The organism is Nocardia sp. NPDC005745, from assembly GCF_040630775.1.
GTDB lineage: Bacteria > Actinomycetota > Actinomycetes > Mycobacteriales > Mycobacteriaceae > Nocardia.
The window spans coordinates 395,546-451,823 of record NZ_JBEXYF010000001.1 but is presented as its reverse complement, the minus strand read 5'-3'; the positions used below and the strand labels follow the sequence as shown (position 1 = coordinate 451,823).

The following is a 56,278-nucleotide window of genomic DNA, read 5'->3' as shown; positions in this document are numbered from 1 at the left end:
ACGACGGGTACACCAGAGTGGTTCCCCTGGTGCTCGTCTCCATCCCGAGAAAAGCCTCGAGCCGGACATCGGTGCCGGAATAACCCGGCCCGAGCGATCCCATACCGTCCGGTGTCGAGTTGGCCATCTGGAACAATCCTTCAACCGTCCAGCCGGGAAACATCCGCTCGAGCACCCGGCAGTGATAGTCGCGCGGAAGGCCGATCATACGACCGGACAACCACTGGTAGTACTGCGCTTTCGCCGGCCCATGCCCTGGGGGAATGGGCGGGTCCAGCTGCGCCGCGCAGCGGTCGTACGCGACGAGAAAATCTGGATGACTTTTGAGATGCCGCTCCGCTAGCAGCATCTTCAGTACGGTCGCCAACGGAAACCCCCTTACCCCTGCAGCCTCCGTCGACGGTGACGGAGACTCTTTGTATTGGCTCAACCGCAACGAAACTGGGCCGCCGGCAAAAGCGCGCCGACGGCCCAGCCACATCAGCCGTCAGATGTAGATGAATGGGAGACCATTACTGGTTCCTCCGGAGCTGGTCGCGGTGATTTGCACTGTTCCCGTTCCGGCGGGAGTGACGGCGGTGATCTGCGTTGCGGAATCGACGGTGAACGAAGTTGCCGGTGTGCCTCCGAAGTCGACGGAGGTGGTGCCTGTCAGGTTCGTCCCGGTGAGGACGACTGTCGTTCCACCGGCCGCCGGTCCTACATTCGGAAGCACGACCGAGAGGGCCGGGATCGCGATGTAGGTGTAGGCGAGGCCGTTGCTGGTTCCGCCGGAGGTGGTGGCGGTGACTTGCACCGTACCGGTCCCGGCGGGTGCTACGGCGGTGATCTGGGTGGCGGAGTCGACGGTGAACGAGGTCGCCGGTGTACCACCGAAGTCGACCGTGGTGACGCCGGTCAGGCCCGTGCCGGTGAGGACGACGGTTGTTCCGCCGGATGCCGAGCCCAGATTCGGCACCGCCGTGGTCAGGGTGGGCACCGCGACGTAGGTGTAGAGCACGCCGTTGGTGGTCCCGCCCGGAGTGGTGGCGGTGATTTGCACGATGCCGGTTCCCGCCGGTGCGACGGCGGTGATCTGGGTGGCGGAGTCGACGGTGAACGAGGTCGCCGGTGTGGCACCGAAGTTGACCGCCGTGGTGCCGCTCAGATTTGTTCCGGTGAGGACGACGGTCGTGCCGCCGGAGACCGAGCCCAGATTCGGCACCGTCGTGGTGAGGGTGGGAAGCGCGACGTAGGTGTAGGCCACGCCGTTACTGGTTCCGCCCGCGGTGGTCGCGGTGATTTGCACGGTCCCGGTCCCCGCCGGTGCGACGGCCGTGATCTGCGTGTCGGAGCCGACGATGAACGAGGTCGCCGGTGTACCACCGAAGTTCACCGCGGTAGCGGTGGACAGACCCGTCCCGGTGAGGACGACGATCGTGCCTCCCGACACCGGGCCCACATTCGGCACCGCCGTGGTGAGCGCGGGGACCGGGATGTAGGTGTAGGCCAGGCCGTTGCTGGTTCCGCCGGCCGTGGTCGCCGTGATCTGCACGGTCCCGGTTCCCGCCGGTGCGACGGCGGTGATCTGGGTTGCGGAGTTGACGGTGAACGAGGTTGCCGGTGTGGCGCCGAAGTTCACCGCGGTCGTTCCGGTCAGGCCCGTGCCGGTGAGGACGACGGTTGTTCCGCCCGATTCCGTGCCCACATTCGGCAGGTCCGTGACGAGCGTGGGCACCGCGATGTAGGTGTAGGCGACGCCGCTGCTGGTTCCGCCCGGGGTGGTGACGGTGAGCTGCACGGTCCCGGTTCCCGCCGGAACGATGGCCGTGATCTGGGTTGCGGAGTTGACGGTGAACGAGGTCGCCGGTGTGGCACCGAAGTTCACCGCGGTCGCTCCGGTCAATCCGGTGCCGGTGATGATCACCGTCGTGCCACCGGTCGCCGGGCCCACATTCGGCACCACCGTGGTGACGGCGGGTACTGGAATGTAGGTGTAGGCGACGCCGCTGCTGGTTCCGCCGGGGGTGGTGACGGTGAGCTGCACGGTGCCGGTTCCCGCTGGTGCGATGGCGGTGATCTGGGTTGCGGAGTTGACGGTGAACGAGGTCGCCGGTGTGGCACCGAAGTTCACCGCGGTTGTTCCGGTCAGACCTGTTCCCGTGATGACGACCGTCGTGCCGCCTGCTTCCACGCCCGCGTTCGGCACCACCGCGGTGACGGTGGGCAGTGCGACGTAGGTGTAGGCGACGCTGTTACTGGTTCCGCCCCCGGTGGTGACGGTAACTCCGACGGTCCCCGTTCCCGCCGGTGCGACGGCGACGACTTGGGTGTCGGAGACGACGACGAACGAGGTTGCCGGTGTGGCACCGAAGTTGACCGAGGTCGCTCCGGTGAATCCGCTTCCGGTGATGACGACCGTCGTCCCGCCGGTGACCGGTCCCACGCTCGGAACCGCCGTGGTGATGGCGGGCACCGCGACGTAGGTGTAGGCCAACCCGTTGCTGACACCACCCGCGGTCGTGACGGTGACTGCCACGGTCCCGGTTCCCGCCGGCGCGACGGCGGTGATCTGGGTTGCGGAGTTGACGGTGAACGAGGCCGCCGGTGTGGCGCCGAAGTTCACCGCGGTCGCTCCGGTGAGCCCGGTTCCGGTGATGACGACCGTCGTCCCGCCGGTGACCGGTCCTACGTTCGGCACCAGCGTGGTCAGCGCGGGGACCGGGATGTAGGTGTAGGCGAGGCCGTTGCTGGTTCCGCCGGGTGTCGTGACGGTGACCTGCACGGTCCCGGTCCCGGCCGGCGCGACCGCCGTGATCTGGGTAGCCGAGTTGACGGTGAACGAGCTCGCCGGTGTGCCACCGAAACTGACCGCCGTCGCACCCGTCAGATTCGTTCCCGTGATGATGACCGTCGTCCCCCCGGTGACCGGACCGGTGTTCGGCACCAACGTGGTGATGGCGGGCACCGCGACGTAGGTGAAGGGGAGGCCGTTGCTGGTCCCGCCGGGTGTCGTGACGGTGACCTGCGCGGTCCCCGTTCCGGCCGGTGCGACGGCGGTGATCTGGGTATCGGAGTTGACGGTGAACGAGGTCGCCGGTGTGCCACCGAAACTGACCGATGTGGCAGTCGACAGGCCCGTTCCGGTGATGACGACCGTGGTTCCGCCGGTTGTCGGTCCGGTATTGGGTGCGAGGCTGGTCAGCGCGGGAACACCGGCGTAGGTGTAGGTGACGCCGTTGCTGGTTCCACCCGAGCCGGTGACCGTCACCTGCACGCTGCCCGTTCCGGGCGGTGCGACGGCGGTGATCTGAGTGGGGGAATTGACCGTGAAGATGGTTGCGGTACTGCCGAACCGGACAGTCAACGGGCCGGTGAACCCCGTGCCGGTGATCGTGACGGTGTTGCCGCCCGAGGCGGGCCCGGCGGTCGGCGAGATTGCGGTGATGGTCGGTACGACGACGTAGATGAACGGCACCGCACCGCTGGTTCCACCCGGTCCGGTCACCGTGACCGGCACGATCCCCGTTCCGGCAGGTGTGACGGCCGTGATCTGCGTGTCGGAGTTGACCGTGAACGAAGTCGCCGGGGTGCTACCGAAGTTGACCGCGGTGGCGCCCGTGAAGCCCGACCCGGTGAGGGTGACCGTCGTACCGCCCCCGGTGGAGCCCTGATTGGGACTGATGCTGTTCAGCGCGGGGACCGGCACATAGGTGTAGGCGACCCCATTGCTCGTTCCGCCCGAGTTGGTGACGGTGACCTGCACCGTACCCACCGATCCGGCGGGAGCGATCGCCGTGATCTGCGTAGGGGAGTCGATGGTGAAAGTGGTCGCGGTGCTACCGAACCGGACGGTCATGGGGCCGGTGAATCCGGTACCCGTGATCGTGACGTTGGTTCCCCCCGTGGTCGGTCCTGAAGTCGGGGAGAGGGAAGTGATGGTAGGCATGACGCTGCCTCCTTGTCGCCGTGGTGATAATTCCTCTGCACCGGGGGGCGCCCGCCGCTGTTCAGCAGCCCGGCTATCTCCATTAACTCCTTTGAATCGGTGCCTGGCAACGTGTCTGACGATCCGATTTGGTCCGTTTTCGGATTGGTAACGGCGCGTCGCGTTGTGACGCGAACGTCCTGGCAGACGTTGTGACAGCGTTGTTTTCGGCAGGGCTTCGCCACGGCTGCCGGAGGGCGCGCCGACGATCGGCCCGCCGAGAAACACGGTGCTGGCGAACGATGGGCGACCAACCGGAAGGTCCGTCAGCGTTCCGCCCGAAAAGCGGCTTCTCGCGTTACAGGAACAGCTCCGGTGGGTCGTCGAATTCGATGCCCGCCTGCCGGGCCCGGGTCACCATCTTGCGATCCCACTCGCGGTGCACCCGCAGCGCCATGCGGAACTCGCCCATCTGCTCGGACATCTGCTGGGTCTGCGAAATGGCGAGGTCACTCAGGACTTTCGCCGCGTCGGCCTTGGTCTTCGTCATGTGAGCGTCGACGTCGCCGCGCTTGAACCACGCGGTGACCGCCGCCGACAGCACCGACGAACTGGCGATGAGCACCAGTGCCGCGAAGATCGGCGACTGCTGGATGATGTTCATGGCGCCACTCGGCTCTTCACCGCGCGCAGCGCCCGGACGTCCTGCAGTACCTGTCGGCGCTTCCACAGGAACGCGATGCCCAACGCGATGGGCAGCGGTCCTCCGAGAACCGTGGCCGGACCGATGGTTCGGTGCTGGATCTGCAACAACAGCAGTTGCGCACCGAAGGCCACCAGTGACCAGCCGAGCGCCCCCAGGCCCACCTGCTCGACCAGGTAGCCCCAGACGCGGCGGGCGAACAGACCGACCAGCGTCGCGACGCAGCCGATCAACATGAGGACGAGCCACAGCGTGCGGAATCCGGATGGCATGGCCGTGGTCGCCGATGCAGGCGCCGGGCCGTAGATGCACTGCAACAGCATCGAGACGCCGAACACAGCGCACAGCACCACCTCGAACGGGTCGTGGCGGGTCCTTTCCTTCGGGGTCCTCATGCTGGTTCACCGCTGTCCGGTGGCGCCGGGCTGACCCGGTGGCGCGCCGACTCGACCGCGGGGAGGCCCAAAGCAGCCGTGACGATGGCGAGGACGAAACCCGAGAGGTCGGACGAGAGGACGCCCTTGGTGACCCCGTAGCCGATCAGCGCCGCCAGCAGCGGGTACAGCAAGGCGCGGACGGGCTCACTGTGCAGGATGGTGATTACCTTGTTCATCGGTTCTTCCCTTTCTTTCTTGTTGTGGCACCGACGGTGCCGTCGGCCGATCGCGGACTCCGCCGTCCGAAAGCTGTGCGTTCGTGAGGTTGGTCGGCTTCCGGCGATCCGGGAGTTCGGACCGCGTTTCGCGGAGTGCGCCCGCGTTGTGGGAACTAGTTGAACCCGTGTGCGGTGGAGGAGGGTTGGTGGTCCGGCGCTGCGGCCCGTGCCGGAGCGGTGCCGTCCACTGCAATGCCGGTTGTCGCCGTGCCGCGAGGACCCCGCGAGTTCTGTCCCGAGGACGGGGAGAGGAATGTAGGCATAACGCTGCCTCTCTGTTTGCTGGTTCCTCCGTGCCGGGGGTGTCCGACGGTAGTCGTGAACCGGTTAACTCCGTTATGCCGCAGGATCTGCGGGTCGGCAACGCGTCGGATGATCCGTTTTTGTCCGTTTTCCAGATTGTTGCCAGGTATTGACCAGCGCTGGGGCTCCAGCGCGAACGCATCGTGCGGCATTGCCGCAGCGCCGATCTCGTCGGCGTGGCCGGGCGGGTGGTCGACTGCGAATTCCGCTGTCTCGTGCTTCCCGCGAAACACTCTCTCGTGCAACGCTTGTCGCTGTATCTCTGCCCGTCTCCGCGGCTACGAGATCGTGTCCGCTCCTCGGCGCCGGTGTGAGGAGAGCTCCAGATGATGCTGGTCGGTCTGTTCAATACGGGCTCGGGAGGGTTTGGAGCCACTCGGACCCAACGCGATTGGGCCGCCGCCGGAATCCCGGCGACGGCCCGTGAGCTGTCTCGATCAGGCGTAGGTGTAGGTCAGGCCGTTACTGGTGCCGCCGGAGCCGGTGACGGTCACCTGAACGTCTCCGGCCGCGTGCGCCGGGGCGATGGCGGTGATCTGCGTCGACGAGTCGATCGTGAAGGTCGTCGCGGTGCTGCCGAACCGTACCGTCAGCGGACCGGTGAACCCGGTGCCGGAGATCGTGACGCTGTTCCCGCCCGACGTGGGGCCCGAAGCCGGGACGATCGCCGTAATGGTGGGCACCACGACGTAGATGAAGGAAATCCCGTTGCTGGTGCCACCCGGAGCGGTGACGGTGACCGCCACGATCCCCGTACCCGCCGGGGCGACGGCCGTGACCTGCGTGTCCGAGTCGACGGTGAACGAAGTCGCCGGTGTGCTACCGAAAGTGACCGCCGTGGCCCCCGTCAGTCCCGAGCCGGTGAGGGTGACCGACGTCCCGGCGGGCCCTTGGCCGGGGGCGATGGAGTTCAAGGTCGGCACGGCGAGATAGGTGTAGGTGGCTCCATTGCTGGTACCGCTCGAGTCGGAGACCGTCACCTGTACCGGACCGGCCGACCCCGCAGGAGCGACGGCCGTGATCTGGATCGCGGAGTCGATGGTGAAAGTCGTTGCGGTGGAGCCGAAGCGCACCGTCAGCGGGCCGGTGAATCCCGTACCGGCAATGGTGACGCTGGTGCCGCCCGTCGTGGGGCCCGAGGTCGGGGTGATAGCAGTGATAGTGGGCACGGCGATGCCTCCTGGTTTCCGTGGAGATCGGTTCTCTGTACCGGGCGGTGCCCCGACTCACTCTGTGGCCCGGCGTATCCCATAGCACTCCGCCGCGGCTACCTCGGCAATACGTCGACCACTCCGTTTTTGTCCGGTTTGTTTCCGGTGTCGAGAGTGGGTCTGACGCATCAGGCGTCTCGTTGATGAGGTGGCAGCTCAGGGGGTGCGCCGGATGCGCCGGGACCGCCGCCGGACTCCGCCACCTGCTCGAGAGCGTTATCGTGGACCAGGTCGTGCTGTCCGAGCACATTGCGTCTGAGGGGGATTCGTCGATTGTGTTGATCGATACCGGAATCGGGGTACGGGGGAGACCAGTCGGACTCGGCTGGTCTCCCATCGATGCACGGGTGGGCGGCGCCCGCCGAACTGCTCGGGGAGGCATTGGAGCGTGAACGGTCAGCCGCCACTGCTCCCCGCCGGTCCGGGTCGGGTCCTCGACGTCAAGGCGGTCCTTGACGGAACCGTGGACATGCGCACCTATTCCCGAAAATATCTGGTCATCTGCGCGCAGCCACGCCGGGGTCTTGCCTGGGACTCAGGCCTGCTGAAGGCCGACCATCACGGGAACTTGTCCCGTCTGACCTCGTGCATCGAATGGTTGGACGTGTACTTCGGCTGGGAACTGGTGAGCGTCTTCACCCGCCAGGTGGACAAGTACTACATCCACCACGCGATGCTCCGGCGTCGAGACCCGAATTAGAGCCTCGCTTGGCCGATCCGGCTGCGCAGTTCGGCGACAATGGTCGGTCGAAGAACGCACAGCCGTCGGGCCCTACGCCCGTCGGTCGGCAATGGTTCGCTTGGCGGCGATCCAGCGGCCGCTCGGTTTCGTCGCGGCGAGGACAAGAGCGATCAGCACGGGCGTCGCAAGAGTGAGCAAGGCCGGTTCCCCCGTGTGCACGACCATGGCGACGACGTAGATCACTCCGAGCCCGGAATCGATGATCACCAGCAGATGACCGGCGTGGTGGGCGTCGTCGCTGCACGTGCCAAGCGAGAGCGATCAACCCTTCAGTGTGCGGATCATGTTCACCAGGGCTTGCGCGCCCTCTCGTGTCGATTTGTCATCTCGCGTCGTTTGGTCTTCGGTGGCTCTGAAGTGGAGTTCACCCTTCCAGTCGTCGATCGTGGCGGTGAGGTCGACGTCGAGCAGAGTGGTGGCGTGATCGCCCCCCTTGGGCAGTGGCTCGGTAGCTACCTTGACGGTCGCGCCGTCCACAGTCAGGACCTTGGCCGGGTAGTTCTCTGTCGTCGCGGGAGGTGTGGACAGGGTGTTACCACTGGTGACGCGAAAGAGGGATACGTATCCGAGGTAGGGCCACGCGGACCCGTCGGCCTTCTCATAGGCGCACCCGTTGCCACCGCCGATCTCATCGGTCAGCGCTTTTCCACCAGCACCGGGGCTGATCTTCAGATTTTCGGTACCAGCGCGGGTGACGAAAAACTGTTTCGTAGAGTCGCATAAGTCCTGGATGGTGTGGCTGCTCGTCGGTATCTCATATCTTTCGGGTTTAGTGCGCGAAAACAGATCGCAAGCCGAAAGCATTACTACCAGCGCGGAAATCGCCAGCAGCTTTCGCAGGTTCATGTCGCCTGCCATTCAGGGCTGGGAGAGTTGGTATTAAAGTCGTCGGAAGCGCTGCGCGGCCACCGGTTGTCATGGAACCCTTTCTGATTTTCTGTCGACTCCCGTATCTTGTTGATGCTCTGCGCTTGTAAAAGTATGGCATCGAGAAGCTTGTTCGTGTGCTCGACGGCGCTGCTGATTGCTTTTCCGATGATATCAATCGTATCGGATATTACCATCGGAGCGGCGACGAAGGTGACGATCTTGGCAAGAGCTGTCCCGAGTTTTATGAGCAGATCCGCGATATCCGTGACGATCTTGGAATAAAAGTCCCAAGCGATGTCCGATACTTTGGCAAGTGCTTCGGTCATCTTATCGCAGGTTGATTTTGCGGAATCCATTGCGGTGTCCTGGAGTGTGCGCGCCGCTGTGTACTTGAGTGCCGCCGCTCCTGTCCAGTAGCCGATGACGTTCCCGTTGTTCACCTCGTTGTTCTGCGCGCGGCCGATCTTCCCCTTCAGCGTCGTCCATGCCTCGCTCGTCTGCAGGAAGGCGATGGGTGCCTTCAAACTGTCGACCGCGCCCTGCAGTTTGTCCAAGAGTTCCTGGATCTTCTTCTTGATCTCTTCCTTATGGTCCTGCATGTAACCGGTGAAGTCGTCCTCGGTCATCGCGCCGTAGACGGCACCTGCCACCGCACCCGCCATTCCGAAGAATGTCGCTGCCTCGACCTCGGCGGCGGCGATGGCCGCCTTCCGGAACGCGTCATCCACCTTGGCGGGTTGGCTCCTGATCTCCGCGATCTGGTCCGAGAACCTATCGAGTACGGTGTTGATCTCGTCCAGAGACTTCGTGGCACCCATCAGTAATCTTCCTCCAGCTCGATCAGAACGTTCGCGAAGTTCTGGTCCTGTTCCTGAATTACCTTGGCGACATGATCCAGAACCCTGGCGATGGAATCCGTTTCGTCTCTGCCTTCGACTAATCTGTCGTACATATACCTTGCAGCGGCCATCTGAGCGTCCCAAGTTTCTCGGAACAGCCCCCAGGCGACGTCCTGGTGACTGAAATGGATGCTCTGCGCCTCGGTAGCGGCGACGGTGAGGGCGTCCGACGCCTGATCCCACGCTCTGGCCGCCTTGACAAGTTGGTTCAGATCCGCTGAGAAATTGACCATTACGAGTTCCTCATCAGGTAGCGCTTGTATTCCGCGAGTTCGTGTTCGAGTTCATCGTCGGTGCGGTCGGCCCATGTCCCGTCCTCGTGGAACCGTGGGCGCTGTTGCCGGATCTTATTCGCGCAGTCTAGGATGTCGTGTGAAATATAGGACGGGCTGGCCGTGGCCGCCCACCGCGGATCGATCTCGATGCTGCCGATGCGAGAGATGTTCGCGACCACAGTGATCGAGGGCGCTCCGAAGTCGGTCACCGGCCCTTGCCCTACGAATTCATCACTCAGCCGCAATGATCGTTCAACCATCTCGAATTCGGCGAGCGATCGGGTGTCGAGAAGCGTGATCAGTTCCGTGCGACGAGAGGGCGATACGGTCAATTCGGTCCATCTCCCCGATGCGATGACCGGCGCGTCATGCCGCCACAGCGCCACATAATAGCCGGTCATCGCAGCCGCGGAGAGTTCCACGGATTCCAGGCGGTCGTGGATATTGCGGCTCACATCGACATCTACCGGAAGGCGGCCTTCATCGAGATCCATTGTGATAAGGCCGACTCCGATCAAGCCAGTGGTCACTCTTTCCCCTTCTGTCTTCACTGCAGTGGCATCGTTGCGCCGATTGCCGCTGTCGAATCAAGTGACAACGGGCTGTAATTCACCGCGGACCCCGTAAGTCACCAGCCCCCTCGTGGACAGCCGTGGTGCACCAGCAATCCAGTAATTCGTTCCCCTCATGCTGTTGCCGGACCGACACTACCGTTCCCTTTGTTGCCCCGACAAGGGTGAAGCCACGGCTTGGGCGGTAGGTCCTGCCACAGACTACTTCGACGAAAACCACACTTCAGCAATACATGAGCCACGCGGCTTGGCTCGGTCGCGCGCGGACGCCCCGCCGCTGGAGCCGGTACCCGGCGCGGCGGGCGAGCAGCGACCCACGCCTACCAGGTTTCGGGGTGGGTGGTTGCGAGGCGGTCGAGGGCTTGGTTGATCCAGGTTGTGAAGTGGGTGGTCAGGTCGGTGGGGGTGGTGGGGCGGACGGTTATGTGGTCGGTGCGGTGTTCGGTGTAGCGGCCGTCGTCGGAGATGTCGTGCCACTGGAGGACTTTGGTGGGTTTTGTGCGGGTGTGTAGAGGAGCGGTGAGGAGGACGGCGGTGCCGCCGCCGTCGACGGGGCGGCCGAGGAGGCGCTGGTATTGCTCGCGGGGAGTGTTGCGGGCGTTGTCCTGGAGGTAGGTGTCGCGGCGGGAGGTCAGGTCGTGGGGGTGGAAGGTGGCCGGTCGCTCGGCTCCGGGGGTGCAGGGAGGGATGGCGTTCACGAGGCGGGCCGGGAGTTGGTCGGCGGGGAACATGCGTGCGCGGATCGGGCCGTGCTCGGTTTGATTGCCCGCTTGGCTGAGGACGACGGCGCGGTAGCTGTCGCGTGCGCCGAGGATCCGGTACTCGCGGATGTCGTCGGGACCGGTGCTGTTCTTGTGCTTGCAGGTGCCGCCGAGGATCTCGATGCGGAGGTCGGAGTCGCCCAAGGTGCGGAAGGCCGCGGCGATCTCGTCGCGTTCGTCGGCGGAATAGCGCTGCCACACGGCGGTGCGGTGGGTGGCGAAGTCGTCGCGGAAGGCGAAGTGACTGGTGTAGCGCAAGGGGCCGGGGATGCGATCGTGGGCGTCGCCGTACCAGAGAGCGGCGAAGTCGTCGGGATCCCAGGTCCATTCAGCCATGTGAGGTCCAATCCGGCCGCGTGAAGGCGGCCAATGTCCACGCGCGCACGCCCGCCACCGATACGCGATCCGGGCGCGCGCGAAGTCGAGAAGGGTGTGGCCCGATCAGTCGGGCGTACCGCCGATGACGCCGCCGGGCAGCGTTCTCGGGACTTCGCCGAGCAGCTCGTCGGTGTTCTCCTGGGTGATCAGGTAGTCCGGCGTCTTGTGCTCGGATTCGTCGTCCTTGCCGCCGCCGCGAGCGCCGGGGGCCATCATGCCCGGCGTACCGCTCGTGCCGCGGACCGAGGTGTTCGTTGCCGCGGTCGGATTCACCGATGGGCTCGGCGTGCCCGGTGCGCCCGCGATGCTGCGCCCCGGTTGCGGCTGGTTCGTGGTGCCGGGACTTCCAGGACTGCCCGGGGAGCCCGGGTTGTGCGGGGTCGGAGTACCGGCCGGCACGGTCTTGGTCGGGTCCGTGGTACTGGCGGGAGTCGTCGACGTGGGGTTCACGCCCGCGGGTGTGGTCGAGGTGTCCGTCGCTGTCGTGTCGGAGGATTGTTCGTCCTGCGTCGACTCGTCGGTGGACTGCGGCTCCTCGGTGCTCGTCTCGTCGGGCTTGCCGTCGCCGTCCTCGTCGCCGGGAGTGCCGGTGTCGGTAGGGCTGGTGCCCGGGTCGTTCGTCGTGGGGCCGCCGCTGTCGTCGCTGTGGTATCCACCCGGCGGGGGTGCTGGAATGTCCACCGATGCGGTCGGGCCGACCGGAGTGGGCAGCACCGGGATCTTGCCGTCCATCTCGCTGAAGGGCTGTACGTAGAACTCCTTCATCGCGACCCGCGCGGACTGCTCGGCCTCGGACCGGTCGTCCGACAGAATCCAGCGCGTCGGATGAAAGATCCGCTCCCCGAACGAGAATTCGACAAGGTCCGGGAGCGCCTTCTTCGTATCGGCGATCGCGGTGGCGGCGTCGCGGACTCGGTAGTACAACTCCTCCAGGGAGGTCGTCAGGTTCTGCGCGTCGCTGGTGTATTTGGCGATGGCGCTCTTGGACTGCTCCGCTGCGGGGCCGGACCAGGCTTGGGCTATGGAGGTCTGGATGGAGCGCGCGAAGGTTTCGACACCCCGCTCCCATTCGTTGCGAGCTTGCCAGTATGTGTCGGCTTGGTTGAACGCGTCGGTGGGATCGAGCGGCTTGAACGTGTCGTTGATCCGCGAGTGTTCCCAACTGTCGGCGTGCTCACCCCCGCTCGGGATGCGCTTGTTCTCGTAGCCGCTCATTCGTTCGTCCCGATCGGAAGCCGGGGCGGTGCGAACTGGACCCCTGCGGGTGGACGCTCCGGCAGAGTGGTGTTCAGTCGGTTGAAATCTGCGGCGAAATCACTGTCCACCTGCATGATTCGGTCCCGGGCGAGCCGGTGCACTTCTTGGATGTCCTCGACGATGCGATAGTGGTCTTCCATGATCTGATGGACGCTGTTGAGGTCTTCGGCTCCGCGAGCCTTCTTCTTGAATCTATCGACCAGCGTTTTCCCTGAGACCAAATCGTCGTTGCCCTCGCCCAACCCCCAGTGAGGCTGCCGTGAAACAAAGTCCATCGACCTCTGGATCGATCGAATAGCGATTTTGAAGTACTCGCAGTCTCGGTCTATGTAGATGAAGTCCTCTGCGGACATCTGGATGCCTAACTGTCCCTCCCGCGCCGCGTTCAAGACGTTGGTCATCGGCCGAAGCGACTGCGTGCTGTCGTCACCCATGTGCTACTCCCTCCCGGTGAGCTCGATCGCATCAGTGTCTTTTCAGACTGCGCCGGGCATTGTCGGCACTACCTTCTCCGCCAGGGTCTTCGCGAGCGCGCAAGTGTCGAGTTGGCCTGTCTTACGATTCGACGGCGGATTACTCAAGAAGAATTCGAGACTTCCGCCCTTCATCTCTACATTGATCGTGCACACCTGATCGGGGTGCTCTTCGACCTGCCGTGTCGAGATGGCGCGGCGACCGTTGATCGTGTACTCGCGGGTGTCTGCGAACTTCTTGTCTCGCACCATGTCCACGGTGATATTCGTTGTGGTGACCGCGGGTGCGTACCCATCGGGCTGAACCCATCCGCAACCACGCCACTTGATTCCACCCGAAGCGTTGTGGTTTTCGTTGGTCTTGTGGCGCAAATTCTCCGAATCGAGCACACTCTGCGGAATGTCAGTGCACGGGTCATATCCGATGGGCGCGTCAGCGGCGATGTTCGGGCTGGTGGAGGCAGCTCCGGTCGGCGCGGCATCATCCGAGGAATCGCAGCCTGTCAGAACGAGTGCGGCGCCGACGGCGAGGACGGTCAGTCGCCGCAAGATCCGTCCTGAAGTCATTGGTTCCCCTTGCACACCGGTGAGTGTCCTGGCTCTTCGAGGCCGGACCGGCTTCTCCGCCCCCGCAGCGAATGTCGACGCTACCGGCGGGTTTCGCCGGGTGCAAGCGGTCCGACGAGCAGGCCGATGTGACGGGAGTCGTGGGGTTGTGCAAGCAGCCCCGGAACCTCTGGCGAGGGAGGTCCCGGGGGCGCGGATAGGAGCCTGCTCAGGACGGCGACCGGTCGAGTCCGCCGCTTGTGATGCGGGCAGTGAACGAGTGCCACTCGTCCCTCGGGAACACGAGCGCAGGGCCTGCGGGGTCTTTGGAGTCGCGTACCCCCACCGCGCCTTCGCCCAGGAACGCGACCTCGACGCAGTCTTTCTCCGCACTGCTGTAGCTGCTCTTGAACCAAGCGACGTCGGATAGGTCGGTGCTCACGCGGCGTACTCCTTCGCGATCTTGTAGATGAGAGTTCGGCTTCGCTCCTGATCAAGTGCCGAGCGCTGAATATCGGCGTACGTCTGGCGATATCGCCGGATCTCGTCGGGCCTCTCAAGATACAGGTCGCCTGTGAGTCCCTGCATGTAAACAACTGGCGGCTCGGTGAGATGGGCGATCGGATGCTTCGGGAAGTCGAGCATCACGAACGACCCAGCGCCCAAGCCCGCGTACGCCTCAGCTGCAAGCGGAACCACTCGCACTGAAACATGGTCTTGTTCGCCTACTCTTACCAGGTGTTCGAGTTGCCGTTCCATTACTGACGGCCCGCCGATCGCGCGGCGCAGTGCGGACTCATCGATGACAGCCTCTAGGAGAACCGGGTCCGCGTCGTCCAAACGGGCCTTTCGCTGCCTGAACATCTCGATCCTTCGTTCGACTTCGTGTCCGGGTATTGCGGGGAGGTCGACCCAGATGAGCGCCCGTCGATACTCATCGGTTTGCAGGATCCCGGGTAGCAGGGTGGTCTGATAGGAGACGAGACGCTTGGCTACCGCCTCCAGTTCTACGAAGAGGCTGAACTCTTCCGCGATGGTGTCTCCGTAGGCATGCCACCATCCGGGCCGCTTGGTCTCCTCGACCAGATTGAGCAGGATGGCGGTCCGTTCTTCCGACGCCCCGTACACCTTGCACAACCGCTCGATGAACAGTGGATTCAGCCGGATCGGCTGGCCGGTCTCGATCCGCCAAAGGGTCTGTTTGCTCACGTTGATCGCATCGCGCGCGTACTCCGCACTGATGCCCGAGTTGATCCGCAGCTCGCGCAAGTGCCTGCCGAGCATGCGGCGGGGGAGGGTGGATCCGGTTGAGCTCACGACGCATTCCCTTTCGTAGCCTAAGTATTGGCCGGGTACCTAACTGGAACCGTGTGGCGGGGGGCCTTGGAACCTGGGCAGTTTTGGCCCGATTCCACCACTGAGAACGTTCCCGCCCAGCAATTTCCGGTGCTCTACTGATCGCGACCGGTCCGAATCGAAGAAGTGCTGAAACCTTAACCGCCCCAACGGTTACAGGTCCAGCGACCGGGATTTCTCGCGTACCGAACTATGTGAATCGAGGTTGGCGAATGAATCATGCGGCATTCGCGGACACCCCAGCGTCCCGCTGCGCGTTTTACCGCCGCACCTGTGGGCTGCCCGCCGGGATACATCCGGAGATCGGCCGGATCGTGGTGAAGGCGGGTGTGGTGGGCGGGATCACGATGCCCGACGGGCTGGGGCAGTGCGTGCGCGACGACATGCTTTTCCGTGGCAGGCCGCTCGGCCCGGTCGTCGCGCATATTCGTTCCCGTCGATGGACTTTTCTGTGCAGGCCCGATCTACCCGACGACATGCGGCTGTTCGCGGCCTTGTTCCGGCTCGATGTCTCGATCGTGCCGTTCGGCAGCGAAATCGCGCTGCCGTCGCCCGCCGACGCGAGCGACGTATTCCGCCGATGGGTGGTCGCGCCGCGTGACACGTTCCGCCCGTCCGGCACGGTGATCGTGAATTGCGTGCTGGCCCGCGCGGGCGGGAAAGGCGCGCTGTGAGCGACGGCTTGCCGACGCGAAGTGAGCTGCTGCGAGCCTGCCGGGAGGGCACGCGGCCGCCGGAACATCCGGTGCTGCTGCGGGCACGCACTCTCGCGGAGCTGCACATGCGCGGGCTGCGCGAGGGAGAGGTACGCGACATCGATGAGCGCCGGGCCCGGCTGATTCGGGACATCGACCGCTGGGTCGAGGTCCGGTTGCCCGCGGCGCGTGGCGGGGCCTATCTGCACACCGAATCGGTCGGCTCGGTGGTCGACCGCCTCGCTCGGCTGAGCGCGTGCGCATACGCGGCCATGGCCGACGATCAGGGGTGGGACCTGTGGTTCGCCTGGGAGCGGCTGGCCGAGCTGGCGATCGCCTACGAGGATCTGGTCACCGAGTTGAGCAGGGGACGGCGCCGGTTGCCGAGTGCTTTCTAGCAAGCGCCGGCGGCCGGCTCAGTTGCGCAGCAGAGTGGCGGCGAGGTGATGTTGCAGTGGTTCGCCGACCGCCGCCATCCGCAGCGTGTAGTCGATGGTGTCGCCGGACAGACGCAGCGACCGGCCGAGGGCGGTGACGAGTTTCGCGGTGCTGCTGCGCCCGATGGCGGTGGAGTCCAATTCCATCCGCAGCGTGCCGTCCTCGACCACGAGCGAACCCTCGCAGATTTCGGTGATACCGGTGGGATGGGCGAGGATCAATTCGACGCGGTCCGGGCGCGGGCAACGCAGATAGCCGGTCTCGGCGTGCAGCGGCCGGCCGCCGTCGGCGGCGCGGGTCTTCTGCCGGTAGGTGAGGAAGGGGCGGCCGAGATGGCCGAACCGGATTTCCTCGACATAACCGAACGGCTGAATGGTCGGGTATTCCCCCTGCCCGTTGCCGCGCCACGTGCCGAGCAGTGGAGCGAGCGGAGCGATATCGGGATGCAGCGCAATAGCAGGCTGGGGTTCGACCACGGCGAACAGCCTAAACCCGTCCTCGTCGAACCGTTCGGGTACTCCCGAATTTGCTTCACGCTAAGGTTAGCTTCGCCTTATCACCAATGTGGTGTGGTCGGAAAGGAAACAAGAAGTTGAACGGACGTTGGAATGAGTCGCACCGTGGCGGTCTGTCTCGGTCGCGGACCCGGAGTGGTCTGCTGCGCGCGTCGGCGCTCGGTGTCGCGTTGATCGTGGCGGCGGGCTGCTCGGACTCGAAGTCGGACGACGTGCCCGCGCTCGACGGCAACAAATACGTCCAGACCAATCTCGCGGCCAATAACGCGGAGTACAAGGCGCAGTTCACTTTTCCCGACCTGGTGAACGCCTGGGGGCTGGCCGACCGGCCCAAGGGCGCCGGTGGGCACTTCTGGGTCGGTGCGGGCGGTAGATCGTTCCAGTTCGTCGGGGATGTGACCAGGTCCTCGGACGAGAAGGTGCAGAAGCTCTTCCAGGACGATTTGAAGATCGTCACCATTCCCGGCGCCGATGCCGACACTTCGGACAAGAGCGTTGGCAAGACCACCGGCGTGGTGTTCAATCCGGCACCGATCACCTCCGATCTGTTCGTCGTGCACGATCAGCAGGTGGAGGCGGAAGGCGGGCCGCTGAACGGTTCGGCGCGGTTCATCTTCGCCACCGACTCCGGCAAGATCTCCGCCTGGACCGAGCTGGGCTTCGAGGGCCGGATCGTGCGCCACGACGGGCCCGCCAACCTGGTCTTCGACGGCCAGCCGCAGGGGATGCAGTTCTTCGGTCTCGCGCTCGCCCCGTCCGGTGACAAGCTGCTGGCCGCCGACTTCGGCGCCGACCCGCAGGTCCGGACGTTCGACCGCAACTGGCAGCTGATCCCGACCGCCGGCTTCGCCAACCCGTTCGCGACCGGCGACGCGATCGACCCGGCCGCGCCGGAGAAGGGCAAGAAGGCCAAGCCCGGCGATCCGGCGCCGTTCAACGTCTCGACCATCGGTAACCGCGTGTTCGTCGCCTACGCCACCACGCAGCCGGACGAGAAGGACGCGACCGCGTTCGACGCCGGCGAAGAGGATTCGCTGGACAAGGACGAAGAGCAGGACGCGGGCGGCAAGCCGGACAAGGGCAAGCTCGCCGAGTTCGACGCCAACGGCAAGCTGGTGCGCATCATCGACGACGGCAAGCGCCTCAACGCGCCATGGGCGGTGACGATCGCGCCGGACGGGTTCGGTCCGCTCAGCGGCAAACTGCTGGTCGGCAACTTCGGCGGCGCCGGGCACGTGCTGGCCTACGACGACACCACCGGCAAGTTCGCCGATTACCTGCGCGACGCCGACGGCAAGCCGGTCGCGATCGAGGGACTGTGGGCGTTGATGTTCGGCAACGGCGAGAGCCTCGGTGACGCGGACTCGCTGTACTTCACAGCCGGACCCGATGACGAGAAGGATGGTCTGTTCGGCAAGCTGCGCTTGAAGTAGGCCCGTTCCCGAGCAGCCCGCACCGGATCGGTGCGGGCTGCTCGCGCGTTATCGGCCACCGGTCGGCGCCGAGTCCCGGCGTTCGGTGCGCCGTTCGCGGATCGCCGACTCGACTTCGTCGACCGCCGTTCGGATCGTCGTCCCGTAGCCGTCGTCGGCGAGGGTGTGCAGACACGCGCGGGTGGCGTCGATTTCGCGCCGCGCGGCGTCGAACGAGCCGAGCCTGCGGTAGTCGTCGGCGAGGTTGAGGCGCAGTGACGGGTAGAACGCGGCCACCCGTAGCGATCCGTCGTAGTTCCGCGCCCGATCGTCGGTGAGGCTGTCGGCGGCGTCGAGCGCGCGGATGTCCCAGGTGAGCGCTTCGGCGGCGTCGTCGTACAGGTCGGCGAGATAGTGGGCGAGCGTGCACCGGTGCAGCGGGTCGCCTTGCGGGCCGAGCGAGGCCCACGCGGTGAGCAGAGCGTTCCGCGCGTCGTCCGGACGGCCCTCGCGGCCGAGCGCGACGGCGCTGGTGATGGCGTCCATGGTGGGGTCGGTTGCCGAGTTCATGCGGGTCTCCTCAGGGCAGTGTGTGCATGGATGAGGTGGTGCTCGTGGGCGCATCCGGACGGCCGACTCGAGTGCGGGTGGACGGCAATCGAAGTCGATGACGTGCGGCTGCGAATTGGGCGCTTGCTCGTTCGACCGAAAGGTCGGGGCTGACGATCAGAGGTAACTGTGCCGGGGACCGCGAGGTGGGAAGACGGATTGCGGTGCCGGCTGACAAGAGATGGTGCGGTTGGGCGTGAGCCGACTGGGGGATGCGTGCTCGATGGTCGTCCGCGCGTCTATCACGGGGTGTTGTGGTCGGAGGGGCGGACCGGCATAGCCAAGGTGGTCAGGTCTCCGTCGGTCGCAGAGCGCAGGATCACCGGCTGATCGGCCGCGATGATGTCGAGCATGAGTTCGGGACCGAGCGCGGTGTGGACGGCGGGCAGCAGCGTCGTGGGAGCGAACGAGAGTGTCACGGCGGAGCCGGTGACCGTCGCGGGCAGGCGATGCGCTTCGTCCGGTGTCGACGCCATGATCCCCGTCGGTCCGATCGCGAATCGTATTGTGGCATGAGGTCTTTCGATGATCCTCAACATGACGTCCCGGGCGACGATCGCCCTGGTGCGGACCGGTCCCAGGCCCGCCAGCACGGCACGGTGATCCGGGAAGGGCTCATCGATGACAGCCGACCGGTGGGTGACGCCGTCTCCGGTCAGAATCAGTCCGTCGTCGGCCGGTGCGGCGACGACCTCGTCCATGTCGCGCAGCCGTTCGGTGATCGACTCGAGTCCGTTCGGATCGAGCACCACGGACCATTCGCCGCCGTGCTGCCGCTTCGCCACCACCGTGCGGGTGGATAGACGGTAGCGGTCGGTCGCCGTCAGGGTGACGGCGTTCGCGCCCGCTTCCAGCAGAACGCCCGCCAGCACGGGAATCTCCCGGGTCCGGGCAGCGGCGGTGCGCACCTGCTCGAGCGCCTGGGCCAGCGCCGCCGCGTCGACCGCCACGTGTGCGCCGAGCGACTGTTTGACTGCCGCGGCGACGTGCGCGGCTTCGCGCGCTCTGCGCGTCAGTTCCGCCACGTGACGATCGAGCAGGCGGTGCGCGCGCTCGGCGTCACCGGCGAGAATCTCCGCGATCGCCTCCAGCGGCAGCTCGATCGCCCGCAGCTGCCGGATGAGCGTCGCCCGTTTCCGCTGCGCCTCGGCGTAATAGCGGTATCCGGTCAGCGGGTCGACCCGGGCCGGAACGAGCAGGCCACAGTCGTCGTAGAACCGCAGTGCGCTCGCTGTGAGCCCGCTGGCCCGCGCGAGCACACCGATCGTGATCAACCCTGCGGGCTCCGAACTCGTCACCCGGCCATCATGGAGCCTCAACCAACTCGAAGGTCAACCCCGCCCTCCCGGCGACTCAGCAGATCACACACTTCGCCGAAAGTCTCGGGCTCGGATGCGAGCGCGGCAAGCTCCGCTGATGCGACCAGCACAATCGCCCTGATCCGTGGAGGTTGCGCAGCACAGGGCGTGAGCCGGTCAGTCGGTACCGGCGTCGGTGGGAGTCACCCGCCAGCGGCGCGACCAGTCCCAGACCGGCTCCAGCGCCGTGCCGAGTTCGATACCCGCTGTGGTCAATTCATACGACTTGTCGGGGTTCTTCGCGATCAGGCCCGCGGACTGCAAGTGCTGCAAGCGCACCGACAGCATGCTGGAGGAGCAATTGCCCATGCGTCTGCGCAGTTCGAGGAAGCCGAGGCGATCGGGTTCCAGTTCCCACAGGATGCGCAGGATCCAGCGCTGGCCGAGCATGTCCATGGTGGCCAGCAGCGGCGCGTTCGCCGGGTCGTCCCGGCCGCGTGGCGGCTTGGGTTCGTTTGCGCTTCTCATTTAGAACCAGCATAGTGATTCTGAAATAGAAGCACCGGCCCGGGCCGCCGGGCGGACCGAGAGGGTGACAGTGGACGACACGACCGGACGGCGAATCGTTCTGATCACGGGCGCCTCCCGAGGTATCGGCGCGGAGACCGCTCGGGTGCTCGCGGCACGGGGTGACCACGTGGTGATCAACTACCGGGAGAAGGCCAAGCGGGCCGACATGCTGGCGGAGGCGATCCGGCAGGTGGGCGGCAGTGCGTCCACGGCGCGCGCGGACATCGCCGACGCGGATTCGGCAGGCGCCCTGGTCGCCGGGGTGGTCGAGCAGTTCGGCCGGTTGGATGTGCTGATCCTCAACGCCTCCGGTGGGCTGGAGCGCAACGCCTCACCCGGTTACGCGATGGCCCTCAACCGGCACGCGCAGGAACGGCTCGTTCGACTCGCGGTGCCGCATATGCCTTCCGGTTCGCGGATCGTGTTCGTGACCAGTCATCAGGCCCACTTCTACGGCCGCAAACCGGTGCCCGCCGACTACGAACCCATCGCCGCCAGCAAACGCGCGGGCGAGGATGCGCTACGTGCCTTGATCCCGGAACTCTCCGCCGAGGGCATCGCCTTGCACGTCGTCTCCGGCGACATGATCGACGGCACGATCATCGTCCAGCTGCTGGAGCGCCGAAACCCCGACGCGGTCGCCGCGCGCCGCGACCAGGGCGCCTTGCCCACCGTCGCGGAGTTCGCCACCGCCGTCGCCCTGGCCACTACCGCTTCCGCAGAGCCGGGCCACACCACGTACATCGGCGGCCAGGACTACCTCGACACCTGCGAGGCCACTTCCTGAGCCTTCAGGCGAAGGCAAATTATTCGTTGGCGAGTCGCGGGTAAGGCTCGGACGATGGGTCGATGGTGAATTACTCGGGCACTGCGTCGCGGACCGGGTGGGGCGAGGTGCCGCAGCCGGTGCGGCTGGAAGTGGAGCGCCTGCTCGGAGATGTCGTGTGCGCGGCCGAGGATCAGCGCGGCGGGTTCAGCCACGGCGTAGCGGCGCGCGTGCGCACCGTCGGAGGCTTGTCGGCCTTCGTCAAGGCGATCGAGGTGGGAGACGAACTCGCGCAGGCGTATCGGCAGGAGGCGCACATCGCGTCGCGTCTGCCCGCGACGGCGCCCGCGCCGAGATGCCGGTTCGTCAGCGAGACAGCGGGGTGGTTCGTCGCCGGGTTCGACGATGTCGAGGGGGCGTTTCCGCGACTCGACGAGCCGGGGGAGTTGCAGGACACCCTCGACTTGCTGACGCGATTGGCCGCGGAGCTGACACCGAGCCCGCTGTCGGATGTGCCGACGGTGGCGGACGCCTACGGGCCGCAACTGGTCGGCTGGCGAACGTTCGTCACCGAGGGGCCGCCCGCGGACCTGGACAGCTGGTCGGTTCGTCACCTGACGGAATTGGCCGCCCTCGAAGCGACCTGGGTGGTGGCCGCGGGGGGAGACACTCTGCTGCACACCGATCTTCGTCCGGACAACATGCTGCGGCGAGCGGACGGTGCGGTGCTGGCGGTCGATTGGGCGTGGGCCTGCCGGGGCGCCGCGTGGATCGACCTCGTCGCCCTCGCACCGTCGATCGCGGCGGCGGGTGTCGACCCGGATCCGATCATCGCCGCCCATCCGGTGACCCGCGACGTCGACCCCGCGGCTGTCGATGCCTTCGCCTGCGCGCTCGCCGGCTACTGGGCCGCGGCCTGCCGGAAGCCGGGGCCGCCGCGTTCGCCCTGTTTGCGACAGCATCAATCGGCGTTTGCCCGGCTCGCTCGCGAGTGGCTGGCGTGTCGCATCGGATGGCAATAGTCGCAGGAAAGATAGCTCTATCATCGAAAAACGCAAGGTCACTGAATGTTTGCCACGACGGCGGGGCCGGGCTGAGACCGGAAAATCGAGGTGATGGGCGTGTCGCGTGAGCGGAACTCGCCGAATCCGAGGCGGCAGACGCGACTCTCGGTCACGCTAGGCACATGTGGATGTTCGGGCAGTGCCGGGACACCGGCGAGGCGAGGCATCGAGGACGTGGCCCAGACGCGTCGATCCTGGTCGGAAGGGAAGTTCCGGAAATGGACCAGGCATCCGAGGCGCGGGTGATTCCCGGCAAAGAACTGCTGCTGGCCGCCTTCCGTGGGTTGCCGCACATGGATCATCCGATGCTGGATGCGGCAGGCGAACTGGCTCAGCTGCACCAGACGCGCGAACGCACGCCCGCGAACCGATGCGACAAACTCGACCGGCGCCGGACACAACTCGTGCGCGGCATCGACCGCTGGGTCACCCTGGCGACGCCGATCCCGCCGCCCGCCGCTCCCGAGCACGCCGAGACCGTGGGCCGCATGGTGGACCGGCTGGCCATGCTGGCCGCCCAGGCGTTCGTCGCGCTCACGCACGCGCCGGAATCGGTCTGCTACGACGCGTGGGTCCGGATCGACGAATTGGCCGACGGCTATCAGGATCTCGTCGACGATCTGCGCGCCGGGGCGAGGCGACTACCCGAGGGGCGCTACGACCGCTGGTAGCTATCGGTTACGCCCGAACAGCCGGAACGACCGTTTGCGCCGGCGCGGCAGGGTCGAGTACACCATGGTCATGTCGGCGAAGACCTCGGCTTCCCGCTCGCGATCAGCACCGAAATCCGCACGGCCGAGCACATGTTCGATCGAGTGTGGCGAGATAGAGGGCAGGATGACGGCCAGGGAGGGCGGCAACGGATCGCCGCGTTCCTGGTCTTTGTGGTGACCGAGCAGCATGTGACCGATCTCGTGCAGGATGACGTGATCGGCGTTGCGGCCGGTCGCCGCGGCGTCGTACACGATGATGTCGTCGTGCTTGCGTGCCACCCACAGGCCGCCTCCGCCGCAGCCCGTGTCGGCCAACATCGCCTTGGGCACGGGGTGCAGGCTGATCGAACGTCCGCGATGGGCGGCCACCGCAGCCAGATAAGCGGTCAGATTCCACGGGTTGGGGAGGGGCACGGTCCGGGTCGCATCACCGAAACGGGCTTCCATGCTGGTCATCGGCGCCCACCTTACCTATCGGGCGGCGACTAGTCATCTACGGAATTCCGGCACACCGAAGAGGTGATCGGCAGCGGCACAAGCCGATCGGTCACTCCGCGGGTGGCTCGCTGTCCAAGGGTTGCGCCCGCATGGCGCGGATGGCCAGGTAGTTCAGGCCCCACAGCGCGATTCCGATGGCCAGCAGCACGCCGGCGATGGCGTATTGCGCCGGGTTGCGGTCGGTGAACGGCGTGACCAGAAAGCCACAGCTGAGCGCACCCAGCACGGGCAGCGGCGTCGGCGTCTTGAAGTGTTTGTGCGCCACCGGGTCTCGGCGCAGCACCAGCACGGCGACGTTGACCACGGTGAACACCGCGAGCAGCAGCAGCGCCGTGGTACCGCCGAGTTCCGGCACCTCACCGACGAACAGGATCAGCCCGAGCGCGAGCAGCGTGGTGAAGATGATGGCGTTGTAGGGCGTCCGGCGCCGCTCGTGTACTCGGCCGAACGGCCGGGGCAAGACTCCTTGCCGGGCCATGCCGTAGATCAGTCGGCTGGCCATCAGCATGTTGATCAGCGCCGAATTGGCGACGGCGAACATGGTGATGTAGGCGAAGACGTGGGTCGGGAAGCTCGGCGCGCCGACCTCGACCACCTTCAGCAGGGGCGTGTCGCCTTCGCCGAGCTGGTCGGCGGGGACGAGCGCGACCGCGCTGATCGACACCAGTACATAGATCAGCCCGGTGATGAGCAGTCCGGCGAGCAGGACCTTCGGGAAGATGCGGGTGGGCTCCTTGCACTCCTCGGCCATGTTCACCGAGTCCTCGAAACCGACCATCGCGTAGAACGCGAGCGTTGTGGCCACGATGACGCCGCCCACCGCGTTGCGCTCCCCGGTGTCGAACTCGACGATGCGCGAGAAGTCGCCGTCACCGACGCCCAAGGCCCAGCAGCCGATCGCGATGACGATCAGCAGACCGGTCAGCTCCACACAGGTGAGCACCACGTTGAGCTTCACGCCCTCGCTCACGCCGCGCAGGTTGATCGCCGCCACCACGGCCATGAACAGCAGCGCGATCACCGTCACCGCGGCCCCGCTGCCGAGTTCCAGGTCGAAGGCTTCGGCGAAGTTGGCCGCGAAGGCCCGCGAGGCGGTGGAAGCGGAGGTGATGCCCGAACTCATCACCGCGAACGCGACCATGAAGGTGAGGAAGTGGATGCCGAACGCCTTGTGCGTGTACAGGGCGGCGCCCGCGGCGTGCGGGTATTTGGTGACCAGCTCGAGATAGCTGAAACCGGTGATGAGCGCGACCAGGAACGCTACGAGGAACGGCACCCACACGGCCCCGCCGACCTCGTTGGCCACCTTGCCGGTGAGCGCGTAGATGCCGGTGCCGAGGATGTCGCCGACCACGAACAGCAAAAGCAGCCCCGGCCCCATCACCCGGTTGAGTTCGGGCCCCGATTCCGATGTCGGATTCGCGGTGATTTCGGACATGCGTCCTCCCCTCGGCAGTAAAGGCGAGGGTACCCATTCGGCCGCGGAATAGTCGTTCAACCGGGCCGTCCGCGCCGCGTTTCGCGAGGAGCGGACGCCCTACTCCATCCCGTCCATCCGGCGCGCGGCCTCCACGATCATGGCCGCGGAGTCGCGCGGGCTCAGCGCCATGGCCCGCAGCTGATCGAAAATGACGCCGAAACGGCGGATTTCGGTGTGGCCCTCGATCAGCTCGTCGCCCGCGATGCCCTCCACGTAGACCAGTTCGGGATCGGCGGGATCGGGGAAATCCAGCAGGGTGAAGGAGCCCGCCATGCCGGGGTGCGCGCCCGCGTCGAACGGCAGGATCTGCAGAATCACGTTCTTACGCTTGATCTCTTGCATGAGCCGGTCGAGCTGGCCGCGCATCACGGCGGGTCCGCCGATGGTACGACGGATCGCGGCCTCGTCCATGACCACCCACAGCTCGAGCGGGTTCTCCTTGGTCAGGTTGACGGCGCGATCCATCCTGGCCTTCGCCCTGCTCTCCATGACCGCCGCCTCCAGCTTCGGCATCGAGGTGTCGATCACCGCCGTCGCGTACTCATAGGTCTGCAAAAGCCCTGGGATGATGGAGGTTTGGTAGTGCCGGGCCGACAACGCCTCGGACTCGAAGTTGATGTAGGCGGCGTAGACCTCCGACACGCTGCCCTCGTAGGCGCGCGACATGCCGGGCTTCAGCGCGTCGGACAGGAGCTCCAGTGCATCCTCGCGCTGCTCGTCCGCGATGCGGTAGAGGTCGAGCATCGCCATGAGGGTGCGTCGCTGCGGGCGGGCCTGGGCGGTCTCGATCCGGTACAGCGTGGTGACGTTGATGCCGGTCTTCGCGCTGACTTCTTCCTTGCTGAGCTGGGCAGTCTCGCGCATCTCGTGCAGCATCGCGGCCAGCCGCCGCAACCGGACGGTAAGTACGGTGCGCTTGCCTGCCATCAGTACAACCCCTTCGGTCTACGCACTCGCTGGAACGTGTTATGACGTTCGCCCTCGAATGCGGCCTATGTGCAGCGGATCTGTGCCGAGTGTGGGCACAGCAACAGAGACTACCTCCAGTGATCCACGTTATGGTCAGTGTTTTCGCGGGCTCTGCGTTGGGCGGCCGAGATCGAGGGGTGAACCGAACCGGCTACTCGGTTGACCCGGCGTGTGGATACTCGCGGACCCGCTCCGCGTAGGCATGCGGGCGGCGCGAAGGCCGTGCGGCCGGAAAGCGACCGCCGGATGCCGCCCCATACGTCCGCTTCGTCCGCCGGAGGGTGGAGTCGGCTGGGGCGCTGCCGTGCCGGCAGGGCGGCGCCTCCGCGTGGATTCCGGCTCTCGAGCGACGGGAATACGCTATTGCAGATTAATTGCTATGTGTTTCGTGGCTGATCAAAGGGGTTCTTCCATGCAGGTAGGCGGCTCGTTATGGAGGATGCCGAGAGTTTGCCACAATTTGATTTCATCTCGTGTTCCGGACCGTGGGCCGCGGATGCCGATGGATAATGGCCGCGTGACGAGGATGGACGACCTCGCGCTGAGAAGCGCCTCCGCGATAGCGAGCGTCATCGCGGGCACGCCGCAGAGCGTGGGCAGCTTCCGCTTCTGGTTCGAGGATCAGCGATGGGAATGGTCGGACGAAGCGGCCGCGATATACGGCTACGCCGAGGGGGAGGCGCAACCCAGTACGGAGTTGCTGCTGGCGCACAAGCATCCCGACGACCGCGCGCTGGTCGCCCAGTCCATCGCCACCGCGGTGCGAACCGGTGAGCCGTTCTGTGGCCGCCATCGCGTCATCGACACCGCCGGACGAACCCACCACGTCATCGTCGTCGCCGATCGCCTGCTCGACGACCGGGGGCTCGTGGTCGGCACCGCAGGCTACTTCATCGACGTGTCCGGCACCCTCGAGGAGAACCGGCAGGAGATCCTCGACGACACCCTGCCCGAGCTGGTCGAATCACGGGCGGTGATCGAGCAGGCCAAGGGCGTGCTCATGGTGGTGTACGGCATCAACGCCGAACAGGCCTTCCGGGTATTGCAGTGGCGCTCCCAGGAAACCAACATCAAGCTGCGGACGCTGGCGCGCCAACTGGTCGGCGAGGTCCCCGCGCTGGGCGGCGGCCCGGCCTCGCAACGAGCCTGCTTCGACCATCTGTTGCTGACCATGCACGACGTTCTCGCGTCGAAGTGAGCGCCGGGTTCGGTGACCGTCAGCCGATAGATCGAGGGTAGGACGCACGCCGGAGGACTCCGGCCGCTGCCGCGCGTCCGGAACCGGCCGCTTGCCTGCATGCGCCACCGCGACCCCCCCGCCGCGGGCCGAACCCGCCGTTTGCCGCGGCGTCGCCGTCGAATGCCCGGTGTCCCAACGCTATACGGGGCGAGGGCGTTGCGTGATCTTCGCCCTTCGACCGATCCCACTCCCGATAAGTCGGAGACAATTCATTAGAAGTATCCATAGTGGGAGGGAGTCCGTTGTGGTCAGTGAGTACACATCGGCACTCGAGCGGGAAATCCTCGACATGCGCGGGCAACACCAGGTGTTGCTGCGGACCGGGCGGCAGTGGTCGTTGCGCGCGATGTTCGGCACACCCGATTGGGACATCATCGATTACTGCCGCGACTTCCGGCCCAACCGGTTCGGCGAGCAAGCGTGCGCGGAGGTGGAACGTTTCTGCCGCGAGCACGGCATCTGGCTCGAGCGCGCGGGACCGCACTACAACAGCATGACGCCCTACCTGCACCCCGGCGCCGTCAGCGCCGAGCGGATGACGATCATCGGTCTCTACAACGCGATTCTGTTCTGGCTCAACGACACCGTCGGCCGGGAGAAGTTCGGGCACCTCCGCGACGACGAACAACGCGAGGCGCGGGTGGCGATCGACCGGCTGTGCGTGCTCCTGCGCACCCGGTCGGTCCCCGAGGACGCCACCGCTCTGGAGACCTCGACGTCGGCGTTCCTCGCGATGCTGTCCGCCCTCGCGGACCCGGCCTGGCTCGACCGGTTCGTCGAATCCACCATCGAGCACCTGCGGCCCGCGATCCAGGACCAGAACGCCCGGGCTCGCGGCGGGTTGCTCGGCGTCGCGGAGTACATCGATCTGCGGGCGCAGGTATCCGGCATGTATCCGGCGATCGCGCTGTGCGAGTTCGGCCGGGACGACTATCTGCCGTGGGAACGCATCCGGCACGCCGGGCTGGCCGAGGATCTGCACCGGTTGCGGATATTGACCGTCGAGATCGGCGCGCTGATGAATGACGTGTTCTCGTTCGAGAAGGAGTGCATCGTCGATCTGGCGGATTTCAATTTGATCCCGGCGGTCCTGCTGAACCATCCCGGATGGTCACTGGAGGACGCCGTGCATGGCGCCACCGAGATCGTGCGCGCACGGCTCGCCGAGTTCCGTGAGCTGGGCGCGGTGGCCGCCGAACGGTGCGACCGCCTGGCCGCGCAGGACGCCGCCTTGGCGGCGACGGTCTCGACGCATCTCGCCGATCTGGTCGCGTGCGTCCAGGCGACCTGGGTCTGGCAGGTCACGACCCTGCGGTACAAAGGTGCGTCGATATTTAGGGAGAACGGGTTGCAATAATCCCGCTATCTCGCCATTGCTGGGAATGCTTCCAGGCGGCAGTACTCGACGGTCTCGAACATCTGTGGATACGATGCGTCGGGGGCTATCTCCGGCCTGAATGGTGAGGGGGTTGCGGTGGAACAGATCGAACTCGCCAGGATGGCGAACTTGTGGTGGCGCGCCCTGCAGGCCGTCGCCGGTGGGTCCGCGTCTGTACCGGACCCCGAGGTCGTGCTGCTCGGCATGGTCGAGGAGTTGGCTGCCGGCCTGGAGGCAGAGCCCTTCGACGCGGGCGTCGGTCACCGCGTGGGCTCGGCGCTGGTCTCCGCGGGGCTGCTCGGCCCGGCCGTGCCCAGTACGTCCGCCCAGGTCCTGTACGAGCTGGCCGAACACCGGGCGGCTCCGGAGGCCGGACGGCGGCTCGCGGCTCTGCTAGCGGCGGTCGGGCAGGGATACGAAGCTCAGGCGCGCGCGCACGAGGAAGCGGTGCACGAGGCACGCCGATCCGACGACGCGCGGTTCCGGGTGGTCTTCGACAACGCCGCGATCGCGATCGCCATCGGCGACACCGACGGCACCTTGCTGGACGTCAACCGCGGCTTGGCGGAGATGATCGGGGTGCCGGCGGAAGCCCTGCGCGGGGTGTCCGTCTACGACTTCGCGCACCCCAGCGACCGCGAGGGCATCCGCACGCTGGTGTACGAGAAGCTGGTCCCGGCCGGGCAAGGCACGGTGCGACTGGAACAGCGGATCCGCCGCGCCGACGACAGCTACGGGTGGGCGTCGTTCGCCATCACCTTCGTCAAGGGCGTCGACGGGCAGAGCGATTACCTGCTCGCCGTCGGCGAGGACGTCACCGAGCAGCATCGGATGCGCGAGGAGTTGCACCGGCAGGCCCGGCACGACCCGCTGACCGGGCTGCCGAACCGGCGTCATCTCATCGAACGGATCGACGCGATGATCGCCGACGCCCGCAACGGGGATCGCGCGGGATTGTGTTTCGTCGACATCGACCGCTTCAAACACATCAACGATCGCTACGGTCACGGCACGGGGGACCAGATCTTGACCGCGGTCGCCGGGCGCCTGCAGGACAGTGTGCGCGAATCGGGGTGCCTGGTCGCCCGCATCGGCGGTGACGAGTTCGTCGCGCTGATTCCGCCGCCGGCCAGCGACCACCGAGTGGCCACCGTGGCGAACCGCCTGCTCGAAGCGCTGGTCGATCCCATCACGGCGGGCGACCAGCGACTACGCATGTCGATCAGCATCGGCGCGGTCGTCACCGCGGTCGCGGGCGCGGACGCCGAATCGCTGCTCGACGCCGCCGACACCGGCCTCTACCGGGCGAAGGCCGACGGTAAGGGACGGTGGGTGTTGCACATCCTGGACACCGACACCTCACGCGGTCCGCAACCCGTGTTGTGAGCCGCGGGGACGATCCGTTGGCGTGATCCTCGCGCTGAGCGATTCCGGTCTGTGATGTCGCGTGGCCGACGCCCCGTAGCCGGAGTGACGGTCGTGGAACTCCGGCAGCCGTTCGCGGGGGCGTTCAGCGCGCCAGCAGCCTGTGCAAGAACCTCGGCGGGACCATCGGCCGCTCGTCGTCCCAATGCCCTTCGCGCAGGTCGTAGTCCAAGCTGTGCAACAGCGACATGATCCAGGGCCCCTCGTCGAGCAACGGCCGGATGAGCCCGGCGTCGGCGTACCGGATCACTACCGGGACCAACTCGTCCTTCGCCGATTCGGTCTTTCCCGCCGCAGCGAGGCAGGAGGCGAGCAATAACGACGCCTGGGCTGCGGCCCGGGGGCGTCGATCGGCGTCGATGGAATCCCGCAACTGCCGGGCGCGCGCGGACGCGGCGGCGACCCTTTTGGCGGCTCCGGAACGCAGCAGCATCCGGATCGCGGAATCCTCGCGCATTTCCGCGGTCATCGTGGCGATGCCGCTTTCCCCGGCCGGTGGCTCGGTGACGTAGGTGGCCGTCAAGCCGAGCCGGACCTGCTCGTTGGCGATGCGGGTGGCCAGCCGCGGCAGCTTCAGCGCGCGCGCCACTTCGGCGCCTTCGTCCAGTCGGCGCGCGGCGGCCGCCAGGTCACCGCGCAAGGCTTTGATCCGGGCGCCGGTGGCGTAGTTGGCCATGAGGAAGTCGACCGGCCCGCCCTCGGTGCCGAGCCGGCCCGCTTCGTCCAGCAGGCGCTCGGCGGCGGCGAGTTGGTCGCGTTCGTAGAGCAACTCGCCGAGCATGGCGCCTGCCAGGCGAGCGGCGTAGGACCGCGGGCCCGATGACTTGGCGACGTCGAACGCGGTCTGGAAGCTGCGCTCCGCCTCGCCCATATCGAGCTGTTCGCGTGCCGCGACGCCGACCAGACTGTGGCTGTACATCAAGATGAACGTGCTGCGGGTCTGCCGGTAGAACGGTGTGGCCCAGTCGTGCCACTCCCGCGCCCTTTCGAAGTCGAACCGGCTGAACGCCGTGAACGCGGCCAGGTTCGCGGCTTCGCACAGCACCCACGGCCCCAGCGTGTCGGCCCGCCCGAGGCATTTGCTCACCACGGCGTCCACACCTTCCGGGTGGTCGGCGAACGCGCGCTCCACACACTCGATGAGGTCGGCTTCGAGTGCCAGATCGGGGTCGGTGGCCGGAGCCTTGTCCAGCCCGGCCCGCACCAGCCGTAACGCGGCGTGCGATTCGGTGGGCCTGCGCAGCAGCGCGTGGGCCCAGGCGATCGCGATCTGCAGCCGAGGACGCGCGGCGGCGGCCGCGGGCGGAAGTTTGGCGACCAGTCCGAGAAATGTCGCCAGTTGCGCGTCTTCCACCAGCTTGCGGGATTTCGCCTCGAGGATGTCGACGGCCATTTCCCCGTCGTCGCCGGCCAGCGCGTGGTCGATGGCCTCGCTGAGCATCCCGTGGTCGCCGAACCAGGCGGCCGCCGCGCGGTGCAGTTGGGGAACCTGCTCGGGATGGTCTCGTTCGAGTCGCCTGCGCAGGAACTCCGCGAACAGGTGGTGGTAGCGGAACCAGTCGCCGCTCTCGTCGACGCGGCGCAGGAACAGATTGCGGCGTTCGAGGTTCTCCAGTAGGTCCTGCCCGTGCGGACGCCCGGTGAGGGCGGTGGCCAGGCTGCCCGAGACCCGTTCCGGCAGTGAGGTTTCGAGCAGCACCTCGAGTAGCTCGGGCTCGACGGTGTCCAGCACGTTCTCGGCCAAGTACTCGGCGATGGCATGATCACGCCCGGACAGGTGGGCGATCAGCGAAGCCGGATCGGGGTGCTCGCGCAACGACAGCGACGCCAGCTGCAATGCCGCCGCCCAGCCCTCGGTGTAGTCGCGCAGCTCGGCGCTCTCGGTGTCCGCCAGGGTGAGCCCGGTCTGCTCGGCGAGGAAGGTCCGTGCCTCCTCGGCATCGAAACGCAATGCGGCGGCGTCGATCTCGACCAGCTGGTGGCGCACGCGCATGGTGCCGAGCGGCAGGCCCTCGAGCGATCGGCTGGTCAGGATGATCTGCAGGTGCTGCGGGCCCTCCTCGATCAGGTAGTGCAGGGCGTCGACGGCGGCGGGATCGGTGATCCGATCCCAGTCGTCGATCACCAAGGCGAACCGCTCGTCGCGTTCGTCGATGGCGTCGACCAGCGTGGTGAGCACGTAGCGCGCGGCGGCCGCGTCGCCCTCCTCCAGGACCGGCGCCAGGTCGGGCGCCAGCGCCGGGCTCACGCGGTTGAACGCCTCGATCAGATGCGTCAGCAACCAGACGACGTTGTTGTCGTCACGGTCGACATTCAGCCAGGCCACCACCACTTTCTCGGTCTCGGCGAGACGCTTGGCCCACTGGGCGGCGAGCGTGCTCTTGCCGAACCCGGCCGGGGCATGGATGACGGCCAGGCGCGGCCGCGGCTCGGTCTGCAACGCGTCGATCAGGCGCTCGCGCTGGACCAGCGGCCGGGTGGACATCGCAGGGCGGAACTTGGTCTGGGGTGTCGGCGGTGTCTTGGGGGGCGGAGTGGAGAACCGCGCGGTAGCGGTCAACGGCCGCGTGCTGAGGTCTTCGGGCGCGGGCTGATCGCCTGCGGGCAGGGTCATGTGCTCGATCGGCATGTCGTTGCCGCGCTGGATGTCGCGCATGATCTCGCCGAACGCGGCGGCCGAGGCCGGACGGTCGGCTGGGTTGTGCGCCATGCTGACCTCGATGGCGGTGGCCACCTCGTCGGGGATGCCGTCGAGCCGCAGATTCGGCAGCGGTTCGGCGGCGATGCGCAGGAACTGGGCGACGATCTGCTCGCCGGAGCGGCGCTCGTACGCCGCGTGGCCGGTGATCATGGCGAACAGCGTCGCGCCGAGCCCGTAGATGTCCGAGGCGACCGAGGGAACGCCGGAACGCAGCACCTCCGGCGCGGTGAACGCGGGGGAGCCGGTCACCACTCCCGTGGTGGTCTCGAATCCGCCTTCCACCCGGGCGATCCCGAAATCGGTGAGTTGCGGCTCGCCGTAATCGGTCAGCAGGACATTCCCCGGCTTGATGTCGCGGTGCAGGATTCCGGCACGGTGCGCGGTCTCCAGAGCGCCGGCCAATTTCACGGTGATCCCGATCGCCTCGGGCACGGGCAGAAAACCTTCCCGGCGGATACGGTCCTCCAGCGAACCGCGCGAGTGATACGGCATCACGAGGTAGGGCCGCCCGCTGCGGGTGGTCCCCACTTGCAGGATCGGCACGATATTCGGGTGACCGGACAGCGCGCCCATCGCCTGTTGCTCGCGTAGGAATCGTTCGACGTTCTCCGGTTCCAGCTCCGGCCGTGCGGTGAGGACCTTGACCGCGACGCTGCGATTCAACGCCCGCTGCCGACAGCGGTAGACGACACCGAACCCGCCCTTGCCGATCACTTCGGGGTCGTCGAGGCCCACGCCCTCCAGTTCCCGCTCGATACCTGGGGGCCGATCGTGCTGTGTGGCGAACGGGTCCGAACCGGCCATGGTCCTGCTCTGCGTCGGATGTCTGTAGTCCTGCGGTAGATACCCAGTTTATGCCCAGCGAACCCCGTCCCCGGTTATTACGTTCGATATAGAAGATCAGGTGGAGAGCCCGGAAAACCTCCCATAGCGGACGTCGGCGCAGGGCTGTCGAGCAGCTGTGACCTGTGTCAGAATCCGCGCATGACCATCGACGTCTGGGCGCAACATCCGACCCGGCGATTCCTCGCCCACGACATGTTCGCCTCGCTACGCCGGTGGACCGGAGCCGTGATACCGACCGACGAGATCCCGCTCGAGGTCACCCTCGACGCGATGGACGCCGCGGGCGTCGACCGAGCCCTCATCTCGGCGTGGCACGCGCCGGAAGGCGTCCTCATCTCCAACGACGAGGTCGCGGCCTGGGTGGCCGAGGCGCCGGACCGCCTGCTCCCGATCGCGTCGGTGAACCTGCGCAGGCCGATGGAGGCGGTACGGGAACTGCGCCGCCGGGTGGAACAGGGGTTCAAGGGCCTGCGGGTGCTTCCGTGGCTGTGGGAACTACCGCCGACCGATCGGCGCTTCTACCCGTTGTTCGCCGCCTGTGTGGAGTTGGGTGTCCCGTTCTGCACCCAGGTGGGGCACACCGGTCCGCTGCGGCCGTCGGAGACCGGGCGCCCCATCCCGTACATCGATCAGGTGGCGCTCGACTTCCCGGAGCTGACCATCGTCTGCGGGCACATCGGTTACCCGTGGACCGAGGAGATGATCGCCGTCGCGCGCAAGCACGAGAACGTCGTCATCGACACGTCGGCGTACACCACGAAACGCCTTCCGGCCGAACTGGTCTCCTATCTGAAGTCCCGTAGCGGTCGCCGCAAGGTGCTGTTCGGTACGAACTATCCGATGATCTTCCCGCAGCACGCGCTCGACGGCCTCGCCGCCCTCGGCCTGGACGACGAGACGCGCTCGCTGTACCTCGACGGCAATGCGCGGCGTGTTTTCGGACTGGCCGGTTGACCGAATCGTATGGCGGCGTGTCGGGTAGGTGCTGCGCGCCGCTCGGGCCATAAGATGCCTCGGCACGCCGGAGTCGACCGGGCTGTCGCGCGGATCTCCGCGGGATCCATCGCCGGCGTCACCGGTCGGCGCGCATCGTGAGGAGGTCGAATGCTCTGGGTGGTACAGGTGTTCGCCGTCGCGGCCGCTGTGCTCCATGTCGGCATCTTCGTCATGGAGTCGGTACGGTTCGGCGACCCGAAGGTTCACCAGGGGGTCTTCCGGATCTCCGAAGCCGAATTGCCCTCGGCGCGGCCATGGGCGTTCAATCAGGGCTTCTACAACCTGTTTCTCGCGGTGACGACACTGGTGGGTGTTGCGATCCTGCGGTCGGCGCCGGAAGCGGGATGGGCGCTGGTGCTCAGCGGCTGCGGGTCGATGCTGGCCGCCGCGGTGGTGCTGGTGGCGCACGACCGCCGGTTCGCCAGAGGCGCGGTGGTGCAGGGAACGCTACCGGTTTTGACGTTGCTTGCCGCGGCGACCCAACTCTGAACGCGGCTCACGCGCCGGGATCGGTGCGCCGCATCGGTATCGGGTGATCGCGCGAAGGATTCTCATCGCCCCGCCGGGGCCGGCGGGCACGATCGGCCCACCGGTGCCGACCGAAGGTTCGCGGAGGCGGCCGAATTTCGTACTCGCGGGCGGGTGAGCGGCCCGCGAAGGTGACCCTGAGTTGGGAACGAGCGGTGGTGCGCACCATCGCCGACGGGTGTGGAGTGGACTCGGCCGGGGAGCCGAAAAGGGTTGCGGCCGGTCTGCTCTGGGCGTTCACGCGCCGTCAGGAGCCCTTGACCGCAGAATGCGGACGCAATCTTGCGTTCTTGCATCTGTACGTGCATGATCCAGCTAGCCTAGTTGTGACAACCGATCCGATGGCCGGGATAACGGAATCGAGAGCCAATTATGTTGGTACAAAGAGCGTTGGTGTCGGGTGAACTCGGGGGGCGCCGATGAGCGCGCCGACGGTGGGCGTCTTACCGACCGCACCGCAATTGCTGTGTGCTTTCCAGGGTCGGCGTTTCCAGGACACGGAACTGCTGCGGTCCGCGCACGCACTCGCCGAGCTGCATCAGCACCGCGTGCAGGTGGTGGACGCCGCACTCCTCGCCGAAATCGACTGTCGGCGCCGCGAACTCGTCGACGAGATCAACGACTGGGTCGCGCAGGAGATCCCGCAGCATCGCAACGGGGCCTCGCTGCACACCGAAAGCCTCGGCGCCGTAGTGGACCGGATGGCGCGTAGCTGGGTGAACGCGAATCGGGTCATTCACACCGAGGGCGCGCGCAGCGACAATACCCATAAACATTGGTATCAACTGGCCGAACTGGTGGACGGGTACACTGATCTGGTAACCGACGTGGCCGGTGGCCGCCGCCGTTTGCCCGAACAATGATCTCGTCGCGACGGTGGTCTCGTCCGCGGTAGTGACACTGCCCCGCAGCGTCACTCGTCCGAATGGCGACGTCCCGGTTCCGAGTCATCCGACCAGTGGCTTCGGCCGGGCGATTTTGTCGCCGGCACAGTGACGGCGGGCGCAATGGGGCGCCCCGCCCGGCGTGCCGCGTGGTCGACTGGCGCGGCACGCCCGCCACCTATTGCGCTGTGTGGCAACTATTCATTCCGCGACTTGTACGCGGTTGCCCGCGCGCGTTGCCCGGCGGGCGCGCCGCCGCCGGAGATAACGACGGATTCGGCTCGCGCAGAAATACACCAGCGCCAGACCGAGGACGAGCAGGATCGCCGCGATCACCGCCGCGGCCACCGGGTGGAAAACGGCGAGGGAGACAACCCCGGCGACGGTCACGTCCTCGGCGGTGCTGACCACGATATTGCTGGCGGGCTCCGGGGAGGTGTTGACGGCCATCCGCGTTCCGGCTTTCACCAGGTGACTCATCAGCGCGGCGGTGCCGCCGACCGCGCCCGCCGCGAGCTCCGGCAGCGATCCGTCCTGTCCGGCCAGCAGCGCGGCGACCACGGCTCCCGCGATCGGCCGCACCACGGTGTGCACCGCGTCCCAGAACGAGTCGAGATAGGGGATCTTGTCCGCCACGGCCTCGATCAGGAACAACACCGCCGCCGCGATCAGGACATCGGTGCGCTGCAACGCTTCCGGCACGGAATCGGTGAATCCGAACCGGCCGAAGAGCCCGAGCAGCAGGACCACCGCGTAGGCGTTCACACCACTGGCCCAGCCTGCGGTGAAGATCAGAGGTAGTACGGACACCTCGCCCATGGTATGGCGGGCGGGCGTTCGGTGCCGGAGGTGTGATGAGTCGGCACGGATGCGGGGCGAGCGAGGGCTGTGGTCCGAGGACCCGCGTTCGGCGCGGCCTGCACGGCCGGGGGAGGGGAGAGCCCGGGCGGCGCATCCACGAGCTGTCAGCCGGCGGCTAGTTCATGTCCGCGCGGCCCTGGGTCATGAAATCGTCCAACCATGCGCCGAGCCTGTTCGTGAACTCGACGAACGCGGTAGCGAGGGCTTCGCGGTCGCGGTCGCGTTCACCGGTATCGGAGGGAGGTACGGCCGATGTCATGTACTTATCGGTGAAGGGAACATAGTGCTGGTAGATCATTTCTCTGACCGTTTCCGGGAATCTGTTCAGTAGCTGGACCATGTCGTCGCTGGACGACATGATCGCGACAGAAACGGCCGCTATGCAGTCGGTCATCCGCTGGCTGAAATCTCCCATCGCGGAGCGAAATCCCTCGAAGTTGTCCGCGCGAAGAAATCCGGCCATCCGGCCCGCGTGTGTCGTGAGAGCGAACGCGCTCCGGAGGAAATCATAGTAGGCTTCCTTGCGATTTTTCTGTGCCACCTGTACCAACGCCAGCCTCGCTTCGCGGTCCGCCTTGTTGGCCGTGACGTACACGGCCGCCGAGGCGGATACGAAGCTGGAAATGAGCGCGGCGCACAGAGCTGCTATGAGTGCGTAACGTGCGCTGCGGGTGGTCGCATCGTCTTGGTGTGCGTGTTCATTCGGTTCTGCCGCCGAACCTGTCGCGGAGTTCCCCTGCGGCTGGTCCGGACCCATATCAGGCGTCGAAGCCGTTTCGTCCGAATTTGATCGAGAGGCTGGTTCGGTGGCCATCTCTACTCCCGCCCGAAGAGTAACTACAGGTCGACCGATTATCGCATGCGCTGATCTGTGTGCGAGCGGAGGCGCGAATTCCGGCGCCGGTAATTATTACGTATACTGGACCATTGTTCAACTTTTATCGGCGTGAATGTGGTCACCGGTCGCGCGGGCGATTATCGAAGAGTGCGTTCGAGAATATTCGATCGGTGTCACGGACGCGGAGGTTGTGGGCGGCGGCCACCGCCCCGCAGAGAGCGATTCGAGGCCGAGGCTATGCGCGCCGGACGGAACCGGACGGTGTCCCGCCCTGTTCCCGCTGGCCCTCGGCATCGGCGCGGTCGGTTGATTACGCTGTTCGCTATGTCTGTCCGCACTCGCAAGCCCCTCGTCCCCGGTACGTTGTCGCCCACCCGTGAAGTCCCGCGTGCCATCGAGCGCCCGGAATACGCGTGGAAGAAGACCGCCGACGAGGGACGCGAGCCCTGGGTGCAGACCGCGGAGACGATCGAGAAGATGCGCATCGCGGGCAAGATCGCCGCGCAGGCGCTGGAAGAGGCGGGCAAGGCGGTCGCGCCCGGTGTCACCACCGACGAGCTGGACCGCATCGCGCACGAGTACATGTGCGACCACGGCGCCTACCCGTCGACCCTGGGGTACAAGGGTTTCCCGAAGTCGTGCTGCACCTCGCTGAACGAGGTGATCTGCCACGGCATCCCGGACTCCACCGTGATCGAGGACGGCGACATCGTCAACATCGACGTCACCGCCTACATCAACGGCGTGCACGGCGACACCAACAAGACCTTCCTCGCCGGTGACGTCGACGAGGAGGTGCGCCTGCTGGTCGAGCGGACCGAGGAGGCCACCATGCGGGCGATCAAAGCCGTGCGGCCCGGCCGGGCGCTGAATGTGATCGGCCGCGTCATCGAGTCCTACGCCAACCGGTTCGGTTACGGCGTGGTGCGCGACTTCACCGGCCACGGTGTCGGCCCGACGTTCCACAGCGGGCTGGTCGTGCTGCACTACGACCAGCCCGCGGTGGAGACCGTCATCGAACCGGGCATGACGTTCACCATCGAGCCGATGATCAACCTCGGGGGCATCGATTACGAGATCTGGGACGACGGCTGGACCGTGGTCACCAAGGACCGCAAGTGGACCGCGCAGTTCGAGCACACGTTGGTGGTCACCGAGTCGGGGACCGAGATCCTGACCCTCCCGTGACCGGCCGTGATCCGGCCGCCCGGGTGGCCGTTCACCGGACGATCGGACGGCGATGAAGGGCGCGCTGCTCGTCGCGGGCACGACCTCGGATGCGGGGAAGAGCGTCGTCGTGGCCGGGATCTGCCGGATGCTGGCGCGGCGCGGCGTGCGCGTCGCCCCGTTCAAGGCGCAGAACATGTCCAACAACTCCGTGGTCACCCTCGACGGCGGGGAGATCGGGCGGGCGCAGGCGTTGCAGGCCGAGGCGTGCGGGCTGGAGCCCAGCGTGCGGTTCAATCCGGTCCTGCTCAAGCCGGGCAGTGACCGTCGTTCCCAGCTGGTCGTGCGGGGAAGGGCGATCGGCACCGTCGGCGCGGAAGACTACTTCCGGCATCGCCGGGAGTTGCGCGACGTGGTGGCCGCCGATCTCGCCGCGCTGCGCGCCGAATTCGACGTGGTCGTCTGCGAGGGCGCCGGTTCGCCCGCCGAGATCAACCTGCGCGCGACGGACCTGGCGAACATGGGGCTCGCGCGCGCCGCGGAACTACCCGTGCTGCTCGTCGGAGACATCGATCGCGGTGGCGTGCTCGCCCACCTGTTCGGCACCGTCGCCATCCTGGAACCCGAGGATCAGCGACTGATCTCGGGTTTCATCGTCAACAAGTTCCGCGGCGCGGTCGAGCTGCTGAGGCCGGGGCTGGAGCGTCTCACCGAACTCACCGGCCGCCCCACCCTCGGAGTGCTGCCGTATGCCGAGGACCTCTGGCTCGATGCGGAGGACTCGCTGGGCACCCTCGCCGACGCGCCGGTCGGCCGTCCTCGCCCCCCGCTGGGCGCCGACTGGCTGACCGTCGCCGCGATCCGGCTGCCGCGCATCTCCAACTCCACCGACGTCGAGGCGCTGGCCTGCGAACCCGGCGTGGCGGTGCGCTGGGTGACCGAGCCGTCCCGGCTGGCGGGCGCCGATCTGGTGATCCTGCCCGGCAGCAAGGCGACCGTGTCGGATCTGCGGTGGCTGCGGCGTACCGGCCTCGCCGACGCCCTGCGGGCACGCGCCGCCGCCGGCGGGCCGATCCTGGGCGTCTGCGGCGGGTACCAGATGCTCGGCGCTCGCATCCTGGACCGCGTCGAATCCGGCGCCGGCGAGGTCGAGGGGCTGCGGTTGCTCGATCTGACCGTCGAGTTCGCCGAATCGAAGGTGTTGCGCCGCAGCGAAGGGCACGCCGCGGGAATCGCCGTGCGTGGCTACGAGATCCATCACGGCCGCGTCACGCACCGCGGCGACCCGGCGTGGCTCACGGTCGACGGCGAGCCGGAGGGCAGCGTTCGCGGCGCGGTGTGGGGCACCCATCTGCACGGGCTGCTGGAATCCGACGAGTTCCGCCGCGCCTGGCTCCGCGCGGTCGCCACGGCGGCGGGCCGCACGGGTTTCATTGTGGCCGACGATGTCTCGGTGTCGGCGGTGCGTGCCGCACAGCTCGATCTGCTGGCCGATCTGATCGAAGACCACCTCGACATCGCCGCGCTGGAGCGGCTGCTCTCCGAGGGCGCGCCCGCCGGGTTGCCCATCCTGGCCACCGACGCGGTGCTCGCGGGCGACCGTATCGGTTGACGCGGGCCACCCAGCGCCTTACCTTGCAGTAAGGAATTCGGCTTCGGGTAAGGCTTGGGGTCGGTCGGCACGGTCGGGTGTGAGGATGATGGCGGCGGAGAAGAGGCCCAGCGGCCGAGGGACGAATGTGGTGTCGGCGACGGTGACCAGTAAGGGACAGATCACGATCCCGATCGACGTGCGCGTGGCGATGGGGTTGCGCGCGGGCGTGCGAGTCGCGTTCGTGCCCACGCCCAACGGCACCTACGAGCTGGTGCCCGAGACGCGCACGATCAAGGCGCTCAAAGGCATCCTCGGCTGGTCCGGCTCGCCCATCGGCCTCGCGGAGATGAACGAGGCGATCGCGGGCAACGTCGTGGAAGGCAAGCGCGGATGATCGGGCTGGACGCGAATGTGCTGATCCGCTACCTCACCCAGGACGACCCGGAGCAGTCCGCCCGGGCCAACCAGGTGATCGACGGGCTCAGCGAGACCGAACCCGGCTACGTCACGATGATCGTGCTCGCCGAGATCCACTGGGTGCTGCGCCGTGGCTACAAACAGGATCCCGAGGCCGTCACCGATGTGCTGCTCGGGCTGCTCGACTCGAGCGAAATCGTGGTGGAGCGCGCCGACACCGTGCGCCAAGCGCTGCGGCGCGCCGCCGACGGCGCGGACTTCGCCGACGCGCTGATCCAGCAGCTCGGCCAGGAGGCAGGCTGTGAACTGACCGTCACCTTCGATCACAACGCGGGTGAGCGGGCCGGGATGCGCCTGCTCGCCTGATTCCGCCACCCCGACCCGCCGCCGTAATGCCCTGATCCGTGTAGCGTGATTCGGCATGGAATCTCGGCAGATCACGGTGGGTGACCGGGCGTGGACCGTGCGGATCGACGGGCCGGAATCCCGGCACAGCGTGCTGCTGCTGCCCGACGCGGGTGATTCGGCGGACGTCTTCGATCAGGTGTGCGCCCGTCTGCACACCTCGGATCTGCGCACCTTCGCGGTGGAGTCGATCGAGGGTCTCGACGCGGCCGCCGTGACCGCGATCCTGGACGAACTCGGCCTGCCGTGGGTGAACGTGGCCGGTTGCGGCGCGGGCGCGGTGCTGGCATGGCAGGCGTGTGCCCGCGGATTCGGCCGCTTCCAGAGCCTTGTCGCGGCCGATCGCGGTCACCCGGCCACGCCCGGGCCCGACGGAGCGGTGGCGGACGCGTCGACCGGCCCGGTCGAGGTGCCGACCACGCTGCTGGTCACCAAGAATCTGCCGCGCTCGGTGGCCGACGCGTCGGGACGGTTCGTCTACGGCGAGTTCCGGGTGGTCGAGGTAGACGTCACCGACGTGGCCACCGAAGCAGGCCACGAACTGGCCACCGAGATCGTGCTACGCACCAGCCTCTGGTGACTTCGCGCCCTGGTAGTCCGCGAGCCATTCGAGCCAGTTGTCGAGTTCGCGGAAGGCCTGGGCCAGCGGTTCGGGGCCGGAGAGGAACACGTCGTGCTTGGCGCCGTCGATCGGCACCATGTTCGTGCGGTCGCCCAGGCAGCCCGACCAGCGCTGGATCTGCTTGACGTCGAGCACGGCGTCGGCCACGTCCACAGCGGGGCCGTACTCCTTGGCGAACTTCGTCATCCGGGAGCGCAGGATCAGCGAGGGCACGCCGATGTCGAGGCCCTGGTGCAGCCGCGCGTGGCCGTTGCGGATCGCGCGCAGCCAGCCGAGCCGCACCGGGAAGCCGTGCAGCGGTTTCCAGTCCAGGTTGTAATCCCACTCGCCGGACGCGGAGCGGTGCAGGCTGTCGCCATAGGTGCTGATCTTGGCGCCGGGCAGCTGGACCATCCTCTGGAAGCGTCCGACCGCTTTGATGATCGGCGTACCGACGGTCCGGTAGTACGCGGGACCCTGCAGGTCGAACCATGGGCTGTTGAGCACCACGCCGGTGATGCCCGCGGCGGCCGTACCCTGCGCGCGGTTGAGCCGGTCCAGCCACAGTGACACGACCAGGCCGCCGGTGGAGTGGGCGTTGACAACCACGGGGGCGCCGGTCTCGGCCCGGACGATCCGCAGCGACTCCGCGAGCTCCCGGTCGTAGAAAGCGAGATCCGTCACATAGTGCGGAGTGTGACCGTCGCGCAGCGAGCGGCCGCATTTGCGCAGATCGAGCGCGTAGAACTGGAATCCGCGCGCGGCGAAGTGCTCGGCGAGATGTTCCTGGAAGAAGTAGTCGGTGAATCCGTGGACGTAGAGCACCGCGCCCGCGGTCTGCTCGACGGCGCCGGAGGGCACGTAGCGCACCAGCGTGGCGACCACCTCGCCTTCACCGTCGGGATCGGGGCCGAGGGGCAGCGTGCGCTGCTGGTACCGGGGGCCCAGGACGTCGGGGCGCCAGCCTTCGCCCTCCGGAGAAGTGCTGACCGGCTCGGCAAGCGACTGTTCGTTCGTCACGCGACCAATGTATTGGACAGTGTCACGCGCCGACAGACCACGGCGGTCCATCGGCGGCCGAAGTGACGACGATCTCTGTCGCATTCCGCACATTCCGCAGGCTCGTTGCCGGGCGGCGGCGTGGTGAGGTGCACAATTGGGCTTAGGTGAACGGCGGGTAACCTGACTCCCGCCATGCCGTTCGGGACCGGCGGACGCCGGAACCGAGCCACAACTACACCGTGCCCAGGCAGGTCCACCCGCCCGGTGGGCCCGCGCAGAAGGACAAGGAAGTCGATCTACCCGTGCCGAACGCTGCCATGACTGAAAAGACCGATGTAGTACTCATCGGTGCCGGCATCATGAGTGCCACTCTCGGCGCGCTGCTGCGGCAGCTGCAGCCGGAGTGGTCGATCTCCCTGTTCGAGCGGCTCGACGCCGCCGCGGCCGAGAGCAGCGATCCGTGGAACAACGCGGGTACCGGACACTCCGCGCTCTGCGAGCTGAACTACAGCCCGCAGCTACCCGACGGCTCGGTGGACATCACCAAGGCAGTCGACATCAACGAGCGGTTCCAGGTCTCCCGCCAGTTCTGGTCCTACGGCGTGGAGAACGGCATCCTGCGCGATCCGTCCGCCTTCATCAACCCCATCCCGCACGTCAGCTTCGTGCACGGCGCCGAAAACGTGGAATACCTGCGCAAGCGGTACGAAGCGCTGGCGCCGCACCCGCTGTTCGAGGGCATGGAGTTCATCGACAGTCCCGACGAGTTCACCCGGCGGTTGCCGTTGATGGCACGCGGTCGGGACTTCTCCGACCCGATCGCGCTGAACTGGACCGACGGCGGCACCGATATCGACTTCGGCTCCCTCACCCAGGAACTGCTCGCCTACCTCGGCTCCTCCGGCGCGGACCTGGCCTTCGGGCACGAGGTGCGCGACCTGTCCAAGCATTCCGACGGATCCTGGCTGGTGACGGTGCGCAACGTGCGCACCCGCGAGACGCGCACGCTGATCAGCAAGTTCGTCTTCGTCGGCGCGGGCGGCGGCGCTCTGCCGCTGCTGCAGAAGGCGGGCATCAAGGAGGCGAAGGGATTCGGCGGGTTCCCGGTCAGCGGCCAGTTCTTCCGCTGCGTCAACCCGGCGCTGATCAACGAGCACGAGGCCAAGGTGTACGGCAAGGCGGCGGTCGGCGCTCCGCCGATGTCGGTGCCGCATCTGGACACCCGCGTGATCAAGGGCAAGCCGGGCCTGTTGTTCGGCCCGTACGCGGGCTGGACGCCGAAGTTCCTCAAGGACGGCAAGAACACCGACCTGTTCAAGTCGGTGCGGCCGAACAACATCTTCTCGCTGCTCGGCGTCGGCGTCACCGAGCTCGGTCTGACCAAGTACCTGGTCAGCGAGCTGCTGAAGTCGGAGGCGGGCAAGGTCATCACGCTGTCGGAGTTCATCCCGCGCGCCGAGGCCAAGGACTGGGAGTTGATCACCGCGGGCCAGCGCGTGCAGGTCATCCGCCGTAAGGGCGCGGGCGGCGTGCTCGAGTTCGGCACCGCCGTGATCTCCGCGCAGGACGGCACCATCGCCGGTCTGCTCGGCGCGTCCCCGGGCGCCTCCACCTGCGTCACCGCCATGCTGGACGTCATGCAGCGGTGCTTCCCGCAGGAGTACGCCACGTGGACGCCGAAGCTGAAGGAGATGGTGCCCTCGCTGGGCATCAAGCTGTCCGAGGACCCGGCGCTGTTCCACGAAGTGTGGGATTGGACCTCCAAGACGTTGAACCTCGTCGACGGCGGCGACAACACGCCGCGACATGCAGGGGTCGCGGCGAACGCCTAGGTTGTGATAGCAAGGCGCGATGATGTCAACGGTTGCTCTCAAACGCTCCTGGGCGCAGGATCTCGATACCGCGACGCTCTACCAGCTGTTGAAACTTCGCGTCGAAGTGTTCGTCGTCGAGCAGAAGTGCGCGTACCCCGAACTGGACGGCAACGACCTTCTCCCGGAGACCCGGCACTTCTGGCTCGATGACGAGGGCGAGGTCATCGCCACGCTGCGGCTGTGCGAGGAGCACCACGACGGCGTGAAGAGCTTCCGTATCGGCAGGCTCTGCACGGCGGCGCCCGCCCGCGGGCACGGTTACACCACTCGACTGCTGCAGGCGGCGCTGGCCGAGGTCGGTTCGGCGACGGTTCGCCTGAGCGCCCAGAGCTACCTGATCGACCTGTACACCAAACACGGCTTCAAGGTCGACGGGCCGGAATTCGAAGAAGACGGCATCCCGCACGTGCCCATGCGCAGAGGTTGATGTCTTTCCAGCGCCTGAGGCGCTGGGTGTTCGCGGTCCCTTCATGCTTCGCGTCCGAGCGGCGACCGTCGGCGACTTCGTCGCGGCGGCGACCGCTCGGACGCGAACCGGGCCGCGAACGGCGCGTGCTCGGTCTCGCTTCGATCGGAAAACGTGGTGGGGGGCGCGGCACCCCTGCGGAGCCATGAGTGGGTCGGCGGTGGGTGCGGTTCAGGGGGTGCGCGCATCGGTTCTGAATCGAAGGGCACTGTGGGGCCGGCACGGCCCCGCGCTTAGAGTTGGGGCGTGTCCGTGTCCCATGCCGAAACAGTGCCGACGTCCGACCAGCGCAGCCGAACGATGCCGGGTTCGGACGGTGAAGCGGGATTTCCCTTCTCGGCGGTGGTCGGTCAGGAACGGCTGCAACTGGCGCTGATCCTCTGCGCGGTGCATCCCGGCATCGGCGGCGTCCTGGTGCGTGGCGAGAAGGGCACCGCGAAGTCGACCGTGGTGCGCGCGCTGGCGCAGCTGCTGCCGCCCGTGGTGGACGAGACCGGCGCGCGGCCCGCCCGCTTGGTGGAGCTGCCGGTGGGCGCGACCGAAGACCGCGTGGTCGGCTCGCTGGACCTGGAGCGCGTGCTACGCGACGGGGAGCAGGCGTTCCGCCCCGGCCTGCTGGCCGCCGCCCATCACGGTGTGCTGTACGTCGATGAGGTCAACCTGCTGCACGACCATCTGGTCGACGTGCTGCTGGACGCCGCGGCGATGGGGCGGGTGCACATCGAACGCGACGGCGTCTCGCACTCGCATCCGGCGCGTTTCGTGCTGGTGGGCACCATGAATCCGGAGGAGGGCGAACTGCGTCCGCAGCTGCTGGACCGGTTCGGCCTGACCGTGGACGTGGCCGCCTCCCGGGACGTGGACGTGCGCATGGCGGTCGTGCGCCGCAGGCTGGACTACGAGGCCGACCCGGCCGGATTCGCCGCCCGGTACGCCGCGGCGGACCACGAGGTGGCCGAGCAGATCCTCGCCGCCCGCGACCGGCTGGGGCAGGTGGTGCTCGACGACGTGGAGCTGCGCCGCATCGCCGCGCTGTGCGCCGCGTTCGACGTGGACGGGATGCGGGCCGATCTGGTCGTCGCGCGCACCGCGACCGCGCATGCCGCCTGGCGCGGTGCCGACGCGGTGACCGAGGACGACGTGCGGGTGGCCGCCGAACTGGCGCTGCCGCACCGGCGCAGGCGCGATCCGTTCGACGAGCCCGGCATCAGCGAGCAGCAGCTCGACGACGCCATGCGTGACGCGGCCGAGCAGGCGCGGCCCGAGGAGGAGACCTCCACGCCGAGCGGTCCGGACGGCACGCCCCGGGATGCCGAGGAGCCGGGCGACGATCCGGACGGTGGCCCGGACAATCCGTCGCCGCCCGAAGGTCCGGGCGGTGGGCAATCGCGTGAAGGGCGCAGTGGCGCACCGACTTTTGCCGGTTCGCGAACACCACGCTGGGAGGTGCCCGGCGTCGGCGAAGGCGCTCCGGGGCGGCGCTCGCGCGCGGAATCACGGCACGGGCGGGTGGTGCGTCCGAGTGCCGGCACGTCGTCGGGCCTGCATCTGCTCGGCACCGTCTTCGCGGCGGCGCCGCATCAGCGTTCCCGTGGCCGCGGGAACGGGCCGTTGCGGCTGGCCGCCGAAGACCTCCGCGGCGCGTATCGGGAAGGGCGCGAAGGGAATCTGGTCGTCTTCGTGGTCGACGCCTCCGGTTCCATGGCCGCCCGCGACCGGCTGTCCGCCGTCACCGGCGCGGTGGTGACATTGCTGCGGGACGCGTATCAGCGCCGCGACAAAGTCGCCGTCGTCAGCGTGCGCGGCGCGGAGGCCGAACTCGTCCTGCCGCCCACTTCCTCGGTCGACATCGCGGTGCGCCGGCTGTCCGGAATGCGCACGGGCGGGAAGACCCCGCTGGCGGCGGGCCTGCTGAAGGCCAGGGAAATCGTGCTGCGCGAGCGTGTGCGCGATCCGCGCCGCAGGCCGATGCTGGTGTTGCTGACCGACGGTCGCGCGACGGGCGGGACCGACCCGGTTCCCCGCGCCCGCGCCGCGGCCCGCTTGCTCGCCAGGGACGCGGTCACCTCGATCGTGGTCGACTGCGAACGCGGCATGATCCGCCTCGGCCTCGCCGTGGACCTGGCGCGCGACCTGCGCGGCGGCTACCTGAGACTGGCCGAGCTGACCGGTGCGGCGGTCGCGGACGTCGTCCGCGCGAGTTCCGGGAACGGTAGTTCGGCGCGAGCGGCGTGAGCACGACTTTCGAGCCGTGTGCCCGGTGGAGGCCGCGCGGCCGCCCCTTCGGAGACGGTGGGGGGACCCGGTGAGTCGGCGTCCAAGGGTGGGCGGTTCGCGCGGCTTCCGGTCCGGACGTGGTGCACAGGTTCGGAGTGATCCGAGGACGAGCAAGGAGATTCGATGCCCAAGGGTGTTCCGGAGACAGTTCCCGACGACGGGCTGACCACGCGGCAGCGGCGCAATCAGCCGGTGCTCGCGGTGCACACCGGGCCGGGCAAGGGGAAGTCGACGGCCGCGTTCGGGATGGCGCTGCGAGCGTGGAACCAAGGCTTCGACGTCGCGGTGTTCCAATTCGTGAAGAGCGCCAAGTGGAAGGTCGGGGAGGAAGCCGCCTTCCGCGCCCTCGGCGCACTGCACGAGCAGACCGGCGCGGGCGCGCCGGTCGAGTGGCACAAGATGGGCGAGGGCTGGTCCTGGACCCGCAAACAGGGCACCGAGCAGGACCACGCCGCCGCCGCGCTGGCCGGCTGGCAGGAGATCGCCCGCCGCCTGCGGGCCGAACAGCACCGCTTCTACGTCCTGGACGAGTTCACCTACCCCCTGAAATGGGGCTGGGTCGACGTGGACGAGGTGGTCGACGCCCTCAACGCCCGCCCCGGCAACCAGCACGTCGTCATCACAGGCCGCGACGCCCCCCAACCCCTCCTGGAAGCCGCCGACCTGGTCACCGAAATGACCAAGCTCAAACACCCGATGGACGTAGGCCGCAAAGGCCAACGAGGCATCGAATGGTGATCCCCGCGAGCGGCACATCGCTGCGGCGAATCGCGAGAGGGCCGCACGAAGGTGTGCCACTCGCGGGGCGGGAGCGGCGATGAGGGCGGTGGTGGTGGCGGCGCCGGCGTCGGGGAGCGGGAAGACGACGGTGGCGACCGGCCTGGTGGGCGCGTTGCGGAAGGTGGGGCATCGGGTGGCGCCGTTCAAGGTGGGGCCCGACTACATCGATCCGGGGTATCACGGGTTGGCGGCGGGGCGACCGGGGAGAAACCTGGATCCGGTGCTGGTGGGGGTGGAGCGGGTTGTGCCGCTGTTCCGGCACGGGTCGCGGGGGTGCGATCTCGCGGTGGTCGAGGGCGTGATGGGGTTGTTCGACGGGCGGATCGATGACGAGTACGCCGGTCCGGTGGCGGAGGGGTCGACGGCGCAGGTCGCGGCCTTGCTGGGGGCGCCGGTGGTGCTGGTGGTGGACGCGCGGGGACACAGCCAGAGCCTCGCGGCGCTGCTGCACGGATTCGCGACCTTCGACAGCGGCGTCCGGCTCGGCGGCGTGATCCTGAACCGGGTCGGCAGCGAACGGCACGATCAGGTGCTGCGCGCCGCCTGCGATCGAGTCGGGCTGCCGGTGCTCGGGTCGTTGCCGCGCCTGGCCGAACTCGAAGTCCCGTCCCGGCATCTCGGCCTGATTCCCGCCGTAGAACACGGGTCGGCCGCGACGGCGGCGGTGGCGGCTATGACGGATCTCGTCGCCGCGCACGTGGACCTGCACGCCATCGCGGCGCTCGCTCGCTCGTCGGTCACCGGACCCGCGTGGGATCCCGCCGCCGCCGTGCGCGGTCTGGAAGCAGTAGAGGCGTCCACCGCGGCGTTTCCGATTGGAGCCGACGGGCCGGGGGCGTCGAGGGTTGGCGGTGAACTCGGTGCGCCGGAGTCGCCGCCTCCGGCTGGGATCAGCGACTCGGGGTTCTACGGTGAAGCCGGGGATTCGAAGGCATCGAGGCCCAGCAGTGCAGTCGGTGACGCGGGGGTACCGAGGTCTAGCGGTGGAGTCGCTGACTCCGGGGTGCCGGGGGTTCGCGGTGGAGTCGGTGACCCGGGGGCGTCGGCGTCTTCCAGTGGAACCAGTGACCCGGGTTTGTCGAGGGTTCGCGGTGGAGTCGGTGACTCGGGTTTGTCGAGGGTTCGCGGTGGAGTCGGTGACTCGGGGGTGGCGGGGGTTCGCGGTGGAGTCGGTGACTCGGGGGCGTCGACGTCTGTCGGCGGTGAGCGGGATTCGCATGTCTCCACCGATCCCGGCGGTGAATCGCACGCCGGGGAAATCCCGGCCGATCGGGAGGGTCCGCTGATCGCCGTCGCCGGTGGCCCGGCATTCACGTTCGGCTACGCCGAGCATCGTGAGTTGCTGGTGGCCGCGGGGGCGCAGGTGGTCGTTTTCGACCCGCTGCACGACGAATTACCCACGGGGACAGCGGCATTGGTGCTGCCAGGGGGGTTTCCCGAGGAACACGCCGCGGACCTGGCGGCCAATTCCGTCCTGCTGCGGGCAGTGGCCGCCGCCGCTCGGCACGGGATGCCGGTGCATGCCGAATGCGCCGGGCTGCTGTATCTGACCCGATCGCTGGACGGCCACCCGATGGCAGGGGTGGTGGATGCCGACGCCGCGTTCGGACCGCGTCTGACACTCGGCTACCGGGACGCCGTCGCACTGGTCGACTCGCCGCTGTGGCGGGTCGGCGAACGGGTCAGGGGGCACGAGTTCCACCGCACCCGTCTCGTGTCGGCGCCGCCGAATCCGGCGTGGGGCTGGCGCGGCAGCGCGGGAGAGGTCGTCCGGGAGGGTTCGCTGAGCGGCAATGTGCACGCGTCGTATCTCCACACCCACCCGGCGGGGAATCCCGCGGCGGTGCGGCGATTCGTCACCGCGGCAATGCGATTCGCGAGTTCTGGTGCCACCGGCTGATGTTGTCGTCGGCATCGGACTACGGCCGGGCACATCGGCGGTCGTGATCCGCGCCGCATTGCGCGAGGGCGTGAGTGGCTTCCGGATAGTGTGTCTGGCCAGCATCACCCAGCGCTTCGCCGAGCCCGGCCTGCGCGCCGTCGCCGCGGAGTTTCAGGTGCCGCTGCGGTCCTACTCCGCCGCGGAACTGGCGAACGTCGCCGTCCCCAACCCGGCAATCCGGACGCATGCGGCTGTCGGCACGGCGAGCGTCGCGGAAGCTGCGGCGCTGCTCGCCGCCGGAGGCGGACCGTTGATACTGCCGAAGCGCGTCGTGCGGGGCGTAGTGCTCGCGGCAGCGCTGTACGAGCGGTAGAACCGCGCTTTGTGCCGGACGCGCATCTCTTCCGGAACCGGTCGCGAAGACCGGTGTCGGCGGCGCTGGATTCAGGGTGCGACCGAGCCCCAGTCGGCGAAGCCGGTGGGGTCGTGGCGGCCGATGCTGGCGTGTTCGAACAGGCCCCATCCCTCGGCGTCGCCGCAGCGGGCACGGGCGACGTGGTCGGTCACCCCGTAGGGGGTGCGGGCGACGATCGCCGGATCGGTGAGGTCGTAGCGGCTGGAGGAGGACCAGTCGCGCCCCTTCCACTGGCCGTGCTGCCAGTCGGGATCGCCGCCGTAGCCGCAGCCGACGTGCAGCGGGACGCCGATGCCCGGCGTGATCTCGATCTCCAGTGGCTTGCCGTCCGGCGTGGTCAGCTCCAGTCGCGCACCGACGGGATGCCTTGTGCCGGAGCGATAGTCGATCGATATGCGGGGCCAGCCGAGTTGTTCGGTGCGTCCGTCCGGCCAGATCCGGGTCGCGTCGTTGAGCGTGCGCCTGCCGTCCGGATCTTCCTGCACGATGATCACTACCGCGAAGTCTTCGAACCGCAGCGGCACGTACAGCCACCAGAACCCGCCCGAGGGCTCGGTGGCCGCGCGTCCGGGCGGCTCGGTCTCCCCGACCGGGCGGATGCCCCATGAGCGGTCCCTGGTCCCGGTCCATACCGCCGGGTCGACGGTGATGTCGTCGCCGTCCACGTGCAGCGTCCCCGCCCACGAGCCGACCTGCGCGAACCGGGACGCGTCGATGATCGGCCGGTTGCCCGCGAGAATCAGGTGCGGTTGTTCCTGGACGGCGGGAAAGGCGCCGGTCCAGGTGAGGTCGAAGCTCAGATCGCCGTGTTCGCAGACCACCCGCAGGCGCCGCAGCGGCTCCGGCACCTCGATGCGGTAGCCGCCGACGCGCTGGTCGAGGCCCCGGTCGCCGAGCGCGTCGGAGAAGCGCACCGCGCGCACCGCGTCGCCACGGCGGACGGCGGCGTAGGCGTCGGTCACCCCGAGGTTGGGATACACGCCGAAACCGGTGATCAGAAACGTGCCGCCGTCGCGGTCGTGGGCGTTGAAGTAGCTGCGGTCGTAGAAGTTCCGATCGCTGGAGGCCACCCGGGCCAGCGACAGCGGGGTCTGATGGATGGGGTACTCGTCCAAAGGCACAGGCATGGTCAGTCCCATTCGTAGGTTCCGTCGAGCAGCGCTTCCAGGCTTGCCCGGTGCATGACGTAGTCGTCGCGACCCGGCGTGTCGGTGTCCTCGCCGAAGTGGATCATCCTGCGCTTCACCCGCGCCATGACGATCGCGTGCCGCAACGCGGCGTAGACGATGTAGAAGTCGAGATCGCGCACCGAGTGACCGGTCAGCTCCTGGTATTTCGACACCACGTCGTCGCGGCGCAGGAAATCGGGCAACCCGGGTTGCCCGAAGCGAGTGGCCAGATCCTGGAAGAACCGATGGATGAAGATCAGCCAGCCCAGATCCAGCTCGCGCGGTGCCAGCGCGGCCATCTCCCAGTCCAGCACCGCCACCGGGTCGAAATCGCGGTAGATGATGTTGCCCGGGCGGGCGTCGCCCCAGCTGAGCACATCCGGGCCGGTCTCGGCGGGCCAGTGCTCGTCCAGCCACGCGAAACTCCGCTCGATCAGCGGGATCTCGAAGCCGTCGTCCGCGAGCGCCCACCGGTACCACGAGCGCTGGGCGGCGACGTGCCTGCGCAGCGCCTCGCCCGGTCCGCTCAGCATCGGGAACAGCGCCGCGGGATCGGGAATGCCGTGGATCTTGGCGATCACCTCGACGGTGTTGTGCGTGAGCCGCAGGCGCTCGGCCGGGTCGGCGTCGAACAGCCAGCCGACGAACACGTACGGCGGGTTGTCCGTCGGCACCCGTCCGTCGACGCGGCGCATCACGAAGAACGGCGCGCCGAGCGGCTTCTCGTCGTTCTCCAGCCAGCACAAGCCCGGCACCGGTACGTCGGTGGCCGCGGCCACGCCCGCCATCACCTGGTACTGGGTGGCCAGGTCGTAGGTCTCGAAGACCGGGAACGACCCGGCCTCCGGCGCCATCCGCGCGACGAACGATCCGCGCTCCGGCCGCCCCGCGGCGCTCCATTCGGCGTCGAACAGGATCGACGTGCTGGACATGCCGCCGGACTGTGGACGCGACAATTCGGAGATCCGCGGCAGATCGTCCGCGGTGACCTTCGTGTGCAGCCAGCGCGCCAAGTCGACGGCGAGTGCGTCCAGGTCGCGTTCGCTGACGGTCAGCTGATGTCGCTGTGCCGGGTCCGGATCGTCGGTCATCAATGTCCTCCTGACACGTGCGGCCCAGGTGCACCGCCCGCGGTGCGCCGGGATACGCGACTGTAACGCGTTCTAGTTGTCGGCGGGCCGGAACCGGAGACGAATCCCGCTGAGCACGGTGGGGCAGGCACGTAGGCCGAAAGAGGTACCCGGAAATCGGGGGTTTTCCCGGAGGTCATCCCATGACCTGGTCGGATACGTTCGGCGAGCCAGAGTGTCGACCGGCGAGGGGAGCGGTGTGCGTACCGTCGAAACGGATGTGGTGGAGCCCCGCGGTGGCCGAACGCGGACCGGTGACGAGCGTCGTCCATGGAGCCCGCGGGCCCGGATCGCGTTCCGCTTCGCCTTCGCCTACTTCGGGCTGTTCTGCGTGCTGTTCGCGCAGATCCTCTTCGTGTTCACCGGCATCCTGAGCAAGTGGCTGCCGGAGAGCGCCGTCATCTGGCAGATGCGCGCGACGAGCCCGCTCGTCGGCTGGGTCGGCGACCACGTCTTCGGTGTGAACGCCGTCTTGCACGAGGATTCCGGCAGCGGTGACCAGACCGTCATCTGGCTGCTGATCTTCTGTGAACTCGTCGCGGCGGCGCTGATCACGCTCGTCTGGTCGATCCTGGATAGACGCCGCCGGGACTACATCACCCTGCGCGCCTGGTTCGTGCTGTTCGTCCGGCTGTGCCTGGGTGGCCAGATGCTCTTCTACGGTCTGGCCAAGGCGATTCCGTCACAGATGCCCGCGCCGTCACTCACCGCGCTGCTGCAACCGTACGGGACGATGAGCCCGGCATCGGTGCTCTGGAACCAGGTCGGCACCGCGCCCGGGTACGAGATCCTGCTCGGCATGGCCGAAGTGCTCGGCGGTCTGCTGCTGTTCCTGCCGCGCACCGCGACGGCGGGCGCGCTGCTCAGCCTGGTGAGCATGGCGCAGGTCTTCGTGCTGAACATGACTTACGACGTGCCGGTGAAGATCCTGTCGTTCCACTTGCTGTTGCTGTCGCTGGTCGTGCTGGCGCCGCAGGCCCGGCGGTTGGCGAACGTGCTCGTGCTGGAACGCACGGCGGAACCTGCCACACAGCCCCCGCTGTTCGCTTCCGGCCGTGCGAACCGGATCGCGGCGGCGCTGCAAGTGGCACTGGGACTCTGGGTGCTGATCGGTGGCGTGCACATCGGCTGGCAAACCTGGCGCGAGGCGGGCGACGGCGCGCCGAAACCTCCGCTGTACGGCATCTGGACCGTCGGCGAGTTCACCAAGGACGGGCATCCGGCGCCGCCGCTGATCACCGACGAGGGCCGCTGGCGCCGGCTGATCATCGATCGCCGGGGCACGACGGTGCAGAAGATGGACGATTCGTTCGTGCCCGTCGTGGCCGTGGTCGACGAGGCCGCGCACACCATCGCGCTGTCGGAGGCGCTGCCGGACACACCGCCGGACCGCTCGGGCGCCTTCACCTTCACCCGGCCCACCCCCGACACGCTGCGGCTGACCGGCGAGTTGAACGGAACGCCGGTGACGCTGTCGCTCGACCGGATGGACCTGAACTCCTTCCCGCTGCGCAGCCGGGGCTTCAACTTCGTGCAGGAATACCCGTACTTCCGCTGACCCGACATCCCGCGGCGGCGGGTGATCCACCCGAAACACGCTACGGCCGCGGCGCTTTTCGATACCTTCGGTCTGCATCGACCGAACTGGAGGGACCGCCGTGACCGAAGCGATCCTCGATCGAACAGACGCCGCGGACGCGGTGGGTTCCGATACCAGGCCTTGGCGCGGGGCGACCCGGGTGGCGTTCCGTTTCGGCTTTCTGTACTTCGGGCTGTTCTGCCTGGTGTATCCGTCGGTCGTCCCCGAGTTCCTCGGACTGGCGCGCGAGTGGCTGCCGGACTCGGTGAACTCCGGCGTCGCCCGTGCCCTGCGGCCGGTGATCGAGGGGACCGGAACTCGGGTGTTCGGTACGTCCGTGGCGGCGAACACGGCTTCGATCAGTGGCGACCAGGCCTACTTCTGGGTGCTGGTGTTCGTCGTCCTCGTCGTCGCGGTACTCGGCACACCGGTCTGGAGCGTGCTGGATCTGAACCGGCCGCACTACCGGGCCGTGCTGCCCTGGTTCCTGTTGTTCGTGCGCCTGTGCCTGGCCGGGCAGATGATCGCCTACGGCATGGCGAAGGCCATCCCGACCCAGATGCCGCCGACACCGCTGAGCCGGTTGCTCGAGCCCTACGGGAATTTCAGTCCGATGGCGGTGCTCTGGAACCACATCGGGGTGTCGCCGCAGTACGAGATCCTGCTCGGCTGCGCGGAACTGCTCGGCGGCGTACTGCTGTTCGTGCCGCGCACCGCGCTGGTGGGCGCGATGCTGAGCCTGGTGTGCACGACACAGGTGTTCGTGCTGGACATGACCTACGACGTACCCGCGAAGATCCTGTCGTTCCACCTGATGCTGCTGTGCCTGGTGCTGCTCGTCCCGGAGGCCGGGCGCCTGGCGAACGTGCTCGTGCTGAACCGCCCGGCCGGACCGTCTACCACGCCGCCGCTGCTGCGCACTCCGCGAGCCGGGCGAATCGCGGCGGCGGCGCAGATCGCGCTCGGAGTGTGGTTGCTGTTCTCGAACGCGTACACCGGCTGGGAAAGATGGACCGAGCAGGGCGCGGGACGACCGGAACCGCCGCTGTACGGCATCTGGGCGGTCACCGAATTCAGCGTCGACGGCACACCGCTTCCGCCACTGACCACCGACGAACGGCGCTGGCAGCGCCTGGTCTTCGACCGGGACGGCGCCACCGTGCAGCGGATGGACGGGTTGGTTCCGGTGCTCGCGATGGTCGATCCGGCGGCGCGCACCCTGGTCGTGGTCGCGCCGCCGCGAACGGAACCCTTGGGCAGCTTCAATTTCGACCGGCCCGCGCCCGAGCGGCTGACCCTGACGGGCACGCTCGCCGGGCAGCCGGTCTCGGTCGCGCTGACCTCGGTCCCGATCGACGACTTCCCGTTGCGCAGCCGTGGCTTCCATTGGGTGCAGGAGTATCCGTACTTCCGCTGAGCGCCCGGCCGGGACGGCGCAGTTCATGCCTCGAGATCGTCGGCGACTCCGATGTCCTCGTGCCACAGCGCGGGATGCTCGGCGATGAACCGGGTCATCAGATCGATGCAGCGCCGGTCTTCCAGGACGGTGATGGCGACGCCGTGCCCGGCCAGCCACTCGTGCCCGCCGGAGAAGGTCCGCGATTCCCCGACCACCACCGAACCGATGCCGAACTGGCGGATCAGGCCGCTGCAATACCAGCACGGCGAGAGCGTGGTGACCATGACGGTGTCGCGATAGTCGCGCCGCCGCCCCGCCGCGCGGAAGGCGTCGGTCTCGGCGTGCATGCTGGGGTCGCCGGACTGCACCCGGCGGTTGTGCCCGCGCCCGAGCAGCGTGCCGTCCGCGTCGAAGAGGGCGGCGCCGATGGGGATCCCGCCTTCGGCGAGCCCGCGCAGCGCCTCGTCGTAGGCCACGTCGAGCAGTCGT

56 protein-coding genes and 2 pseudogenes (1 of these 58 only partly in view) are annotated in these 56,278 nt (G+C 67.4%); 27 read left to right on the top strand and 31 right to left on the bottom strand.

What is annotated here, in order from left to right:
• From ABZ420_RS02275 to ABZ420_RS02250, 6 genes are all read right to left on the bottom strand, one after another.
• On the bottom strand, positions 1-367 hold the beginning of the coding sequence (locus tag ABZ420_RS02275; protein ID WP_357116232.1) for a hypothetical protein. Its footprint begins 641 nt before the window's first position; the window shows 367 of its 1,008 coding nt (coding positions 1-367); its start codon is at positions 365-367; its stop codon lies beyond the left edge, outside the window.
• Between the two features lie 120 nt (positions 368-487).
• Positions 488-3,928 carry an IPT/TIG domain-containing protein gene (locus tag ABZ420_RS02270; RefSeq protein WP_357116230.1) on the bottom strand — a complete coding sequence of 1,147 codons (3,441 nt, stop codon included), beginning with the start codon at positions 3,926-3,928 and terminating at the stop codon, positions 488-490.
• 337 nt (positions 3,929-4,265) lie between these two features.
• A complete protein-coding gene (locus ABZ420_RS02265) occupies positions 4,266-4,571 on the bottom strand; it encodes a hypothetical protein (protein ID WP_040868226.1) in 306 nt (101 codons plus the stop codon).
• A complete protein-coding gene (locus ABZ420_RS02260) occupies positions 4,568-5,005 on the bottom strand; it encodes a hypothetical protein (protein ID WP_357116228.1) in 438 nt (145 codons plus the stop codon). Before ABZ420_RS02260 ends, ABZ420_RS02265 begins: the two co-directional genes overlap by 4 nt.
• Positions 5,002-5,223 carry a hypothetical protein gene (locus ABZ420_RS02255; protein ID WP_357116226.1) on the bottom strand — a complete coding sequence of 74 codons (222 nt, stop codon included), beginning with the start codon at positions 5,221-5,223 and terminating at the stop codon, positions 5,002-5,004. Before ABZ420_RS02255 ends, ABZ420_RS02260 begins: the two co-directional genes overlap by 4 nt.
• 782 nt (positions 5,224-6,005) lie before the next feature.
• On the bottom strand, positions 6,006-6,737 hold the full coding sequence (locus ABZ420_RS02250; RefSeq protein ID WP_357116224.1) for an IPT/TIG domain-containing protein: 732 nt from the start codon (positions 6,735-6,737) through the stop codon (positions 6,006-6,008).
• 511 nt (positions 6,738-7,248) lie between these two features.
• Here ABZ420_RS02250 and ABZ420_RS02245 point away from each other — a divergent pair.
• Positions 7,249-7,479 (top strand): hypothetical protein, encoded by a 231-nt coding sequence (locus tag ABZ420_RS02245; RefSeq protein ID WP_357116222.1) that lies wholly within the window; start codon positions 7,249-7,251, stop codon positions 7,477-7,479.
• A gap of 72 nt (positions 7,480-7,551) precedes the next feature.
• On the opposite strand, the gene ABZ420_RS02240 is transcribed toward ABZ420_RS02245, so the two are convergent.
• The 11 genes from ABZ420_RS02240 to ABZ420_RS02190 all read right to left on the bottom strand — a co-directional run bounded on the left by ABZ420_RS02240 (position 7,552) and on the right by ABZ420_RS02190 (position 14,869).
• Positions 7,552-7,728 carry a hypothetical protein gene (locus tag ABZ420_RS02240; protein WP_357116220.1) on the bottom strand — a complete coding sequence of 59 codons (177 nt, stop codon included), beginning with the start codon at positions 7,726-7,728 and terminating at the stop codon, positions 7,552-7,554.
• Positions 7,729-7,782: 54 nt separating this feature from the next.
• Positions 7,783-8,379 (bottom strand): hypothetical protein, encoded by a 597-nt coding sequence (locus ABZ420_RS02235; protein ID WP_357116218.1) that lies wholly within the window; start codon positions 8,377-8,379, stop codon positions 7,783-7,785.
• On the bottom strand, positions 8,364-9,209 hold the full coding sequence (locus ABZ420_RS02230) for a hypothetical protein (RefSeq protein WP_357116216.1): 846 nt from the start codon (positions 9,207-9,209) through the stop codon (positions 8,364-8,366). Before ABZ420_RS02230 ends, ABZ420_RS02235 begins: the two co-directional genes overlap by 16 nt.
• The gene (locus ABZ420_RS02225; protein ID WP_357116214.1) at positions 9,209-9,523 is read right to left on the bottom strand and encodes a hypothetical protein; all 315 of its coding nucleotides are present in this window, start codon (positions 9,521-9,523) and stop codon (positions 9,209-9,211) included. Before ABZ420_RS02225 ends, ABZ420_RS02230 begins: the two co-directional genes overlap by 1 nt.
• Positions 9,523-10,095 (bottom strand): hypothetical protein, encoded by a 573-nt coding sequence (locus ABZ420_RS02220; protein ID WP_357116212.1) that lies wholly within the window; start codon positions 10,093-10,095, stop codon positions 9,523-9,525. Before ABZ420_RS02220 ends, ABZ420_RS02225 begins: the two co-directional genes overlap by 1 nt.
• A gap of 362 nt (positions 10,096-10,457) precedes the next feature.
• Positions 10,458-11,234 (bottom strand): ESX secretion-associated protein EspG, encoded by a 777-nt coding sequence (locus tag ABZ420_RS02215; RefSeq protein ID WP_357116210.1) that lies wholly within the window; start codon positions 11,232-11,234, stop codon positions 10,458-10,460.
• 105 nt (positions 11,235-11,339) lie between these two features.
• Positions 11,340-12,491 carry a hypothetical protein gene (locus ABZ420_RS02210; RefSeq protein ID WP_357116208.1) on the bottom strand — a complete coding sequence of 384 codons (1,152 nt, stop codon included), beginning with the start codon at positions 12,489-12,491 and terminating at the stop codon, positions 11,340-11,342.
• A complete protein-coding gene (locus tag ABZ420_RS02205; protein WP_357116206.1) occupies positions 12,488-12,967 on the bottom strand; it encodes a hypothetical protein in 480 nt (159 codons plus the stop codon). Before ABZ420_RS02205 ends, ABZ420_RS02210 begins: the two co-directional genes overlap by 4 nt.
• Before the next feature lie 42 nt (positions 12,968-13,009).
• Positions 13,010-13,573, bottom strand: coding sequence for a DUF3558 domain-containing protein (locus ABZ420_RS02200; protein ID WP_357116204.1), 564 nt, complete (start codon positions 13,571-13,573; stop codon positions 13,010-13,012).
• A gap of 208 nt (positions 13,574-13,781) precedes the next feature.
• A complete protein-coding gene (locus tag ABZ420_RS02195; RefSeq protein ID WP_357116202.1) occupies positions 13,782-13,994 on the bottom strand; it encodes a DUF397 domain-containing protein in 213 nt (70 codons plus the stop codon).
• The gene (locus tag ABZ420_RS02190; protein WP_357116200.1) at positions 13,991-14,869 is read right to left on the bottom strand and encodes a helix-turn-helix transcriptional regulator; all 879 of its coding nucleotides are present in this window, start codon (positions 14,867-14,869) and stop codon (positions 13,991-13,993) included. The genes ABZ420_RS02195 and ABZ420_RS02190 overlap by 4 nt, the downstream gene beginning before the upstream one ends.
• Positions 14,870-15,120: 251 nt before the next feature.
• Here ABZ420_RS02190 and ABZ420_RS02185 point away from each other — a divergent pair, with 251 nt between their 5' ends.
• Together ABZ420_RS02185 and ABZ420_RS02180 are read left to right on the top strand one after the other, a co-directional pair.
• Entirely contained in the window at positions 15,121-15,582 is a 462-nt protein-coding gene (locus ABZ420_RS02185) for a DNA-directed RNA polymerase subunit beta (RefSeq protein ID WP_357116198.1), read from the top strand.
• Positions 15,579-16,001 carry a DUF4254 domain-containing protein gene (locus tag ABZ420_RS02180; RefSeq protein WP_357116196.1) on the top strand — a complete coding sequence of 141 codons (423 nt, stop codon included), beginning with the start codon at positions 15,579-15,581 and terminating at the stop codon, positions 15,999-16,001. Before ABZ420_RS02185 ends, ABZ420_RS02180 begins: the two co-directional genes overlap by 4 nt.
• An 18-nt stretch (positions 16,002-16,019) precedes the next feature.
• Here the strand turns inward: ABZ420_RS02180 and ABZ420_RS02175 are convergent, their stop codons facing one another.
• Positions 16,020-16,517: a peroxynitrite isomerase gene (locus tag ABZ420_RS02175; protein ID WP_357116194.1), complete on the bottom strand. Its 498-nt coding sequence runs from the start codon at positions 16,515-16,517 to the stop codon at positions 16,020-16,022.
• A 116-nt stretch (positions 16,518-16,633) separates the two neighbouring features.
• Here ABZ420_RS02175 and ABZ420_RS02170 point away from each other — a divergent pair, with 116 nt between their 5' ends.
• Positions 16,634-17,989 carry a TIGR03118 family protein gene (locus ABZ420_RS02170; protein ID WP_357116192.1) on the top strand — a complete coding sequence of 452 codons (1,356 nt, stop codon included), beginning with the start codon at positions 16,634-16,636 and terminating at the stop codon, positions 17,987-17,989.
• 48 nt (positions 17,990-18,037) lie between these two features.
• On the opposite strand, the gene ABZ420_RS02165 is transcribed toward ABZ420_RS02170, so the two are convergent.
• The 3 genes from ABZ420_RS02165 to ABZ420_RS02155 form a co-directional block, all read right to left on the bottom strand.
• Entirely contained in the window at positions 18,038-18,538 is a 501-nt protein-coding gene (locus tag ABZ420_RS02165) for a hypothetical protein (RefSeq protein WP_357116190.1), read from the bottom strand.
• Positions 18,539-18,819: 281 nt separating this feature from the next.
• Positions 18,820-19,875: a MerR family transcriptional regulator gene (locus ABZ420_RS02160; protein ID WP_357116188.1), complete on the bottom strand. Its 1,056-nt coding sequence runs from the start codon at positions 19,873-19,875 to the stop codon at positions 18,820-18,822.
• 177 nt (positions 19,876-20,052) lie between these two features.
• Complete coding sequence (locus ABZ420_RS02155; protein WP_357116186.1) at positions 20,053-20,403, bottom strand: helix-turn-helix domain-containing protein; 351 nt, start codon at positions 20,401-20,403, stop codon at positions 20,053-20,055.
• Positions 20,404-20,467: 64 nt separating this feature from the next.
• Between ABZ420_RS02155 and ABZ420_RS02150 the strand changes: the two genes are divergently transcribed.
• From ABZ420_RS02150 to ABZ420_RS02140, 3 genes are all read left to right on the top strand, one after another.
• Positions 20,468-21,232, top strand: coding sequence for an SDR family oxidoreductase (locus tag ABZ420_RS02150; RefSeq protein ID WP_357116184.1), 765 nt, complete (start codon positions 20,468-20,470; stop codon positions 21,230-21,232).
• Positions 21,233-21,294: 62 nt separating this feature from the next.
• Positions 21,295-22,233, top strand: coding sequence for a phosphotransferase (locus ABZ420_RS02145; protein ID WP_357116182.1), 939 nt, complete (start codon positions 21,295-21,297; stop codon positions 22,231-22,233).
• A gap of 260 nt (positions 22,234-22,493) precedes the next feature.
• Positions 22,494-22,946, top strand: a complete 453-nt coding sequence (locus ABZ420_RS02140; RefSeq protein WP_357116180.1) for a DUF4254 domain-containing protein — start codon at positions 22,494-22,496, stop codon at positions 22,944-22,946.
• Here ABZ420_RS02140 and ABZ420_RS02135 read toward each other — a convergent pair whose 3' ends face one another.
• From ABZ420_RS02135 to ABZ420_RS02125, 3 genes are all read right to left on the bottom strand, one after another.
• On the bottom strand, positions 22,947-23,444 hold the full coding sequence (locus tag ABZ420_RS02135; protein ID WP_357116178.1) for a hypothetical protein: 498 nt from the start codon (positions 23,442-23,444) through the stop codon (positions 22,947-22,949).
• A gap of 91 nt (positions 23,445-23,535) precedes the next feature.
• Positions 23,536-24,924 carry an APC family permease gene (locus tag ABZ420_RS02130; RefSeq protein ID WP_357116176.1) on the bottom strand — a complete coding sequence of 463 codons (1,389 nt, stop codon included), beginning with the start codon at positions 24,922-24,924 and terminating at the stop codon, positions 23,536-23,538.
• 99 nt (positions 24,925-25,023) lie between these two features.
• Positions 25,024-25,893: a helix-turn-helix transcriptional regulator gene (locus tag ABZ420_RS02125; protein WP_357116174.1), complete on the bottom strand. Its 870-nt coding sequence runs from the start codon at positions 25,891-25,893 to the stop codon at positions 25,024-25,026.
• Between the two features lie 568 nt (positions 25,894-26,461).
• Here ABZ420_RS02125 and ABZ420_RS02120 point away from each other — a divergent pair.
• From ABZ420_RS02120 to ABZ420_RS02110, 3 genes are all read left to right on the top strand, one after another.
• On the top strand, positions 26,462-27,133 hold the full coding sequence (locus ABZ420_RS02120; protein ID WP_062975404.1) for a PAS and ANTAR domain-containing protein: 672 nt from the start codon (positions 26,462-26,464) through the stop codon (positions 27,131-27,133).
• A 286-nt stretch (positions 27,134-27,419) separates the two neighbouring features.
• On the top strand, positions 27,420-28,532 hold the full coding sequence (locus ABZ420_RS02115) for a terpene synthase family protein (protein ID WP_357116172.1): 1,113 nt from the start codon (positions 27,420-27,422) through the stop codon (positions 28,530-28,532).
• A gap of 117 nt (positions 28,533-28,649) precedes the next feature.
• Entirely contained in the window at positions 28,650-29,939 is a 1,290-nt protein-coding gene (locus ABZ420_RS02110) for a diguanylate cyclase (protein WP_357116170.1), read from the top strand.
• A 124-nt stretch (positions 29,940-30,063) separates the two neighbouring features.
• On the opposite strand, the gene ABZ420_RS02105 is transcribed toward ABZ420_RS02110, so the two are convergent.
• Entirely contained in the window at positions 30,064-33,483 is a 3,420-nt protein-coding gene (locus tag ABZ420_RS02105; RefSeq protein ID WP_357116168.1) for a protein kinase, read from the bottom strand.
• Positions 33,484-33,663: 180 nt separating this feature from the next.
• Between ABZ420_RS02105 and ABZ420_RS02100 the strand changes: the two genes are divergently transcribed.
• From ABZ420_RS02100 to ABZ420_RS02090, 3 genes are all read left to right on the top strand, one after another.
• Entirely contained in the window at positions 33,664-34,479 is an 816-nt protein-coding gene (locus ABZ420_RS02100) for an amidohydrolase family protein (protein WP_357116166.1), read from the top strand.
• Positions 34,480-34,629: 150 nt separating this feature from the next.
• A complete protein-coding gene (locus ABZ420_RS02095; RefSeq protein ID WP_357116164.1) occupies positions 34,630-35,010 on the top strand; it encodes a DUF1304 domain-containing protein in 381 nt (126 codons plus the stop codon).
• 542 nt (positions 35,011-35,552) lie between these two features.
• Positions 35,553-35,912 carry a DUF4254 domain-containing protein gene (locus ABZ420_RS02090; protein WP_062975470.1) on the top strand — a complete coding sequence of 120 codons (360 nt, stop codon included), beginning with the start codon at positions 35,553-35,555 and terminating at the stop codon, positions 35,910-35,912.
• 222 nt (positions 35,913-36,134) lie between these two features.
• Here the strand turns inward: ABZ420_RS02090 and ABZ420_RS02085 are convergent, their stop codons facing one another.
• Together ABZ420_RS02085 and ABZ420_RS02080 are read right to left on the bottom strand one after the other, a co-directional pair.
• A complete protein-coding gene (locus tag ABZ420_RS02085; RefSeq protein WP_357116162.1) occupies positions 36,135-36,743 on the bottom strand; it encodes a DUF4126 domain-containing protein in 609 nt (202 codons plus the stop codon).
• 166 nt (positions 36,744-36,909) lie between these two features.
• Complete coding sequence (locus tag ABZ420_RS02080) at positions 36,910-37,608, bottom strand: hypothetical protein (protein ID WP_357116160.1); 699 nt, start codon at positions 37,606-37,608, stop codon at positions 36,910-36,912.
• 348 nt (positions 37,609-37,956) lie between these two features.
• Between ABZ420_RS02080 and map the strand changes: the two genes are divergently transcribed.
• From map to ABZ420_RS02055, 5 genes are all read left to right on the top strand, one after another.
• Entirely contained in the window at positions 37,957-38,820 is an 864-nt protein-coding gene (gene map / locus ABZ420_RS02075) for a type I methionyl aminopeptidase (protein WP_062975412.1), read from the top strand.
• Between the two features lie 52 nt (positions 38,821-38,872).
• Positions 38,873-40,411 (top strand): cobyric acid synthase, encoded by a 1,539-nt coding sequence (locus ABZ420_RS02070; protein ID WP_357116158.1) that lies wholly within the window; start codon positions 38,873-38,875, stop codon positions 40,409-40,411.
• Positions 40,412-40,553: 142 nt separating this feature from the next.
• Positions 40,554-40,787, top strand: a complete 234-nt coding sequence (locus tag ABZ420_RS02065) for an AbrB/MazE/SpoVT family DNA-binding domain-containing protein (protein ID WP_245660075.1) — start codon at positions 40,554-40,556, stop codon at positions 40,785-40,787.
• The gene (locus ABZ420_RS02060; protein ID WP_062975416.1) at positions 40,784-41,176 is read left to right on the top strand and encodes a type II toxin-antitoxin system VapC family toxin; all 393 of its coding nucleotides are present in this window, start codon (positions 40,784-40,786) and stop codon (positions 41,174-41,176) included. Before ABZ420_RS02065 ends, ABZ420_RS02060 begins: the two co-directional genes overlap by 4 nt.
• Positions 41,177-41,231: 55 nt before the next feature.
• Complete coding sequence (locus ABZ420_RS02055; RefSeq protein WP_357116156.1) at positions 41,232-41,795, top strand: alpha/beta hydrolase; 564 nt, start codon at positions 41,232-41,234, stop codon at positions 41,793-41,795.
• Here the strand turns inward: ABZ420_RS02055 and ABZ420_RS02050 are convergent.
• Positions 41,775-42,836: an alpha/beta hydrolase gene (locus tag ABZ420_RS02050; RefSeq protein ID WP_357116154.1), complete on the bottom strand. Its 1,062-nt coding sequence runs from the start codon at positions 42,834-42,836 to the stop codon at positions 41,775-41,777. The two genes, ABZ420_RS02055 and ABZ420_RS02050, sit on opposite strands and share 21 nt — an antisense overlap.
• A 299-nt stretch (positions 42,837-43,135) precedes the next feature.
• Between ABZ420_RS02050 and mqo the strand changes: the two genes are divergently transcribed.
• From mqo to ABZ420_RS02015, 7 genes and pseudogenes are all read left to right on the top strand, one after another.
• Complete coding sequence (gene mqo / locus ABZ420_RS02045; RefSeq protein ID WP_357116465.1) at positions 43,136-44,650, top strand: malate dehydrogenase (quinone); 1,515 nt, start codon at positions 43,136-43,138, stop codon at positions 44,648-44,650.
• Positions 44,651-44,669: 19 nt separating this feature from the next.
• Positions 44,670-45,119 carry a GNAT family N-acetyltransferase gene (locus tag ABZ420_RS02040; protein ID WP_062975424.1) on the top strand — a complete coding sequence of 150 codons (450 nt, stop codon included), beginning with the start codon at positions 44,670-44,672 and terminating at the stop codon, positions 45,117-45,119.
• 339 nt (positions 45,120-45,458) lie between these two features.
• Positions 45,459-47,393 (top strand): magnesium chelatase subunit D family protein, encoded by a 1,935-nt coding sequence (locus ABZ420_RS02035; protein ID WP_357116463.1) that lies wholly within the window; start codon positions 45,459-45,461, stop codon positions 47,391-47,393.
• Between the two features lie 165 nt (positions 47,394-47,558).
• Positions 47,559-48,173, top strand: a complete 615-nt coding sequence (gene cobO / locus ABZ420_RS02030; RefSeq protein WP_357116152.1) for a cob(I)yrinic acid a,c-diamide adenosyltransferase — start codon at positions 47,559-47,561, stop codon at positions 48,171-48,173.
• 88 nt (positions 48,174-48,261) lie between these two features.
• Positions 48,262-48,978: pseudogene (locus ABZ420_RS02025) on the top strand (cobyrinate a,c-diamide synthase); the annotation flags it as partial.
• A 498-nt stretch (positions 48,979-49,476) separates the two neighbouring features.
• A pseudogene (locus ABZ420_RS02020) lies at positions 49,477-50,115 on the top strand (cobyrinate a,c-diamide synthase); the annotation flags it as partial.
• Positions 50,102-50,470 (top strand): cobalamin biosynthesis protein, encoded by a 369-nt coding sequence (locus tag ABZ420_RS02015; protein ID WP_357116150.1) that lies wholly within the window; start codon positions 50,102-50,104, stop codon positions 50,468-50,470. The pseudogene ABZ420_RS02020 and the gene ABZ420_RS02015, both read left to right, overlap by 14 nt.
• A 71-nt stretch (positions 50,471-50,541) precedes the next feature.
• On the opposite strand, the gene ABZ420_RS02010 is transcribed toward ABZ420_RS02015, so the two are convergent.
• Positions 50,542-51,639, bottom strand: coding sequence for a hypothetical protein (locus tag ABZ420_RS02010; protein WP_357116148.1), 1,098 nt, complete (start codon positions 51,637-51,639; stop codon positions 50,542-50,544).
• Positions 51,640-51,641: 2 nt separating this feature from the next.
• Positions 51,642-52,772: a phosphotransferase family protein gene (locus ABZ420_RS02005; protein WP_357116146.1), complete on the bottom strand. Its 1,131-nt coding sequence runs from the start codon at positions 52,770-52,772 to the stop codon at positions 51,642-51,644.
• A gap of 238 nt (positions 52,773-53,010) precedes the next feature.
• Between ABZ420_RS02005 and ABZ420_RS02000 the strand changes: the two genes are divergently transcribed.
• Together ABZ420_RS02000 and ABZ420_RS01995 are read left to right on the top strand one after the other, a co-directional pair.
• A complete protein-coding gene (locus tag ABZ420_RS02000) occupies positions 53,011-54,369 on the top strand; it encodes a DoxX family protein (protein ID WP_357116144.1) in 1,359 nt (452 codons plus the stop codon).
• A 100-nt stretch (positions 54,370-54,469) separates the two neighbouring features.
• Positions 54,470-55,807 (top strand): DoxX family protein, encoded by a 1,338-nt coding sequence (locus tag ABZ420_RS01995; protein WP_357116142.1) that lies wholly within the window; start codon positions 54,470-54,472, stop codon positions 55,805-55,807.
• 23 nt (positions 55,808-55,830) lie between these two features.
• Here the strand turns inward: ABZ420_RS01995 and ABZ420_RS01990 are convergent, their stop codons facing one another.
• Positions 55,831-56,274: a nucleoside deaminase gene (locus ABZ420_RS01990; RefSeq protein ID WP_357116462.1), complete on the bottom strand. Its 444-nt coding sequence runs from the start codon at positions 56,272-56,274 to the stop codon at positions 55,831-55,833.
• Between the last annotated feature and the right edge of the window lie 4 nt (positions 56,275-56,278).

Coding starts and splice junctions, on each gene's coding strand:
- ABZ420_RS02270 (WP_357116230.1), bottom strand. CDS start 3,928: ATGCCTACCATCACTTCCCTCTCCCCGACTTCAGGACCGACCACGGGG.
- ABZ420_RS02265 (WP_040868226.1), bottom strand. CDS start 4,571: ATGAACATCATCCAGCAGTCGCCGATCTTCGCGGCACTGGTGCTCATC.
- ABZ420_RS02260 (WP_357116228.1), bottom strand. CDS start 5,005: ATGAGGACCCCGAAGGAAAGGACCCGCCACGACCCGTTCGAGGTGGTG.
- ABZ420_RS02255 (WP_357116226.1), bottom strand. CDS start 5,223: ATGAACAAGGTAATCACCATCCTGCACAGTGAGCCCGTCCGCGCCTTG.
- ABZ420_RS02245 (WP_357116222.1), top strand. CDS start 7,249: ATGCGCACCTATTCCCGAAAATATCTGGTCATCTGCGCGCAGCCACGC.
- ABZ420_RS02235 (WP_357116218.1), bottom strand. CDS start 8,379: ATGGCAGGCGACATGAACCTGCGAAAGCTGCTGGCGATTTCCGCGCTG.
- ABZ420_RS02230 (WP_357116216.1), bottom strand. CDS start 9,209: ATGGGTGCCACGAAGTCTCTGGACGAGATCAACACCGTACTCGATAGG.
- ABZ420_RS02225 (WP_357116214.1), bottom strand. CDS start 9,523: ATGGTCAATTTCTCAGCGGATCTGAACCAACTTGTCAAGGCGGCCAGA.
- ABZ420_RS02215 (WP_357116210.1), bottom strand. CDS start 11,234: ATGGCTGAATGGACCTGGGATCCCGACGACTTCGCCGCTCTCTGGTAC.
- ABZ420_RS02210 (WP_357116208.1), bottom strand. CDS start 12,491: ATGAGCGGCTACGAGAACAAGCGCATCCCGAGCGGGGGTGAGCACGCC.
- ABZ420_RS02205 (WP_357116206.1), bottom strand. CDS start 12,967: ATGGGTGACGACAGCACGCAGTCGCTTCGGCCGATGACCAACGTCTTG.
- ABZ420_RS02200 (WP_357116204.1), bottom strand. CDS start 13,573: ATGACTTCAGGACGGATCTTGCGGCGACTGACCGTCCTCGCCGTCGGC.
- ABZ420_RS02185 (WP_357116198.1), top strand. CDS start 15,121: ATGAATCATGCGGCATTCGCGGACACCCCAGCGTCCCGCTGCGCGTTT.
- ABZ420_RS02165 (WP_357116190.1), bottom strand. CDS start 18,538: ATGAACTCGGCAACCGACCCCACCATGGACGCCATCACCAGCGCCGTC.
- ABZ420_RS02155 (WP_357116186.1), bottom strand. CDS start 20,403: ATGAGAAGCGCAAACGAACCCAAGCCGCCACGCGGCCGGGACGACCCG.
- ABZ420_RS02145 (WP_357116182.1), top strand. CDS start 21,295: ATGGTGAATTACTCGGGCACTGCGTCGCGGACCGGGTGGGGCGAGGTG.
- ABZ420_RS02140 (WP_357116180.1), top strand. CDS start 22,494: ATGGACCAGGCATCCGAGGCGCGGGTGATTCCCGGCAAAGAACTGCTG.
- ABZ420_RS02135 (WP_357116178.1), bottom strand. CDS start 23,444: ATGACCAGCATGGAAGCCCGTTTCGGTGATGCGACCCGGACCGTGCCC.
- ABZ420_RS02130 (WP_357116176.1), bottom strand. CDS start 24,924: ATGTCCGAAATCACCGCGAATCCGACATCGGAATCGGGGCCCGAACTC.
- ABZ420_RS02125 (WP_357116174.1), bottom strand. CDS start 25,893: ATGGCAGGCAAGCGCACCGTACTTACCGTCCGGTTGCGGCGGCTGGCC.
- ABZ420_RS02120 (WP_062975404.1), top strand. CDS start 26,462: ATGGACGACCTCGCGCTGAGAAGCGCCTCCGCGATAGCGAGCGTCATC.
- ABZ420_RS02105 (WP_357116168.1), bottom strand. CDS start 33,483: ATGGCCGGTTCGGACCCGTTCGCCACACAGCACGATCGGCCCCCAGGT.
- ABZ420_RS02100 (WP_357116166.1), top strand. CDS start 33,664: ATGACCATCGACGTCTGGGCGCAACATCCGACCCGGCGATTCCTCGCC.
- ABZ420_RS02095 (WP_357116164.1), top strand. CDS start 34,630: ATGCTCTGGGTGGTACAGGTGTTCGCCGTCGCGGCCGCTGTGCTCCAT.
- ABZ420_RS02080 (WP_357116160.1), bottom strand. CDS start 37,608: ATGGCCACCGAACCAGCCTCTCGATCAAATTCGGACGAAACGGCTTCG.
- map (WP_062975412.1), top strand. CDS start 37,957: ATGTCTGTCCGCACTCGCAAGCCCCTCGTCCCCGGTACGTTGTCGCCC.
- ABZ420_RS02070 (WP_357116158.1), top strand. CDS start 38,873: ATGAAGGGCGCGCTGCTCGTCGCGGGCACGACCTCGGATGCGGGGAAG.
- ABZ420_RS02060 (WP_062975416.1), top strand. CDS start 40,784: ATGATCGGGCTGGACGCGAATGTGCTGATCCGCTACCTCACCCAGGAC.
- ABZ420_RS02055 (WP_357116156.1), top strand. CDS start 41,232: ATGGAATCTCGGCAGATCACGGTGGGTGACCGGGCGTGGACCGTGCGG.
- mqo (WP_357116465.1), top strand. CDS start 43,136: ATGACTGAAAAGACCGATGTAGTACTCATCGGTGCCGGCATCATGAGT.
- ABZ420_RS02040 (WP_062975424.1), top strand. CDS start 44,670: ATGATGTCAACGGTTGCTCTCAAACGCTCCTGGGCGCAGGATCTCGAT.
- ABZ420_RS02035 (WP_357116463.1), top strand. CDS start 45,459: ATGCCGGGTTCGGACGGTGAAGCGGGATTTCCCTTCTCGGCGGTGGTC.
- cobO (WP_357116152.1), top strand. CDS start 47,559: ATGCCCAAGGGTGTTCCGGAGACAGTTCCCGACGACGGGCTGACCACG.
- ABZ420_RS02010 (WP_357116148.1), bottom strand. CDS start 51,639: ATGCCTGTGCCTTTGGACGAGTACCCCATCCATCAGACCCCGCTGTCG.
- ABZ420_RS02005 (WP_357116146.1), bottom strand. CDS start 52,772: ATGACCGACGATCCGGACCCGGCACAGCGACATCAGCTGACCGTCAGC.